Consider the following 57,671-nt stretch of genomic DNA (forward strand, 5'->3'; position numbering starts at 1 on the left):
TCTAAAATATAAATATGGGAACAGAAAATTTTGGTGTAGAGGATACTATGTTGACTCGGTTGGTAAGAACGCCAAAAAGATTCAAGAATATATCAGAAATCAATTAATGGATGATCAAGCATATGACCAACTGAGTCTCAAAGAATATATAAACCCGTTTACGGGTGAGTCAGTAATAAAAGGTAAATAATAAAAGCCCTTGTTAGGGCTAAACCAGAGAAAAAGGTGCGGTTAGGGCTTTTATTTTCGAAGGGCCTTTGAGGCCTATGCCGGTAATAGTCCCTTACAGGGACAGAACAAACCACCAGTTCTCACTGGTGGTCATGATTATAGTGAACTTTTTAGCCTGGTTTATGTTAGTCGAAGGTATAACATGAGGATTTCAAAAATATGGTAAGGATAGCGGCTTCCGGGCCAATTGATAGGCTTTATATTAATATCCGCTTCCTAGTTTGATTTAAATATGGGAGGATGCATATGATACGGCTTGCAAAATACGAAGAACTAGATATAATCTTAAATATATACGCAATGGCCAGAAAGTATATGGCAGACAACGGCAATGCAACTCAATGGCGGGATTCTTATCCTAATCGTGAATTACTACGAAAGGATATTCAAAGTAAACAGTTATTTGTATATGTTGAAAATAATAAAATACATGGGGTTTTTGCCTTTATAATCGGGCCGGAAGTGACATATTCGTATATGGAAAGTGGCTCATGGAAAAATGACGACCCTTACGGGACGATACACCGTGTTGCCAGCGATGGAGTAGTGAAGGGTGTGTTTAGCCGATGCTTGGATTTCTGTAAACAAAGAATATCCAACTTGCGAATAGATACCCATAGTGATAACCATACAATGCAGCATTTGATAGAAAAAAACGGGTTTGAAAAATGCGGAATTATTTATGTTCAAGATGGAAGTCCTAGAATTGCGTATCAATATACCCATTCGTACTGATGAGATAAAGAAAAAGAACTTTGAATACAATAAAAGCCACCTGTATGGTGGCTTTCATTGTATCTAGCGGGAAAGTTTCATAAGTAGATTAACTGTTAAGTTATCTAATATGAATTGTCAGCTCATATATAGTTTCAGCCATTTCTTTTGCCGATTTTTTAAAACCATTTTTTAACCAATGCTGTATGAGGCCAACGCTTCCATTTACAGCGAATATAAAAGCATCTTCATTTATCCCCAACCATATATTTGTCGGGGATGGAGGGGAAATACCACATTGCTGATATATTAGTGTAAATATTTCCTTTTGAAAATCAATATCTCCTTGCTCGCTCATTAAAACTTGCAGATGTTTGCTGTTTTCAACAAAGTATTCACAAATACCCTCCAGAACCTGCATTGTACCGGATTTATCCGTTATCTTTCCAAGAAGGGTGATAATAGCCTCCTTTAGCCATAAGAGTACTTCATCCTCGATTTTACGAAGAAGGTCATATTGGTCGGTATAATGAGCATAAAAGGTGGTTCGGTTAACATCTGCCTTTTCGCATAACTCTTTAATCGTTATTTTTGAAATTGATTTCTCTTTCATCAGCTCAATCAAGCTGTCCTGCAATACCATTCGGGTATACTGTGTTCTTCTGCTCACTTTTAATTCTTTCACAAAAATTGACCTCCTTACAGAATATTTCTTTTATTGTTGTTTTTAAAACAACACTTACAAGGTGTTTTGTTGTGAATACATCGTTATATAAACATCTGACGGTTGCGAAGACAACATCGTGTATTTATAATAATCTTCAGGTAGGCATAAGTCAAGGGGCTGTATTTTTTTGCAGTTTTTTAGACAAATCATGTTGTCTCCTAGTATAACTAAAAGGAGAGGATATAGTGGCATATATTGAATTCAATCACATTGTAAAGGAATACCCTTCTGATGGGGTGGCAATCCGTGCCCTGGATGACGCAAGTTTTTCAGTAGAAAAAGGCGAGTTGGCCGTTATTTTAGGTGCTTCCGGTGCAGGTAAGACCACAGCACTGAATATATTGGGAGGTATGGATACTGTCACATCAGGAGATGTAATTGTAGATGGTGAATATATCTCCAAATATAGCCATAAGCAGTTGATAGGCTATCGTCGTATGGAGATTGGCTTTGTGTTCCAGTTCTATAACTTGGTACCGAATTTAACAGCGCTGGAAAACGTGGAACTGGCTGCCCAGATTTGCCAAAACTCTCTAAGCCCATCCGAAACGCTGGACAAAGCAGGGCTTTCGGAACGTAAAAATAATTTTCCCGCCCAGCTTTCCGGTGGAGAACAACAGCGTGTATCTATTGCCCGTGCCATTGCCAAGAATCCCAAATTGCTTTTGTGTGATGAACCCACAGGAGCGTTGGATTACAATACCGGTAAACAGATTTTACAGCTTTTGCAGGATACTTGCCGCAGGGATAATATAACGGTGCTCATAATAACCCACAACTCAGCCATTGCACCTATGGCAGACAGGGTTATACACTTTAAAAGCGGTAAGGTAATTAAAACTGTACAAAATGAGCAGCCTACGCCTATTGCGCAGATTGAGTGGTGATGGTATGAGCAAAGCTTTTCATAAGGATATTTGGCGTTCCATTAAAAAAGGCTGGAAACGCTTTTTATCCATTCTTATTATAACGGCGCTGGGAGTTGGAATGATGACAGGGTTGTACGCAGCCTGTCTGGATATGTATTACTCGGCGGATAAATTTTTTGACAAACAAAACCTATTTGATATTCGAATCCTGTCCACGCTGGGGTTAACACAAGAAGATGTAGATGCTCTCAGGGGAGTGGACGAAGTGGAAGCTGTTGAAGGAGAATATAGTGAGACCGTTCACACCTATGTAAATGGCATGAACAAAAGCGCGGATATGACCGTGCTGAATGGTAAAGGTCTGAACATGCCACAATTACTGGCTGGTGCAATGCCAACTAAGGCAGGGGAAATGGCAGTTACCCAAAAATATTTGGATGAAAGCGGTAATTCAATTGGCGGCTCAGTTACCATAGAGGAAGACATTGAGAAAAGTGATAAGGAGGACACCAAAGATACGCTGAATGACAGGGATACTGATGCCAACCTGAATAAGGAAGGTGATTCTAATATGGATATGAATTTGGATATGGAGTTAGAAGAAGAAACAGAAGCTCCCACCTTCGCCAATACTACCTATACTATTACAGGTCTGGTATTGGACCCCAAGGACATTCAGGGTAGTGACGGAAATGGAAGTATTTTTCGTTCAACCGCTACAGCCGATTATAGGTTTTTTGTTACTGAGGCAGACGTTAACAGCGATATTTTTACCGCGGTCTATATTACATTGTCTGGAATGAAAGAGATGGACACTTATTCCCATGAATATGAAAACAAGGTACAATCCGTTATCAGTAATATTGAAAGCAGTGTAAAAGTACAACGGGAACAGGCACGTTACGACGCCGTCTTGATTGAAGCGAAAAGAAAAATCGCAGATGCCGAGAGCACCATGAATGAGAAGTTTGCGGAGGCAGATAAGAAGTTTACCGATGCCTGGAGGGATATAGCCAAGGCCAGACAAGAGCTCACCGATGGCGAGGCCACCCTTGTTAATGAGCAAAAAGATGGGGAGAAAAAGATTTCTAAAGCCCGCTTGAAGCTAGAGAATGCAAAAGGAGAGCTGGCGGAAGCCGAAGTGCAACTGTCAGAGGGTGAAGAACAGCTTAAGCAAGGCAAAGCAGAATTGATAGAAAGTGAAAAGAAGCTGTTAGATGGAGAAAAAGAACTGAAAGAGAATGAAAAGCAGTTGGCGGATGGTGAAAAAAAACTCTTGGAAGGTGAAAAGAAGCTGGCAGAAGGTGAAAAACAGCTTGTGCAAGGTGAAGCCCAGTTGAAGGAAAAGGCTGAAAAAATAGAAGAGGGTAAACAACAGTTGGAAGAAGAACGGAAAAGCGCGGAAGAACAATTTACCGCCGCCGAGGAACAGCTAAATAATGTCCAGAACCAGTTGGACACAGCCCGCGGGCAGCTAGAGCCAGGGATTGTGCAGCTCAAAAATGCTTTTGGGGATGCATGGCCCGCAAATGAATGGAACTCGCTGGTAAATGCTACTGCTGCTCTGGCGGCAGCCGGAGCTGATGACAGTGCTATTGCAGCAGGTACTATCACTGAAAGTACTACCCTTGTTAACGCCATTAGGCAAATAAAAGCACAGGATGCACAATTGGATGTTTTGCCTGAATCTGCTGTCATTCAGTTGGCATTGGGAATTGGTAAAGTAAACGGCAGCCAAAAGGCACTGGATGCTCAAAAAGACATCTTTGCAGAACAAAAGGCGGCTGCTTTGCAAAAACTGGCCGAAGGGGAAGCAGAGCTGGCAATTGGACAGACGAAGCTAGAGGAAGCGCGGAAAACCATTGAATCCAAGAAGGCAGAATTGGAAGCTGGAAAAGCAAAACTGCCCAAGGAAAGGGCCAAACTGAAAGCCGGAAAAGCGGAACTGGCAAAAGGGTGGGCTGAATGGAAAGCTGGCAAGGCGGAACTGGCCGAAGGGTGGGCACAGTGGGAAGATGCAAGATTGAAATTGCTTGAAGGACGTACCCAGCTGAAAGATGGAAAAGTTGAGACAGCTGATGGGGAAGCGAAACTAAAGGAAGAAGAGGCTGATGCTAAAGTAAAAATTGCGGATGCATGGGACCACATTGCCGAGGGGAAACAAGAACTGGCTGATGGGGAAGCGGAGCTAATGGAACAAGAACAGGAATATGCCAGTAAAAAGGAAGAGGCACAGCAAAAACTTGCTGATGGGTATGCTAAGCTGAACGACATTGATATGACAAGATGGTATATTCAAGACCGCACTGCCCTTGACAGTTATTTCAGCCTAAACCGGGATTTATCCTCCATCGAGGGTGTAGGAAAATTGTTTCCTGTTATATTTCTATTGGTGGCTGTTCTCATGAGCCTCACCACGATGACCCGGATGGTGGAAGAAGAGCGTGGTCTGATTGGCACATATAAGGCTTTAGGATTTGGGAATGCAGAAATCTATGGAAAATATCTTCTGTTTGCTTTAATAGCCTGCGTGCTAGGGGGGATTTTGGGTGATATATTTGGTTTCATTTTCATGCCTCGTTTTGTATCGGTTATTTTAAAGGAGCTTTACAGCCTTCCACAGCTTTACTTGCGTTTCGATATCCTTTATGGGGTAGGTGGCGTCCTGTTGTTTATAGCTGCCATAGTAGGAGCAACCGTTCTTGCCTGCCGCAGCGAACTGACTCAAATGCCGGCAACCCTCTTGCGTCCCAAAGCACCCCGCTCCGGAACCCGTGTATGGCTTGAGCGTATCCCAATTGTCTGGAATCGTCTGAAATTCCTGAATAAGGTTACCATCCGCAACCTGTTCCGGTATAAAAAACGCATGTTTATGACTATTGGTGGTATTATGGGTTGCACTGCCCTGATAATCTGCGGTTTTGCAATCAAAGATTCCGTAATGGAATTGGCGCCTAGCCAGTATGATTATATATATCAATACGATCTGATGGCTGTTTTTGATGAAAAAGAAAACGATAATTTGGTTCGGCAGTTGGCAAAGGACGTTAGTATCGACGATTATCTGAATTTGCGTATTGAGAGCGTAAAGCTGCTCAATAAGGACGGAGAGTCGAGTTCCGTGCAGCTGATGGTAATTCCCAGTGGAAGTGTCATAGAGGACTATATTCGTATTGAGGATCTGGACGGAACCACAACTCATCTGGATGATGAGGGTATCTTTATTACACAAAATGCAGCCCGGATTCTCGGACTTAAAATTGGTGACACTGTTTCTATGCAAAATATGGAGCTTGAGCAGCACGAAGCTGCCGTATCCGGTATTGTACGGAACTATTTGGGTAACAACGTATATATGACACAAAAGTTATATGAATCGTTATTCGGCATGTATGTACCAAACGGCATGCTTGCACATCTGTCTGCTGCCTGCAGCGATCAGACAGCATATGCCGAAACACTGCTTGACAATGATTCTGTGCTTTCCACTGTCAGTATAGCCGCACTGCGGAAGGATTTCGGCTTTGATCTGATAAATGAGGTAGTTCTGCTGCTTATAGTTATGGCCGGAGGTCTCGCATTTGTGGTGCTGTTTACCTTGTCCAACACCAATATATCTGAACGTGTCAGGGAACTGGCCACTATCAAGGTGCTGGGATTCTATGACAATGAGGTTTATCAATATGTTAATAAAGAGACATTGATTCTGACAGGGGTAGGTATCCTGATCGGTTTGCCGGTAGGCCGGGTCATAAGCGGTTTACTTACCACCGTTCTCAACATGCCTTCCATTCATTTTGCAGTGCATATAGAGCCTGTCAGCTATTTATTTTCAGCGGCGATTACGTTCCTCTTTGCCATAATCGTTAACTGGATAACAAATCGCACCCTTAACCGTATTAACATGGTGGAAGCACTAAAAAGTGTGGAATAATAAGCAGTTGAAATATCCCCCGGGCCAATTTTTTTATATAAAAAGCTATAGATGGAATGCCAGTTTTAAATATTTTACTGAAAAGCCCCCGTAAATATTGCGGAGGCTTTTTCTTTTTGATACAATGCAATTAATTTGTAGGTGTTAGGTTAAAAAACAAGTTTTCAACTGCAGTTTGTGCTGATGCATCAAGTTTGCTGTGGTTATTAAGGCAACCAAAATGCCAGAATCGAGGTTAATTTGGAGAAGGATATTTCAAAAATTGATAAAAATCTTAAAGTTTCTTCATCCTTTGATGAAAACGATATTCTATTCTTTGATGTTCGTAATGATCCATTTAAAATTTATGGATTATATAACTACAAGAAAGAAACAGTATTCAAACGTATGCCTGATGATATTGCCAAAGCTGCAAGTGAAGGTGTGGGTATTTTAAATTATAATACAACCGGCGGAAGAGTAAGGTTAAAAACAACCTCCCGATATATTGCTATAAAAGCAAAAATGCCATCGGTTACTGTTTTACCTCATATGACTCTTGCAGGGACTTCCGGTTTTGATTTATATATTAATAATGATGGGAAAAGTACGTATTATAAAACATTTATGCCTCCGGTAGGAATGGAGGATGGATATGAATCTATCATATATTTTAATGATAACAGGGAGAGGGATTTGACTATAAATTTTCCTCTTTATAATGATGTTTCTGATTTGTATATAGGATTGCAGGAGACCGCCATTCTAAAAAAGGGTGATAGCTATAAATATAAAAACCCTGTACTATATTATGGATCTTCCATAACCCAAGGTGGGTGTGCATCAAGACCGGGCAATAGCTACCAGGCGATAATATCAAGAATGCTTGATTGTGATTATATAAATTTTGGATTCTCCGGAAATGCAAAAGGAGAGGATGAAATTGTGGATTATATGTCTGAGCTGAATATGAGTGTGTTTGTATGCGATTATGACCATAATGCCCCAAGTGTTGAACATTTAATCCATACCCATGGAAGCATATATAAAAGATTCAGAGAAAAGAATCCGGAATTACCAATTATTTTTATATCAAAACCTGACTTTAATCCATATGAGTTTTGCGATATACAAAGACGGAATGTGATTTACTCCACATACATAAATGCCATAAATGAAGGAGACAAAAATGTATACTACATCGATGGGCAAAGTCTGTTTAAGGATGATGGCAGAGACAGCTGTACGGTAGATGGCTGTCATCCAAATGATCTTGGATTTATGCGAATGGCAGAAACAATAGGGTATATAATTAAAAAAGTAATTAAGTAATAATAGTGATTTTGTATGCATTAGATAGATTTCATTAATACTGATCACAGTAAAATAACATATTATTATAAGAAAAAACTTTGGACTTTATATAAGTTGTTACCTGATACGTAAAGCAGTATCTATAATAAAAAGGCAGAACCTGGTAACTGACTCTGCCTTAAGTAATTAATGTAAAATAATAGTTCAGATTCTTAGTTTACATAAAACTTAAAACATTTTAGTTGAAGAAACGGATTTATTGCCTCTTAATACATATCCTCTAGTCTCTGCTTATATACTTCATAATCCCATCTGGTTTCTTCTGATAGTTTATCATATTCGTTTTCTACATCTCTCAATGTATATTCGTCTCTTAATCTGGATTGCATTTGGGATTGATAACCTGAACGAACAGCTTTTGCAAATCTTTCTAAACATGTGCTTTTTAAATACTCTAAATCCCCAAAGCAAATTTCTTCAAACTGTTTTTTCATAAAAGCAAGTAATTCATCATCAGTTAGTTCATCCTGTGTTTCATTTTTATATAAATAAAATATTTCCTGTAGTTCTGATAATGTACTTGCGTAGTTATCTTGATTAACATACTGGGAATCACAAAATAAATATATAATTTTAGGTAAAATACCTTCGCCAAATTCAATCCGCTGGCTATCACTTAATGAATTCATTCGGCTTATGATCAATTCCTTAGCTTCTTCTTCTGACAATGCCAATCCGAATTGTTTTGTTTTATTATTACAATCTAATATTTTACCCACTTCTTGTTTTTGTTGTTCTGCAACCATCAGCTCAAATAAATTATCCAAATATTCACCTTCCTATAAAATACAAAGAGTATTATTATTTCATTATTGTTGTTAAAGACCAGCTGTTAATCCGCTGTTAAAATATATTAATCATTCCCATTGTTTTTATAAATATCCCAAGCAGATTCACTCTCCTTTATTTAAAGAATTGGCTCTTATTTTACAATTTTATCAATTTTATTACAAGTCTGTTACTTAATTGAATTTTATGATATAATAAAAACGGAATGAAGAAAATACAAGCTTGCTTGGATTTTCTGAGTGGAGTGCCAAGATCATGAACAGCTTTATGTTCATGATATAATAAAAACGGAATGAAGCAAATGCAAGCTCGCTTGGATTTACTGAGTGGAGTGCCAAGATCATGAACAACTTTATGTTCATGGTATAATAAAAACGGAATGAAGCAAATACAAGCTTGCTTGGATTTTCTGAGTGGAGTGCCAAGATCATGAACAAGATTTATGTTAATTATATAATGCTAAATTCTTTTTTATAAAATTCGAAACATGATTTTATTATATAAGTTTAAAAAATAACGAATAATTTAGATTAAATTAAACATAATAGGTAATGGATACTGAAACAGATTCCATAAGGATTTTTCCTTGTGAATTTAAGTAAGTATTCCTTAAATATGAATGTGTCTCGAAAAGTAATGTAGCATGAAATTATGATCCCGAGTTAGGAGAGATGGTAAATGGAGGCTTTAGGAGGCAACGAAGTTAACTATTGAAATAATTCAGGTAAAAGATCTTAACGATCTTAATAATGGAAGCTAAATATTATTAGTGAGACATTAAAAAGACAGAGCAAGGGTTGTATAATCCTTGCTTTGTCTTTGTTGCGTCAAAAGAATAAACACAGGTGGGTTCCTTATTATCAGCTACCTATTAAAATCACATAAACACATCAATATTATTAGCCCAATATACCCTTATTACCTGTATTAATAAATTCTGTGTTGAAACATTATCTAAAAAAGGGTAAAATGAATTAATAATAGACATTTCCAGCTTGTCAATGGAGGAAGAGACATGACTTGTATTGACGCACAACGGTTGATTATGCCGTTTATCAATAAAAAATTAGATATCAACCAAATGGAAGATTTTATAGATCACATTCATTCCTGCCCTAACTGTATGGAGGAATTGGAGGTGTATTATGTCCTTCTTTCAGGTATGAAACAATTAGATGAAGATAAAGAGTTATCTGTGAATTTTCATCAGGATTTGCTACAATTAATAAAACGTTCGGAAGATAGAATTTTTCATGATAAGATATTACATATTAGGAAAAAAATTATTTTAATCATTGTAATAACTTTGACTGCATTTATTTCCAGCTTTCGAATTGGAGAGTTTGTAGTAGAAGATGTGCTTCATAAGGAGCTTTTCAAAAGTAATTTTTATATAGAAGGGCTGTTCCCTGAGGATGGGGATGGTATACTTTCTGGAAAGATTTCCGGACATTTAAATGAAATTCATAATTTTTTAATGGAAGAAGATCCGGAATCCGCTATTCGGTTAGAAAAAACCTATCCGGAATATGAGTGGGACACCAAAAAGTGATTTTTTCAAAGGTTGAAAGAAAATTATATTAGAAAGAGTTACAACAAAACCATTTTTCAACCTGATTTTTAGAGTAGTATAACATCTGTAAGTAGATGATGAAATAGGTGTATAGTTGAAGGAATTTTATTCTTTCAACCTGTGAAAGGAGCATGTTAAAAACATGGAGAAAAAGATTGTATTAATAGATGGACACAGTATATTAAATAGAGCATTTTACGGATTACCGGATTTAACCAATTCAGAAGGGCTTCACACCAATGCGGTGTTAGGTTTTTTAAATATTATGTTTAAAATTCTGGACGAAGAAAAACCAGAATATCTTACCGTTGCTTTCGACTTGAATAAGCCCACCTTCCGTCACGAAATGTTTCAGGAATATAAGGGAACAAGAAAATCCATGCCAGAGGAATTAAGAGAACAGGTGCCTATTATGAAAGAGGTATTAAAGGCGATGGGTGTAAATATAGTTGAAAAAGCTGGATTTGAGGCGGATGATGTATTAGGTACCATAGCAAAGACCTGTGAAAAAGAAGGGTATGAAGTGTCCCTTGTATCAGGGGACCGGGATTTGTTACAGTTGGCTACGGATAAGATTAAAATTCGGATTCCCAAAACTAAAATGAGCGGTACAGAAGTAGAAAATTATAACACAGCAGATGTAATTGAGAAATACGGTGTTACTCCAAAGCAGTTTATTGATTTAAAAGGGCTTATGGGCGATACCTCAGATAATATTCCTGGAGTTCCGGGAATTGGTGAGAAAACGGCAACAAAAATCATATCACAATACGATTCTATCGAAAATGCATATGAACACGTCGAAGAAATCACTCCTAATAAAGCAAGGGAAGCGTTAAAGAATCATTATGATCTGGCAGTATTAAGTAAAACTTTAGCTACCATTAAAACAGATTGCCATATTGATTTTCATATTTCTCAGGCAGAAATAAAGAATCTTACCAATGAAGAAGCTTTTGTTTACTTTAAGAAACTAGAATTTAAAAATTTAATCAGCCGTTTTCAGGTAGATGTAAGCCATAATGAAGGGGTAGAAAAATTATTTAAAATAATTACAGATTTTGTAGAAGCGGAGAATGTATTTAACAAACTTTTATCACAAAAGACCGATGACCAATCCGTGGTTGTAGGATTACAGTTAATTCGTGAGAATAGTACCATACTTGGTATCAGTCTTACTTTTAGTGAGAAGGATATTTATTTTATTAAAGTGGAAGGATTAATTTCGGCCGCTTATTTACAAGATAAAGTGAAAAATATAGTTGATCATAACTATTTAATTGCAACTAATGATTTGAAATCCCAATTGGATTTTATTTTAGCCACCGAAAAAGATCCGATAGCAGACCTTGGTATTGGTGCTTATTTGTTAAATCCTTTAAAGAGTACTTATCACTATGACGATATAGCAAGAGATTTCTTAAATCTTATTATACCTAATGAATCCGAACTTTTTGGAAAAATATCTTTAATTAAAGCTATGGATGGCAGTCCGGAAGAATTTAAGAATTTCTGCTGTTACCAGGGATATGTGAATTATCTGGGTTATGATAAGCTAATGAAGGCATTAAAAGATACGAATATGGAACAATTATTCAGAGAAATTGAAATGCCCTTGGTATTTGCCCTTTTTGATATGGAGCAGCGGGGTATCGGAGTAAATGAGGGAGAATTAAAGGCTTACAGTGAACGACTTGGTGTTAAAATAGCTCAACTGGAAAAAGAGATATATGAACTTGCAGGTGAAGAATTTAATATCAGTTCTCCAAAACAATTAGGTGTTATTTTATTCGAAAAATTAAGACTTCCATTTGGAAAGAAAACAAAAACCGGCTATTCTACTTCTGCTGATATACTGGAGAAATTAGTAATTGAACATCCAATCGTTTCTTTTATATTAGAATACAGACAGTTAACTAAGTTAAAATCCACCTACGCAGATGGGTTAACTGCTTTTATCAGTGAGGATAAAAGAATTCATGGGAAGTTCCATCAAACCATTGCGGCAACCGGAAGAATATCCAGTACTGATCCGAACTTGCAGAACATTCCTATTCGTATGGAACTAGGAAGAGCAATTCGTAAGGCATTTATACCAAAAGAAGGCTACATCTTTGTGGATGCGGATTATTCACAGATTGAACTAAGAGTACTTGCCCATATGTCAGGAGATGAGAAATTAATTGCTGCATATAAAGAAGCACAGGACATCCATAGGATTACAGCTTCTCAGGTATTTCATACTCCATTGGAAGAAGTTACCCCTTTACAGAGAAGCAACGCAAAAGCAGTTAATTTCGGTATTGTATATGGCATCAGTTCTTTTGGACTGGGTCAGGACTTAAATATATCAAGGAAAGAAGCAGAGAGTTATATTAATAAATACTTTGAGACCTACCCAAGTGTTAAGAATTTTTTAGATGAGCTGGTGGCGCAAGGTAAAAAGGATGGATATGTTACCACAATCTTTGGCAGAAGAAGACCCATTCCGGAATTAACATCTTCTAACTTTATGCAACGTTCTTTTGGGGAAAGAGTGGCTATGAATTCTCCTATTCAAGGAACAGCAGCAGATATTATAAAAATTGCTATGATACGTGTAAATAGAAAATTAAAGGAGCTTAATTATCGTTCCAGACTGATTCTTCAAATTCACGATGAATTATTAATTGAAGCACATGAGGAAGAAAAAGAGCAGGTTATGGCAATCTTAAAAGAAGAAATGCAAAACGCTGCTATATTAAGTATACCTTTAGAAGTGGACGTGAATATAGGTTCCAACTGGTATGAAGCAAAATAATTCAGGAAGTGTTTCTATGAAAAATAATATTAAGCGCACCATTCGAGAACTAAAAGTAATGGAATTAGTGAATCGTTATGGTTATTCCTATGATTTTATTAAGAAGAATCCTTTAGCGGTACAGAGTAAATGCAATTCACTTGTATGGAATACGTTCTTTGATTTAAAGGAGAATAACCTGCAAAAATCAAAAGCCCGTTATTCCATCTGTGATTTGGAAAGAATGGATAAAGACGCCATAAAAGATGTCATAGAAGAATATTGGTTTCATGTATACTATGAAATATACAAGGGGAAAGGTATTTCCGTTTATGAAGCACAAGACCCTAAGCTGTTAGCCTATCTGGGATTACCATATAATGCTGACAGCATTTGTGTGAAAAAGCGTTTTCGGGAGTTAATTAAGAAATACCATCCAGATGCCGGAGGAGATACGGAAAAATTCTTAGAATTGATGGATATGGCAGAGAATATCAAGAACATATAAGGAAATTTTTATGCAAGAATTACCTTGTATGACTTCTAAAAAGGAGGATATTACATAGATGAAAGTCATAGGCATTACAGGAGGAATAGGCAGCGGTAAATCTACTATTTTAAACATATTGAAAGATACCTATAATGCTTTCGTTATAAGTACAGACCATATTGCTCATATATTAATGGAAAAGGGTAACATATCTTATAACCTGATTGTAGAAAACTTTGGCTCTGGTATTCTGGATCAAGAGGGAAATATAAACAGGAAGAAGCTAGGTGCAATTGTTTATAATAACCCAGAAAAATTATTATTATTAAATAGCTTATCCCACCCCTATGTAATGAAGCATGTGATAGATATAATTGAAGAAAAGCGGAAAGAAAAGGTGGCACTTATATGTGTGGAAACAGCACTTCCTAAAGAAGCAGGGCTTAGTAACTTCTGTGATGAGATTTGGTATATTCATGCATCAGAAAATATTAGAAGGGAAAGACTGCAAAAATCCAGAAATTATACTAACGAAAAAATTGATACTATTTTTTATAATCAAATTAAAGAAAATGAGTATAGAAAGATCAGTACCCATATAATTGATAACAATCTTTCCAGAGAAAAAGTTGCTGAGCAGATTGCACAAATTCTAAAAAATATACCAGGCAAATAAACTAATGCTAGTGAAATAAGTCATATTATGGTACAATAGACGCAATATGAATGATATGGGGGCTTCCGTATGGAATACAAAAGATATCCGGAGCATTTAGTATTTGGTTTAGATATCGGTACTAGAAGCGTGGTAGGAACAGTTGGATATAGAGAGAATAATAATAACTTTGTAGTTGTTGCACAATATATGAAAGAACATGAGACAAGAGCCATGATTGACGGTCAGATTCATGACATTACTAAGGTGGCTGATGTTATCAGAGCAGTTAAAATACAGTTAGAACAACAGGTAGGCAGAAAATTAACGGATGTATGCATTGCAGCTGCAGGCAGAATTCTAAAAACCGTGGCTGTTAAGGCAGATTATGAATTCCCAAGTGAAACAGTTGTAAATGAAGAGCATATTCATTCTTTGGATTTAATTGGTGTGGAAAAAGCATATGATACCATTCGTGCTGAATTAGAATCCGATCATATACATTATTACTGTGTTGGCTATTCTGTAATACGTTATTATTTGAATGATTACACCATTCTGAAACTAGAAGGGCATAAAGCCAATAAAATATCAACGGAATTAATTGCAACTTTCCTGCCGGATGAAGTGGTGGATGGATTATATGCTGCAGTTGAGAAGGCAGATTTACAGGTGGCCAATTTAACTTTAGAGCCCATCGCAGCAATTAATATTGCGATTCCTGATAAATTCCGGTTATTAAATATTGCTTTAGTGGATGTAGGTGCAGGAACCTCTGATATTTCTATTACAAAGGATGGAAGTATTACTGCATATGGCATGATTCCTTATGCAGGAGATGAAATAACCGAAGCAATTGTTCAGAAATACTTAGTGGTATTTAATGAAGCAGAGGCTATGAAAACAGCGTGTCTTAGAAAAAAGAATATTACCTTTAAGGATATTATGGGAATTAAGCATAAGATCACTTCTCAGGAGGTTTTAGAATCCATTGATGATACCATTCGTAAAATCACTAAATCCATTGCAGATAAAATCATTGAATTAAATGGCGGAAAACCTGTAAGTGCTGTATTTGTAGTTGGAGGCGGCGGTAAAATAACGGGTTTTGCCGGCAGTTTGGCAGAGTACCTAGGACTGTCTTATGAACGAGTGGCATTACGGGGAGAAGAAGTATTGCAGGAAATTACTTTCCTACAAGAAAAGATTAAGAAAGATCCATTATTGGTAACGCCTATTGGTATTTGCTTGAATTTCTATGACCAAAAGAATAATTTTATCTTTGTAAATGTCAATGGTGAACGTATTAAATTATACGATAACAATAAATTAACCATTGTAGATGCGGCTTTACAAGTAGGTTTTCCTAATGAAAAGCTATTCCCACGGAGAGGAAAAACCATTCACTATACCATCAATGGAACAAAACGTATGGTACGTGGGGAACTGGGAGAGGCATCTGTAGTTAAACGAAATGGTGAAGTCGTAGGTCTTAGCCATCCAATTGAATTAAACGATAGAATCGAAATTATTGAATCTACCAAAGGCAGTGATGCTGTTTATATGGTAAGCCAGCTTCCGGAGTACAGCGGAACTATTTCCATTATATTTAACGGGAAAACCATTCAATGCCCTAAATTTGTGTTGGCCAACAAGAAGCTGGTATCTGGTTTTTATAACATTCAGGACAATGATGAGATTGAAATATTGAATTATTATACCTTGGAGCAAATCCTTGAATTTATGGATTTAGAATATAAGGAAACGATTCTTGTAAATAACATGACTGCTTCTTTAGAGGATAAAATATATGAGAATTTTTCTATAGAATATGAATTGCCGGAGGATGCCTTCGAAGAAGAATACGCTTCTTCTCAGGAAGAAATGAATCCTGCTGCCCAGTGTATAAAAGATATTCCGGCAGAGTCAATGGGAAATAGTAACAATAATATACATAATCTACAAACAGAACCCAGCTCAGGAATCAGAGACATGTATATAATAGTCAATGGGGAAAGTGTAAAATTATCTAAAAAGAAAAATTACATATTTGTTGACATATTTGATTTTTATCCTTTTAATTTATCTACTTTAGGAGGTTCTAAACTAATTACAACCATTAATGGAGAACCGGCAGAGTTTACTTCACCCTTAAAGGATGGAGATGTAGTTGAATTATATTGGAAATCTTAGAATATAGCTGCTTTTGCAGTTTCTAAGAAATATTAAGGAAAAGTATTGACAAAATCTTTGGAATGGGTAATACTTTGAAATTATAAAATGCTTAGGAGGTACTTATGAATTTATGCAGTATATCTAGCGGCAGCAGTGGGAATTGTACCTTTGTTGGCAGTAAAAATACAAAATTACTGGTAGATGCAGGTATTAGCGGCAAAAAGATAGAGAATGGACTAAATAGCATTGATGTTCATCCGGAGGATATTCAAGGAATCTTAATAACTCATGAACATGCAGATCATATTATGGGTATAGGGGTTCTTGCCAGAAGGTATAATACACCTATATATGGAACTGCAGAAACTATTAACGCAATACTGCGAATGAAGAGCATAGGACGTATAGCAGAGGATTTATTACATTATGTGGTTCCCGATGAGTCGTTTCAGATTAACGATATTACAGTAGAACCTTTTTCTACATCCCATGATGCTTCCAATCCCGTATGCTATACATTTCAATCAGATGGCCATAAGGTAGGAATGGCAACGGATTTAGGAAAATACGATGATTATATTATTTCTAAATTATCCGGCTCTGAGATTCTTTTATTAGAAGCAAATCATGATATAAATATGTTAATGGTAGGGGGATATCCATACTATTTAAAGCAAAGAATATTAGGAGACAGAGGTCATTTGTCCAATGACTATTCTGCAAAATTACTTTGCAAACTCTTACATGATAAACTAAAACATATTACACTAGCTCATTTAAGTAAAGAAAACAATTATGAAGAATTGGCTTATGAAACTGTCAGGGTGGAATTAAATCAACATATGGATGACAGAACTTCTGGAAAAATACTTAGTGTAGCAAAAAGAGATACAGCCTCTGAGATGTTATCCACTACTTAAAAAGATAATATTCGTTAAAGAATTGTATGAAAAATCGGGGCAAAAGCTTTGATAATGCGTTCTACATTTCTACGAAAATTAGTATTAAACATATGAGTATTAAGCAGACATATTGTATGCAGAATGGAGTCAGAATGAAAAAGACAATAATAACCGTAGTAGGAAAAGACAAAGTTGGTATCATTGCAAATATCTGTACTTATTTAGCAAATAACAGGGTTAATATTCTGGATATTTCACAGACCATAGTACAAGGATATTTTAATATGATGATGATTGTGGACAGTAACAATTCACCTAAGAATTTTGAACAGCTTGCGACAGAATTAGAACAAATCGGTGAAGAAATTGGTGTCATTATTAAGACACAGCATGAGGATATCTTTAATAAAATGCACCGCCTATAAGAAGTGGTGCTTTTTTGTAATATAAAAGATTGAATAGTTGAAAGGTGCGTATTAGGATGATCAATATTAATGAAGTCTATGAAACCAATAAAATGATTGAACAGGAGAATCTGGACGTTAGAACCATTACTTTGGGTATAAGTCTGCTAGACTGTGCGGATAATAATCTGGACGAATTAAATAGAAAAATTTATGATAAGATTACAACGGTTGCAAAAAATTTGGTTGCAACAGGTAAATCCATTGAAAGAGAGTACGGTATTCCCATTGTAAATAAAAGAATTTCTGTGACCCCCATTGCTTTGATTGGGGCTTCTTCCTGCAAATGCCCGGAAGATTACGTTAAAATAGCGGAAACTTTAGACAGAGCGGCACAAACCGTAGGTGTTAATTTTATCGGCGGCTATTCTGCTCTTGTATCCAAAGGAATGACAGAAAGTGATGAAAATTTAATTCGTTCCATTCCCCAGGCTTTAGCAATTACTGAGAGAGTTTGCAGTTCTGTTAACGTAGGCTCAACAAAAACGGGTATTAACATGGATGCAGTAAAATTACTTGGTGAAATTATATTAGAAACGGCAGAAAGAACAAAGGAGAGAGATTCCTTAGGCTGTGCCAAATTAGTAGTATTTTGCAACGCTCCTGATGATAATCCCTTTATGGCCGGTGCCTTTCATGGTGTAACAGAAGCGGATGCTATAATTAATGTTGGTGTCAGCGGACCAGGAGTTGTAAAGACTGCTTTACAAGAAATTCGAGGTGCTGATTTTGAAACTCTTTGTGAAACCATAAAGAAAACTGCATTCAAAATAACCAGAGTGGGACAACTGGTGGCACAGGAAGCATCTAAAAGAATGAATATACCATTTGGTATTATTGATTTATCCTTGGCACCTACTCCTGCAGTTGGAGACAGTATTGCTGAGATCTTTGAAGAAATGGGCTTAGAATATGCAGGAGCTCCGGGAACTACGGCAGCATTGGCATTATTAAATGACCAGGTTAAAAAAGGCGGTGTTATGGCTTCTTCTTATGTTGGCGGCTTAAGCGGTGCATTTATACCTGTCAGTGAAGATCAGGGTATGATCAATGCTGTAAGTGCAGGAGCCCTTACTCTCGAAAAATTAGAAGCAATGACCTGTGTATGTTCCGTTGGACTTGATATGATAGCCATACCGGGAGATACCAAAGCAACTACCATATCCGGAATTATCGCTGATGAAATGGCCATTGGTATGGTAAATCAAAAGACTACAGCAGCAAGGCTAATACCTGTAATAGGAAAAACAGTAGGAGATAGAGCGGAATTCGGCGGATTATTGGGATATGCCCCAGTTATGCCGGTAAATCAGTTTAGCTGTGATGCATTCATTAACCGGGGAGGAAGAATTCCTGCACCTATTCACAGCTTTAAAAATTAGTTATAGATTAGAAATTTAATAAAAAGCGAGGTAAAATTTATGAATCAAAAATTAAAGGAACTGGATTATAAAAAAATATTTCACTATTTTAGTGAAATATCAGCAATACCAAGAGGTTCTAAAAATAATACTGCTATAAGTAATTATCTGGCTGAGTTTGCAAAGGAAAGAGGCCTGGAATACATTCAGGATGAATATGAAAATGTGGTGATTATTAAAGAAGCTTCTAAAGGTTATGAGAATGCTCCTGTTGTTATGATTCAAGGACATATGGATATGGTATGTGAGAAGACCAATGACAGTACCCATGATTTCTTAACAGAAGGAATTGAACTACTGGTAGATAATGACTATATTCATGCAGACCGTACCACATTAGGTGCGGACAATGGAATTGCCCTTGCTTATTCTCTTGCATTTTTAGATGATGAAACATTACAGCATCCAAGAATAGAAGCAATCTTTACAACTGACGAAGAAGTAGGAATGGAAGGTGCAATTGGTTTAGACGTTACACCTTTAAAAGGTAAATATTTAATTAATGTTGACTCAGAGGATGAAGGTTCTTTACTTATCAGTTCCTCTGGTGGATTAACCGGTACTTGTGAATTGCCGATCAACCGTGTATCCAATAAAGGATTAAAAGTAAAGATTATGATCAGTGACCTGCAAGGTGGACATTCCGGTGCCGAAATCCATAAGAATAGAACCAATGCCACTAAACTTATGGGAAGGTTACTCTTTGAACTAAGAGAGTATGTAGGATACGGTTTAATAGAAATGAAGGGCGGACAAAAAGATAATGCCATTCCAAGAGACAGCTTTGCTGAGATTTGCATTAACCCGGAAGATTTAGAGGACTTTACAAAGGCAATAGAGGATATTTCATTTAAATATAAGAATGAATTAAAGTCCAGCGAACCTTATTTAGCAATTCATGTTCAGAATCTTTCTGAAGGAACTTTTGAATGCCTTCATCCTACTTCCTTTGAAAAAGTGCTGTTTATGCTTGTGCATACCCCAAATGGAGTACAGGTTATGAGTTCTAACATTCCAGGCTTAGTAGAAAGTTCTTTGAATTTAGGAATTTTCCATGTGGATGCAGATAAGGCTGTATTCTGCTTCTCTGTTCGTAGTTCTGTAAATAGTTATAAGCAGTATTTAGCCAGCAGGCTTAATTACATGGCTGGATTCTTAGGGGGAGAGTTCTATGTAAGAGGACAATATCCAGCTTGGGAATATAAGAAAGATTCCAAATTAAGAGACCATTTATTTAAAGTCTTTGTAGAACAGTATGGATATGAACCAAAGTTAGAAGCCATTCATGCTGGCTTAGAGTGCAGTTTCTTTGCCGAAAAAATTCAGGATATCGATATTGTTTCCTTGGGACCGGATATGTATGACATCCATACGCCAAAGGAAAAACTAAGTATATCTTCTGCTGTTCGTGTTTATAAATACCTGGAAAAGGTCATTGAAGGATTAAAATAGTATGAGTAAAAAGAAATTCCACGCTAGGTTACGAACCATAGTGATTATTATTTGCATATTAACAGTAGGCATTATTGGTGAATTAATCGCTTATTCTTATGTTAAGATTTCGGATAAAGCCAGGGAAGACTCTTATGTGGAAAAGGACTTGAACAATAGTGATAATAAGGAAACCGCAATTAAAGACCCAGACAAGGATACCAATACTGCATCTGAAGAGAATAATAGTGATGAGACGAAAGAGGAAGGCAGGGATTCTGTAAAGGAGAATCCCTATGAAGATGATAATAATTCCGGTGATAAAAATACAGATGAAATCGTAATGCTGTTTACGGGAGATATCTATTTTTCTGATTTTATTTTAAATCAATATAACAAGAAGGGCTTGGATGGAATTCTTTCAGAAAATATTCAGGAAGAATTTCATAATGCCCATATTGTAATGGCAAATGAAGAATTTCCGTTCAGTAAAAGGGGTTCAAAGGCTAAGGATAAGCAGTTTACTTTCCGGATTGATCCACAATATGTGCAGATTTTTTCGGATATGATGATTAATGTGGTAACTTTAGGCAATAATCATGTATTAGATTATGGTACTGAAGCTTTGCTGGATACCTTTAGCACGTTACAAGATGCTAAGATACCATATGTTGGTGCAGGAAACAATTTAAAAGAAGCACGGGAGACCAAATATTTTGATGTTGGTGAAAAAACCGTTGCCATATTAGGGGCTTCACGGGTGATTCCGGTTACTGAATGGAATGCAGGAGAGAACAAACCTGGGTTATTTACTACTTATGATCCCACTGCACTGATAGCAGAAATTGAAACTGCCAAATTACAAAGCGATTATGTTATTGTATATGTCCATTGGGGTATTGAAAAGAAGAATCACCCGGAAGAATATCAGCGTAAAATGGCGAAACAATACATAGATGCAGGTGCAGATCTGGTTGTGGGAAGCCATCCACATGTACTGCAAGGCATGGAATATTATAAAGGCAAGCCAATTATTTATAGTTTAGGCAACTTTATGTTTTACAGTAATATTCCACAAACGGCTTTGCTTAAGGTGACTTTACAAAAAGGGGATTCTGTTAAAACAGAACTTTTACCTGCAAAAGCAGAGAACGGAACCACTTTCATAATAGAAGATACAAAAGAAATTCAACAATTTTATAAGTATATGACAGACATATCATATGGCGTAACTTTTGATAAATCAGGTGCCATATCCTATTAGTCTGTTATTAGCATAATATTTTAGGAATTCCATGGATTTCGGAGTTCCTAAAAAGTATGAAAAGAATTTTAAAATTATTTTACACAAAGTTAATATTATGCTATAATATTTCATGCCAGTATTTGGAATACCTTATAAATACTGAATTATATCAAATCATGGGAGCTAAGTTTGAAAGAATTTCATTCTTTCAATGGCTTTGGAAGGAGCATGGTTATTAGAATGAATAAAAATGAATGCTGCAGTGAACAAGAAGATAGTTGTGGTAAATGTAAAGAGGATGATGTTAATACAGAAGAGTCAAATATAGAGGAAGATTTTGATTTAACTAAGTGGATAGATGAAGCAGTAGATGAGAATGTACCCTTAGACGAAGAACTTGCTTTAGCCCAGGAAGAAGAACAAATCTTAAGTGATATAAGTGCATCCATTGGTGAGCAGGTACAGAAAGAAATGGGTGACACAAGAGATGATGTGAAACAAAAGCGAAAGATACCCTTATGGGCTAAAATAGCGGGAGGAACCCTTGGAACTTTTCTGCTTATTTTTATTTTACTAATTGTTACCCCTGGTGGTAGAAATTTTCTGTGGAATACAGCAGTAGGTATTGCATATAGTCGTATGAAATATGATAATGGGGCTGAAACCATACAGCAAACCGTGATAGATGATGTGGAAGAGGATGCACTAAAGAATCAGATTACGGATACACCGGTTTCATGGGATACAAGACATATTGAGGATGGCCCGAGGCAGGAAGAGGGTGTCATTAATGTATTATTATTAGGGGAAGAAGCCATTGATTCAGGAGGTAGTCGCGGACGTACTGACATGGTGATTATTGCGACCATGAATACCAAGGATAAGAAATTAAAATTAACTTCTTTAATGAGAGATTTATTGGTTCAGATTCCTGGCAATAAAGATAATAAATTGAATGCAGCCTATGCAATAGGAGGAATCCCTCTATTATATGAAACAATAGAAATAAACTTTGATATAAAACTGGATGGCTATGTAAGAGTAGGATTTGATGATTTTGAATCCCTTATAGATAAACTTGGTGGGGTTGACATCACATTAACAGAGGCAGAGGCACGTTATTTAAATACCACTAACTATATTTCAAAACCCCAATTTCGAAAAGTAGTACCGGGATTACAAACATTAAACGGTAACCAGGCTTTGGGATATTGCCGTGTGCGTTATGTATCAACAAAAGATCATCAAAGGGATGATTATGGAAGAACTTCAAGACAACGTGTTTTACTAAATGCAATATTTGATAAATATAAATCAAAAAGTTTACCGGAATTATCCTTAATGCTTTATGATATATTGCCGTTGATATCAACAGATATAACATTGAAAGAATTTGATACTTATTTGAAAGCAGCTGTAAACATGGGCTTAACAGAAATTGAGGATATTCGTATACCGGCGGATAATACATTTGAGGAAGGTTATGCCAGAAAGATGGCTGTTTTAATACCAGATTTGGATGCAAATATAAAAGTACTTCATGAATTTATATTCGGCAGTGTAGAAGAATAAAACCTAGGACTTGCTATACAAACATTATAAGCAAGTCCTTTTTTCATGCCGTTTTAATTCAAATATTAAATTAGTATACATTCATAACGCTGATCTCTTTTAAAAACTTACTAAAAAGCTTTTTTGATATGTTTTTTCAGAGGTTTTATAATCGGAACAAGTATAAGGTCATATCTAATTACTATGCACATATAATAAAAAGAAAGCCAATTTTGAAGAAGGTGCATATGAGAAAATTTAATATACCGGAAGAAAAGAAATACTTTTATTTCTTTAGTTTTCTTTTATTTATTACTATGCTATATGTTGGTCATTTGCTGAATCAAATTGGCTTGCATATGTATGTCAACCGTATAAATAGTACAAGTATTCAATATGAAGAATTTCGTAAAATGAAGCTGCCTGCTTCCCGGATAAAAAAAGTGAAAAAAGACACTGATAAATTAGAGGACTTAACTATATCTATGTTAATAAATGACTATGAGCTATCGGGAAAAAAGAATATGAAAAAAAGGGATATAAAGAAACTGGTTCTTCAAGTAAGCGAAAATAAGACCTATCAGGAGCTAAAGAAATATTATTATGAAATACTTAATGATATAAAGTATTTCCCTGTTCCTTTAAAAGAAAACGGTGAACCTTATGTAACCTTTGAGGATTCCTGGTATGCTGACAGGAATTATGGAGGAGCCAGAAAACACGAAGGTACGGATTTGATTCCAGAATATAATGTTACCGGTCTATATCCCATAATCAGTATAACGGATGGAGTAGTAGAAAAAATAGGGTGGCTGGAAAAGGGCGGTTATCGGATAGGGATACGTTCTTCTTCAGGTGCTTACTTTTATTATGCCCATCTGGATTCCTATGCTGAGGGGATAGAAGAAGGAGATGAAATAAAAGCAGGCCAATTACTTGGATTAATGGGGGACAGCGGTTATGGTCCAGAGGGAACAACGGGTATGTTTGCAGTACACCTGCATTTGGGAATATACATAGATACCCCAGCTGGAGAACTCAGTGTAAATCCTTACTATATTCTTTTATATTTACAGTCACAATAAAAGAAATTGTAATAGTTTCTTAAAATCATTCTGATAATAGTAAGAAAGCATTTGTAAAAAAATTTCCACAAAATAATAGTAATATGATATAATACAAACGGAGTGAGATAATTACAAGTTTACTTGTAATTATCGATTGGAGTGCCAAGATCATGAACAGCTTTTATGTTCATGATATAATACAAACGGAGTGAGATAATTACAAGTTTACTTGTAATTATCGATTGGAGTGCCAAGATCATGAACAGCTTTATGTTCATGATATAATACAAACGGAGTGAAGAATTTGCAAGCAAGCTTGCAAATTCTGAGCGTAGTACAAAGATCATGAACACGTTATGCTCATGATATAATAAACAGGGTAATGGATTCTTAATTTATATAGCAGAATTCATTCATAAGATTTTGTACGAAGAAAAAGACAGAAAACTTCGGCAGAAAAAATAAATGGGGACAGGAGAGAAATTGTATGGAAATTCAGTTATGGAGAGAAATATTAGATCCCTATGTTTTAGCAGTTGATGAATTGGTAGTTAAGTTCAATCACATTATTGATGAATATCGGAAAATGGGTGATTATTCACCAATTGAACAAGTAAATGGAAGAGTGAAAACCATATCAAGTATTTTAGAAAAAGCACAGAAAAAAAATATTGCCTTAGACAATATGGAAGAAGAAATTGAAGATATCGCAGGAATTCGAATTATCTGCCAATTTGTAGAAGATATAAACAAAGTAGTGGAAATCATTAAAAAAAGAACGGATATGACTGTAAAAAGTGAAAAAGACTACATTGCCCATATGAAATCCAGTGGATACAGAAGTTATCATTTGATAATCTATTACAATGTTCAAACTCTAACAGGTACCAAGCAAATTCAAGCAGAGATTCAGATCCGCACCTTAGCCATGAACTTTTGGGCAACCATTGAACATTCCCTTCAGTATAAATACAAACATAATATGCCGGAACATATCCGAAACAGACTTTCACGTGCAGCAGATGCCATAATCGCATTGGATGCCGAAATGTCACAGATCCGCGGTGAAATTATGGATGCGCAAAATTCATTTAAGATAAAAGCAAATACCGTTTCGGATATATTGACCAATATACAAAATCTATATAAAGTAGCAAATAAGAGGGAAGTTCTTAAGATTCAAGATGAATTTTATAAAATTTATGAGACCGGGGATTTAGAACAACTGGAACGTTTTAGTAAGGAACTGGACGTGATATCAGAAGGATACCGGGCTCAGAGTTTAAGATAAATGTAATACAGGTTATCATTCTTAACGCAATTTCAGCTTTGCTGAATTTGTGTTAAGGATAGTAAAAAACAGCTAACAGAATTAAGGAGACTTTATGATATTACCTAAGCTTTTTGAAGAGCGTATGAAGAACCTGCTAAAGGATGAATATACATATTTTCTTCATTCTTATGATCAGAAACATTACAGCGGACTTCGTGTGAATACATTAAAAATAACACCAGAAGAATTTGAAAATATTTGTCCTTTTAAAATCACAAGGATACCTTGGATTGAGAACGGTTATTATTATAGCGGAAATGAGCAACCAGCAAGACATCCCTATTATCATGCTGGCTTATATTATATTCAGGAACCCAGCGCTATGACACCGGCCAATTTACTTCCTATAGAACCGGGTGATAAAGTATTGGACTTATGCGCTGCCCCGGGAGGGAAAAGTACGGAACTAGCTGCAAAACTAAAAGGAGAAGGCCTTTTGGTAGCCAATGATATCAGTAATTCAAGGGCGAAAGCTTTGCTTAAGAATATTGAATTATTTGGTGTCCCTAATGCAGTCATTGTCAGTGAAACACCTGCCAAATTAGCTAATTATTTTGAAGGTTACTTTGATAAAATATTAGTAGATGCACCTTGTTCCGGAGAAGGGATGTTCCGGAAGAGTCCTTCCATTATGAAAAACTGGGAACAGTACGGCGTAGATTATTACAATAAATTACAAAAAGAGATTATACTTTTTGCAGCAAAAATGTTAAGACCCGGCGGAAAGATGCTTTACTCCACCTGTACCTTTTCACCAGAGGAGAACGAAGGAACTATTAAGTATTTATTAGAAAATTGTCCCGAATTTCATGTTTTGAATCCAATAGAACATAAGACGAATAAAGAAAAAGTATCCTACGAAGGGTTTTCATATGGAAAGCCAGAATGGGTGGATGGCACTGAAGAATTAAAGAACTGTATACGTTTATGGCCTCATAAGATTCATGGAGAAGGGCATTTTATTACTCTTCTAGAAAAGTATTCTTCACAGGAAAAAGATTCTTCCATCGGTAAAATAAATCATGGAAGCTTATCAGGGGAAGCAGATGAATTTATGAGCCATTTAAATATAGAATGGGATCCCAAGCAAATTGACATCCGTGAGGACAAGTTGTATTTATATCCAAAAGAACTTCCTGCAATAAAAGGTTTAAGAATTATGAGGCCTGGGTTATTCCTTGGTGAGATGAAGAAGAACCGTTTTGAGCCAAGTCAGGCTTTGGCAAGTTCACTTAAAATCAGTGAGTATAATCAAACCATTAACTTATCGGCAGAGGATCCTGACACCATAAAATATTTAAAATGTGAAACTATAGAAGTGTCCGGAGATTATAAAGATGGTTGGCAGCTTATATGTGTTGATGGATATCCTCTCGGATGGGGTAAACTTACCGGACAAACTTTGAAAAATAAATATCTTCCTGGTTGGAGATGGATGTAATGAAGTAAATTGAAAGGATACAGGTGAATGGGCAATACAGTTCGTTTGGATAAATATCTTACAGATATGGGTGTTGGATCAAGAAGTGAAGTAAAAACTTATATCAGAAAAGGGCGTGTTCAAGTAGATGGACAAGTTGTAAAAGAACCGGATCTAAAAATAAGCACTACCGATACACAAGTACTATTTGACAATAGTATATTGCAGTATGAAGAGTTCGTCTATTATATGTTAAATAAACCGGCGGGAGTAGTATCCGCAACTACGGACAACCTGTGTACTACAGTTGTAGAATTGATTAAAGAAGCTGATAATAAAGATATTTTTCCTGTGGGTCGCCTGGATAAAGATACGGAAGGTTTATTACTCATTACAAATGATGGAGAACTATCCCACCAACTTCTTTCTCCCAGAAAGCACGTTGCAAAAGTATATTATGCCAAAGTAAAAGGCTACGTGACCGAGGAGGATGTTCAGTTATTTGAAAAGGGAATAAAAATCAATGATGAATTTACAACTTTACCTTCAACTTTGAATATTATAAAGTCAGATGAAATATCAGATATTGAATTAACTATCTACGAAGGTAAATTTCATCAGGTAAAACGAATGTTTCTTGCTATAGGAAAAGAAGTTATATACCTAAAACGTCTAAGCATGGGTAGTTTGAAATTAGATGAAACCCTTGTTCCGGGAGAATATAGAAAACTTACACAGGAAGAAGTTAATTCCCTTAAGAACAGCTGACTATGGCAGATGAAGCAAAAGTTTCCCGGTTTGTAAGCCGGATACAATATGATAAATTTATGGTAACATAATAAAATAAAAATAGAAAAGGTGTATAAATGTTTAATAATATTAAAGCAGTTTTATTTGATTTAGATGGCACTTTGGTAGATTCTATGTGGATGTGGAAAGATATTGATATTCAATTCTTAAATAAATATGGAATTGAATATCCAGAGGGCTTACAAGAAAGTATTGAAGGAATGAGTTTTTCAGAAACAGCAGAATATTTTAAAAGCCGCTTTCAGCTAATGGAATCCTTAGAACAAATTAAAGAAGAATGGAATAAAATGGCCTGGCATAGATATACTAATCAAGTTCCATTGAAAGAGGGAGCCTTAGAACTATTACAGTATTTAAAAGAGAATAATATAAAGGCAGGTATTGCAACCAGTAACTCCAGAGAACTTGTTAATTTAATTGTTCAGCAATTAGGATTAGAATCTTACTTTGGGTCCATTCGGACTTCCTGTGAAGTAGAAAAAGGTAAACCTTCACCGGATATTTATTTATTGGTTGCAAAAGACTTAGGTGTCAAACCGGAACAATGTCTGGTATTTGAAGATGTACTACCGGGAGTTATGGCTGGAAAGAATGCCGGGGCAAAAGTATGTGCAGTTTATGATGCATATTCTGCAAAAGATACTGATGTTAAGAAAGAAGCGGCAGACTATTATATTAATTCTTTTTTTGAACTTCCGGTATTTTAGCAATACTGACTTCCAATAAGAAACCTTATAAAAACTTTGGAAATGCCATATAAGAAAGCTTTTCCGAAGTTTTTTAGAAGGTTTCTAATGGAGATTAGTGTAAAGGAGAATCAAGTTTATAAATTTAATTTGGAATTAGATAATTAGTATGTTGTGGGATAAGAGACAGAAATGGTGAAAGGTTAACCTATGAAGATATTAAAAGTAGAGAGAAATGAAGCCGGACAGCGCTTAGATAAGCTTTTAATGAAGCAGCTGAATAAAGCACCAAAAAGTTTTATTTATAAAATGCTTCGTAAGAAAAACATAACGCTAAACGGTAAAAAAGCGGAAGGCTCAGAAATAACCCAGATTAATGATGAAATAAAATTCTTTTTATCCGATGAAACTATAGAAAAGTTTAGTGAACAGACTGCAACTACAGTAGTAGAACGTGAATTTGACATAGTTTATGAAGATAGCAATATATTAGTGGTAAATAAACCGGCTGGATTATTATCACAAAAATCAGTGCCGGAGGATATTTCTTTGGTGGAACAGGTAATTTCTTATTTGTTAACTTCCGGCCAAATTACCAATGAAGAGTTACAAACCTTTAAGCCTTCAATCTGTAACCGATTAGACCGTAATACCAGCGGGTTAGTGGTTACTGGAAAAAGTTTAATTGGACTTCAAACCATGTCCAGGTTATTCAGAGACCGGTCTCTTCATAAATATTATTTGTGTATTGTAAAAGGAAAGATGGAAAGAACAGGACAGGTATCGGGATACCTGAAAAAAGATGTTAAAACTAATCAGGTTACGGTAAGTAAAGAGAAGACGGAAGATAGCGACTTCATTCAAACGGAATATGAACCTCTTAAATACAACCAGGATTATACCCTATTAAGAGTAAAATTAATAACAGGGAAAACCCATCAGATACGTGCTCATCTAAGCAGTATGGGACATCCTGTTATAGGCGATTCCAAGTATGGTAGCGGGAACGTGAATAAATGGTTTAGAAAAGAATTTGGATTAGGACATCAGCTTTTACATTCTTACCAAATTATTTTCCCAAAAATGACTGAGGAATTTCAGCATTTAAGCCATATGGAATTAACTGCTAGAGAACCGGAGTTATTTCAAAAAATAGAAAAACAATTGTTTACCTAGGGTGCGTAAAACAATTTGTTCTAGATGTTTACTACACTTTGTGTGAGAGTTATTTCAATTAGAAGCGGTGTGGTTATGGCAACTGAAGCTGAAGCAAATATACTGTAAAGTGGAGCCTTCAGACTAGGGCAATGAGTTTCAGACACACCCTGATAAAGGAGGATTAAGTATGCCGTTATGGAACTCCAGAGGCCTTAGGGGGTCATCACTGGAAGAATTAATCAATCTAACTAATGTAAAATACAGAGAAAAGAAATTAGCATTGATTCAAAAGATTCCTACGCCTATTACTCCAATTAATATAGATAAAGAGAACAGGCATATTACTTTAGCATATTTTGAAGAAAAAAGTACGGTAGATTATATTGGAGCCGTTCAGGGAGTTCCTGTCTGTTTTGATGCAAAAGAGTGTGCCGTAGATACATTTGCATTACAGAACATTCATGAACATCAAGTGAATTTTATGAAAGAATTTGAAGAACAGGGAGGCATTGCTTTCCTGTTGATTTATTATTCGAAGAAAGATTATTATTATTATCTGCCCTTTAAAAATCTTTTGGAATTTTGGCAAAGGGCTGAACAGGGAGGGAGAAAAAGTTTCCGTTTTGATGAACTAAATCCGGAGAATCAAATAGAATGTATCAATCATGTATTTGTCCACTACCTTGAGAATTTAGCAAAAGACATAGAAAACCGTGAATAATTTAGGAGAAAATTATACATAACCGTAATTATATGAATTTGATTAGTTGACATACCTAAGACTCTATACTATAATAATTTAAATTGTCATGGTAGCGAATTATCACGTTACTATAATGAAGTAAAAAAGAAGTGAGTTAACAAAATGCTTTTGTTAATTATGGGATGATTAATCTCATCTTTCAACTTCAAAAGTTTTGTATCTGCTAATCATCGATACAAAACTTCGGATGTACTAATAGTAGTGAGGTAATGAGGCAAGGTTAAAAGAAGTTTATTTACAACAGGAGATTTGTGTTACCTGCAAAGTCTCCAGACTTTGAAAGGAGTATGGTTATAAATATGATAAATAAATTATTGCATACACCAGAAGGTGTAAGAGATATATACAATGGAGAATGTGAAAATAAATTACATCTTCAGAACCAGCTCCATCAGGTTATGAAACTCCATGGATTTAAGGACATTCAAACCCCTACCTTTGAGTTTTTTGATATATTTAATAAAGAACGGGGTACGGTAGCAGATAAGGATATGTATAAGTTCTTTGATAAAGAGGGAAATACTTTGGTTTTGCGTCCGGATATTACTCCTTCCATAGCCAGATGTGCAGCAAAATATTATAAGAATGAAGAGCTGCCAATACGTTTATGTTATATGGGAAGTACTTTTATTAATAACAGCAGTTATCAGGGAAAGTTAAAGGAATTTACCCAGTTAGGTGCGGAATTAATCAATGATAGTTCTATTGATGCAGATGCACAGATGCTTGCACTGACAATTGAGTGTTTATTGCAGGCAGGTCTTAAAGAATTTCAAGTTGAAATAGGAGATGCTGACTTCTTCAGGGGCTTAGTTGAAGAGGCAGGGTTTGATGAAGAAGAAGAGAACCAGTTTAGAATACTTATTGAGAATAAGAATCTGTTTGGTGTGGAAGAAATTATATCAAATAAGGAAATATCCTCTGATTTAAAAACTATTTTCTTAAATCTTCCGGAATTATTCGGAAGTTTAGATAAATTCACCTATGTAAAATCTCTAACTCAAAATGAAAGGGCATTACAAGCAATTAAACGTTTGGAAGATTTATATTCCATATTGGCCATTTATAAATTAGAAAAATACGTATCCTTTGATTTGGGAATGTTAAGTAAATACAATTACTATACCGGCATTATATTCAGGGCTTATACTTATGGTACCGGTGAACCAATAGCCGCTGGAGGACGTTATGATAATCTGGTTGGACAGTTTGGAAAACAAGCACCTGCAATTGGTCTGGCATTTTATGTGGATCAGTTAATGCTTGCACTATCCAGACAAAAGAAAGGTTTGGAAAAGTCTATTGAAAATACTTTAATTCTTTATAAAACAATAGTACGTGAACATGCCATTGTACTTGCCAGCCATTTTAGAAATGAAGGTATGAATATTGAATTGTTACGTGAAAGAACAGATTATACATTAGAGGATTATATTGCTTATGCAAAAAGAAACGGAATAGGCGGTATTTTGTATTTTGAAACAGGGTCGATAATTAAAGTAATTAACTCTTACAGCGGAGAAATTCAAGAGGCAAAATTTGAAGATTTTTTAAAATAGTAATGCAGCTATAAATAAAAAAACTTACTATGTAGTATATTGTTGATGAATTTGTCTGCGGACAAATTCATTGCCATAACTTATTAATAAGACCCAAATATTTTTATTAGACAGAAAAAAGATAAGAATATCATAGTAGGAGATTGGAGAACCCCCATATGAGATATTTAACCTTTGCACTTGCAAAAGGCAGGATGGCAAATAAAACTTTGGAAATATTAGAGAAAATAGGCTATACCTGTGAAGAAATGAAGGACCCGAAATCCCGAAAGCTTATTTTTACAAATGAAGAACAAAAAATTAAAATATTCCTGTCCAAAGCCAATGATGTACCCACCTATGTGGAATATGGAGCCGCTGATATTGGTGTTGTAGGTAAAGATACCATATTGGAGGAAGGAAGAAAATTATACGAGGTAATTGATTTAGGAATCGGAAAATGCAGAATGTGTGTGGCGGGTCCTAAAGAAGCAAAAAAATTACTTGAGAATGGAGAAATAATCCGTGTTGCAACTAAATATCCTAATATTGCAAAGGATTATTTTTATAATAAAAAACATCAGACGGTGGAAATTATTAAGTTAAACGGTTCTATAGAATTGGCTCCTATTGTGGGGCTTGCTGAGGTTATTGTAGATATTGTAGAAACCGGTTCTACTTTACGGGAGAATGGATTGGAAGTACTTGAGGAAATATGTCCATTATCAGCCAGAATGGTAGTTAACCAAGTAAGCATGAAGATGGAAAATGAGCGTATTACTAAGTTGATCAATGATTTGAGAGAGGTTCTTGCTCATAACAAAGAATAATCAATAGTCAAAGCGGATATTCCACTTGCCCATAGGCAAGTTTATCCCCTTATGCTACGGCCTCTAACCTCATTGCCGCTACGTGGCATTTCAGCAGGAGTTGAACTCCTGCTGAAACAGGCAAGTCCTTACCTATGAGGTTAAAATATAAGTTTTACGCCAACCATTAAACAATACACAGGTATAAAGAAAGGAGCCTCCTATGAGAACCATAAGATTAGATTCCGAATCCAAGAAGAACATATTAGAAAGCCTTTTAAAAAGAAGTCCCAACCAATATGAAGAATATACCAATACAGTGAATAATATAATAGAAGAAGTTAAATCCAGGCAAGACGAAGCAATATTTGAATACACCAAAGAATTTGATAAAGCGGATATTAATGCAGGTAATATAAAAGTAACAGAGGAAGAGATAGAGGAAGCTTATTCCTTATTAGATCCCTCTATAGTAGAAGTTATACGTAAAGCTGCAAATAATATTGATGTTTACCACAGAAAGCAAAAACAATACAGTTGGTTTGACAGTGAACCGGATGGCAGTTTATTAGGCCAGAAGGTTACTGCTATAGGCGCAGTTGGTGTTTATGTTCCGGGAGGTAAAGCAGCTTATCCCTCATCCGTATTAATGAATGTCATTCCTGCAAAGGTAGCCGGTGTTGAAAGAATAGCAATGGTGACACCACCGGGAAGGAACGGTAAAATATATGAAGGAACTTTGGTAGCAGCAAAAGAAGCCGGTGTTACAGAAATATATAAAGTAGGGGGAGCTCAGGCTATAGCAGCACTTAGCTTTGGAACAGAAAGTATTAAGAAAGTGGATAAAATAGTGGGCCCCGGTAATATATATGTGGCTCTTGCCAAAAAAGCGGTCTATGGTCATGTAAGCATTGACTCCATAGCAGGTCCAAGTGAAATCTTAGTTCTTGCAGATGAAAGTGCCAATCCAAGATTTGTGGCGGCAGATTTACTGTCCCAGGCAGAGCATGATGAACTGGCATCTTCCATTCTAATTACAACAAGTAAAGAATTGGCAGAAAAGGTATCGGAAGAGGTGGATAAATTTGTTGCACAGTTATCCAGAAAAGAAATCATTCAAAAGTCTTTGGACAATTACGGTTATATTTTATTAACAGACACATTGGAAGAAGCCATTGAAACAGCTAATGAAATCGCTTCCGAACATCTGGAAATTGTAACGAAAGATCCATTTCATGTTATGACAAAAATTAAAAATGCAGGGGCTATTTTCTTAGGAGAATACAGCAGCGAACCATTGGGAGATTATTTTGCAGGGCCTAATCATGTACTGCCTACCAACGGAACCGCTAAATTCTTTTCACCACTTAGTGTGGATGATTTTATTAAAAAATCCAGTATTATAGCTTATTCAAAAGAAGCATTAGAGCCAATATACAAAGATATTGTTAAGTTTGCCAATGCAGAAGGATTAACTGCACATGCCAATTCCATATCTATAAGATTCGAAGAATAGATAGGAGGAAAGTGTGAAGAAAAATAGATATCTTCACACTTGGAAGAAAAAGCACCTTCACTTGAAGAAAAAGCATTTTCAAACATTATTTAAGATGCCGAAAAGGGGTATCATGTTTGGAAGGTTGAAGAAATGCCATTCTTTCAACCTTTGAAAGGAGCATAGTTATAAAAATGAGTAGAAATGCAAAAGTAGAACGAAAAACAAAAGAGACAGATATTATTCTGGAATTGAATTTAGATGGAACAGGTAAGGGGATTATTGAAACAGGAGTCGGTTTCTTTAATCATATGTTAGATAACTTTGCAAGACATGGATTTTTTGATTTGAATTTAATTACAAATGGCGACTTACATGTAGACTCTCACCATACAGTAGAAGATACCGGCATTGTTTTAGGCCAGGCAATTCGTAATGCATTAGGAGACAAAAAGGGAATTAAACGGTATGGAAATGCAATGATTCCAATGGATGAAACCTTGGTAATATGTGCTCTTGATTTATCCGGCAGGCCTTATCTGGTATTTGACCTTCCTTTAACTGCAGAAAAAGTAGGTTATATGGAAACGGAATTGGTAAAAGAATTCTTTTATGCTGTTTCTTACTCAGCAGGGATGAATCTTCACATAAAACTAATTCATGGTTCTAACAATCATCATATTATTGAAGCTGCATTTAAAGCTTTTGCAAAAGCTTTGGATCAGGCAGTTCAATATGATGAAAGAATTGAAGATGTGCTATCCACAAAAGGAACGGTGGACTAAGGAGGTAGTGTGGAAAATAAAGATTTTCCACACGGCAAATTTGTGCTGACGCCCAAATTCGCGGTGTTTCAGCAGAATGGAGGATTTTTTGTATAAAAAAATTATACCTTATATAAATTGTGAAAATGAAATAGCAGCCAATATAATAAATGAGGCCGCCAAATATGATTACAGCGGTGCTGATGCAATATTTTTATATAATTATTCCATGGATGAAGTCTCGGAAGAGGAATTCTTATGTGTTGTTAAGGAGATAGTTAAACAGGTGGATATTCCGGTATATGTGGGCTGTTACGTAAAACGTTTTGAAGATGTAAAGAAGGCTTTATATACAGGGGCTGCCTATATAGTCATAAAGTATTCCATATTAAAAGACAAGAAGGTTTTAGAGGAAGCTTCCAAACGTTTTGGAAAAGATAAAATAGTGGTTGAATTAGAAGATTATAAAGATATTCAAAAAGCTGCATTTATGTCAGAATTATATGACTCCGGTGTGTATGCTATTTTATTAAAACATGTTGAATTAACAGGGGATATGGTAGAAACAATTTTCTCTTTACAACTGCCGGTTATTATTAGAGACAGTCTTACCAAAAATGATATTGCCAGCCTTTTAGAGCCTGCTAATGTACTTGGTGTGTCCACCAATCATTATAAGGATAAAGACTTAGCTAAAGTCAAGTTTTCTCTAAAAGCTCAGGATATTCAAGTCAACACCTTTGAAAGCTCCATGGATTTTCGAGAATTTAAGTTAAATGATGCCGGATTAATTCCCGTTGTTGTACAGGATTATAAGACAAGTGAAGTGCTAATGGTTGCTTATATGAATGAAGAAGCCTTTCAAAAGACCCTGGAGACAGGGAAAATGACCTATTATAGCAGAAGTCGTCAATCTCTATGGATCAAAGGAGAGACTTCCGGACATTACCAATATGTTAAATCCATGTTAATTGATTGTGATAAAGATACTATATTAGCGAAAGTACTTCAAATCGGTGCTGCATGTCATACGGGAAGCCAAAGTTGTTTCTTTACAAATCTGTACAAAAAGGAATATGATGATACCAACCCTTTCACTGTTTTAACCGATGTTTACAATATTATTAAAGATCGAAAGCAAAATCCCAAAGAAGGTTCTTATACCAATTACCTTTTTGATAAGGGAATTGATAAGATACTGAAAAAATGCGGAGAAGAAGCAACGGAAATCATTATTGCCGCGAAAAATCCGGATTCAGAGGAATTAAAATACGAAATTTCTGATTATCTTTATCATTTGATGGTCTTAATGGCTCAATGTAATTTGGATTGGGATGATATTGTAAAAGAACTTGCACATCGTAGATAATGGTTCCTATAATTAATAAAAAATAAATCAATAAAAAATAAATCAACAAAGTATAAACTCAATTAGAATAACTCAATTAGAAATAAATTAATTTATAGATAACTCAATTAAAAAACTAATTAGTAGATCTAAGAATCCGGCCGTAAATGGAACTGTAACCAGTACGACTGGATTTTTTTGCTCTGTGTCAAGTGCTATGAGATTCCTAAGGAATCCTCCCAGATACTAGATGCAGAGCCTTTTTTATTGGATAGGTTGAAAAAGCAAGTTTTTTAAAATTGAAATTTCTCTCCACAGAAAGTGCTGTCATTATTATGAGATGATAAATTGCCGGAACCGATACTCCAATGACAAAGACAGATCTGGTTCGGAGAGAAATATAGGTGATTTTGTCGAATGGCAATTGATTTTAACATATAAATAAAATATACTTATTTAATAATATACAAAAAAATATATAAATATTAGAAAGGTAAGGCAATGTGCATAAAAACTAACGGGCTATTAAATGCAAAAACGGAGGAATAATTTTATGAAAAAAAAGTGGTTTATTAAAAGTTTTATTTCTTTTGCATTTCCAATATTTATTGTAATCTTGTTATTCGGAGGATTCACCATATATTTTGTTAATAATTCTGTATTAAAAGAATTAAATAAAAATAATGAAAATCTATTAATCCAAATCCGTACTAATGTGGAAACCATTCTTAGTGAAGTTAACTCTTTAAGCTTGAATTTTGAATTTTATACAAAGACATCAGAATATACCGATTATGTGGATGCCAGTAACAGTACAGCTGAAAAACGTATGGTTGAGCAGGAAATGCTTAACTTCATTAATACCCTTGCAAATCAAGGATGTATGTACATTCAATCTATGTATATATTAATAACTCGAAAAACAGTTTTATCGTAAGTAATGAGGGAATGGTGAAACCGGAACAGTTTTTGGATAAGAAATGGCTTGAGGATGCAAAGCAATTAGAACAAAAAGACAGCATGACATGGATAAAACATAGAGAAGTTTCACGTTATTCTTTTGAAGAGCCTACCAGTGTAATAACAGCCTATCGAAAACTGTATATAGGGCTTAAGCAGGTTGGGACAGTTGCTCTTAATATAAATGCTTCCTATTTAGATGAGAGATTAAGTGCCCTAAAACTCTTACAGGGGCAGGAGATAAGTATCTATTCTGAAAATGGGGAGGAAATTTATACTTTTATATATGATAATGAATCCGGCAGTGGGAATAGCAATAATCCCGGTATCAGATATATTACAGTGAAATCCAACGATAATGGATACTCCTATATCTCCCGGGTACCTATGCGCCAGCTTTATGATTTTTCATACCGGGTCAGCCAGATCATTGCTATTATATTATTCATCAGTATAATTATAATACTTATTGCTTCTTACATAATATCCAAACGAAACTATGAGAGAGTATTTGCCATTTACCGTATTATCGAAGCCGCAGATGCTTCCCATCCTTTACCGGAACTTCAATCAAAAGTTAAGGATGAGTATGGATACATTATACAGAACATGGTTAAAGTTTTTATCGAAAGCCGTTTCATAAAAGCACAGTTAAATGAGCGAAAGAGTAAATACGAGGCGATGGAACTTTTAGCTTTACAGTCACAAATAAACCCTCATTTTTTGTTTAATACACTGGAAACAATTAATTGGGGAATTGTAAAACATCTGGGTATCACAAATCATGTCAGTGAAATGCTGGGGAATCTCTCCGATGTTTTAAAATATTCTTTGAGCAATCCAAACGAAAAAGTTGCCATGAAAGAAGAGATAGCATATGCAAGAAGCTATCTTGCAATTCAGCTGGAACGCTATCAGGAACAATTCGAAGTAATATGGGATATTGACAAAGAACTTGAGAATTATTACATAATAAAACTAGTTATACAACCCCTTGTGGAAAATGCCATATATCATGGTATTAAAGAAAGTGAAGGTAAAAGTAAATTAAAAATTGCATTATATTCTAAAGGTGAGCAAATATGCCTTCAAATAACAGATACAGGCAAAGGAATTCCAAAAGAAAGGCTGAATGAAATCACTCAAACCTTGGACAGTGATCAAAATGAAACCCCAGGTTTACATATTGGTGTAAAAAATGTTTATAAACGGCTTAAATTAGTTTATGAGAATCAATGCAGCCTTACTATAAAAAGTAAAGAGGGATGGGGAACCATTGTGACCATTCTTCTGCCTTGTGACAGCTCCAGTGAAATTGAGAATTTTATTCCCTTTCATCAAGGTGAAACAGATAAATAATAGCTGCTGATAGGTGTTGAATTTGCACTAATGTCAAATAGGAAACACATAAAAGAGAAAAGAGTCAAATACAGTGTATATTTAATGCAAAGTGCAATCTCACTAATAAAAAGCTGCTATGATACAATGAATTTGTCTAAAACCACAAAAAATTTTTGAAAGGGGATCTTTATGAAAAAGAAAAAGGTATTTGTGTTATTATGTGTTGCTCTGCTTTCTATTACCGTTTTAGCCGGTTGCTCATCAGCCAATAAGAAAGAAGGAACAACAGAAACAACAAACAAACAGGGTACTAAGACCAATAGTGATATTCGTTTTATGTGGTGGGGAGGTGAAACACGGCATAAAGCCACTGTAGATGCACTGGAACTATATAAGGGAATCAATCCCGATATAACGGTAAAGACAGAATATTCCGGTTGGGACGGTTACTTTGACAAACTAACAACACAGCTTGCAGCAAGTACCGGACCTGATATTGTACAGCTGTCCTATACCAATGTCTCCGAATATGTAGCAAGAAAGCAGCTTGTCCCATTGGATGAGTACATTGAGAAAGGCATTATAGATGTAAGTAAACTTTCTGAGGCAACTTTAGACATGTACCGTATTGACGGAAAATTATATGCGATTCCTGCAGGTGTAAGTACTTCTTTACTATTCTATAATAAAGATTACTTTGATCAGGCGGGAGTGGAATATCCAACAGACAGCTGGACATGGGAAGATTACATGAAAGCAGCAAAGGAACTGACCATGGATACGGACGGCGATGGTAAAATCGATGTTTGGGGCACTGCATATATGGAAGATCCGGCAGGAGCAGATCTGACATTTAAAAAGTATGTATATGAACGTGGCGGTAAACTGTGGAGTGATGATTTAAAATCAGTAAAATTTAACTCTCCAGAAGGTCTTGCAGCAGTAGAATTCATAAAGAAACCTCTAGATGAAAGCATTATGCCACCTATGGAAATAACTGCTTCCAATCCTCAAAATGTTGATGACTTTCAAACAAAAAGAGTTGCAATGATTATCCATTATTCACCTATTACCCAGGCATATATGAGTGCAGGACTTAATTTTGGTATAGAGCGTACTCCAAAGGGCATGGAAAAAGAGGCATTTTGGATTAATCCTTCTATGGTATATAGCATTACAAAAGATTCCAAGTCTCCGGAAGCTTCTGCCGAATTAATTAATTTCCTTGTTAATAATGAAGAAGCAGGTGATATTTTGGCACTTGAGCGTGGTGTGCCAAGTAATGGCCTCATTCGCAGCCGCTTAGTAAATACCCTTAGCGATGCAGAAATAAAAATGTTTGAATGTATTGAAAAATCTACTTCAGATGATATTTCAAATGAACCATTTCCAGCAGGTTATATGGAAATCCATGCTTTATTTAAACGTGAATTTGAGAATATGATGTATGGAAAATATACTCCTCAAGAATTCTTAGATGTAGTTGAAGCGGAATGTAATAAGATTCTTCAGAAGTTTTATGAGTAATAAGTAGGACTTATTATAATTAAAATGGCAAGACAGAAGATGTCATTCTTCCCCTTGCTATTTTAATTATAGGTTCTGATTATCCGAAAGAAAGGAGCTTATTGTGTTCGGAGTAAAAACAAAACAAATAAGTAACGCAAAATACAATAATAAAGAAGCATTTTTATTTCTTTTACCCTGGCTTATTGGAGTAGCAGCATTCACGATCTGGCCTATGATACAATCTTTAGGGCTGTCCTTTACGGACTATTCCATATATGGTAATACAAAATTTATAGGACTTGATAATTATAAAGAAATGTTTTTTGATGACAGAATGTTCAAAACCAGCTTGGTTACTACGTTTCTATATGTACTTATGTTTGTCCCCGTAAAAACCGTAGCTGCATTACTAGTTGCTAAACTACTAAATAAGAAAATAAAAGGTATGGCAATCTATCGTACTATTTACTATATTCCATCAATTATCGGTGCCGGTGTGGCTATGGCAGTAACGTGGAAAATCGTTCTTTCAAGAGATGGTTTTGTAAACCAGCTTTTAAGTCATATAGGATTAGGGCCATTCGATTTTCTCACAAGTCCTGATATGGCGTTAGGAACACTTGCTATGATGGGTGCATGGCAGTTTGGTTCCGCTATGGTAGTGTTTCTGGCAGCACTAAAACAAGTGCCAAAAGATTTATATGAAGCTGCTGATATTGATGGTGCCAATAAAGTAAGACAATTTTTCAGCGTAACTCTTCCTATGATATCTTCCACGATTTTATTTAACTTGATTATGGGTATAATTAATGCGTTTCAGGTATTTACTCAGGTTTCCGTTATTACCAACGGCGGCCCGGCTGATTCTACATACGTATATATGCTGCATCTTTACAGGACTGCTTTTGAATCTCATAGAATGGGCTATTCTTCCGCATTGGCATGGATATTAACATTGATTATATTAGGTGTTACATTGTTAATATTCGGGTCGTCTAAAAGGTGGGTGTATTATGAAAATTAGTAAAAAGGCAGGTGCTTTTCAATGAATGAGAAAGGGAAAAAAATAGTAAACCATTTAATTTTAATTGCAGGCAGCTTCATAATGCTATTCCCTATGGTATGGCTCATCAGCAGTGCATTTAAACCGGGTACAGAGATATTTGGCAGTGACTTTAAATTAATTAGTGAAAATTTTACTTTACAAAATTTTATTGATGGCTGGTTTATAAATCCTACTCATAGCTTTGGTTATTTTTTAAAAAATACTTTTATTTTGGTAGGTGTGGTAATAGTAGGAACTGTTATATCCAGTGCTTTAACAGCATTTGCATTTGCAAGATTACATTTTAAAGGGAAAGGGATACTGTTTATATTTATGCTGGCAACTATGATGCTTCCTGCACAGGTAACCTTAATACCCAAATATATTATGTTTAGTAACATAGGTTGGATTGATAGTTACCTGCCATTTATTGTTCCTGCTTTTTGTGCGGTAAATGGATTCCATATATTTTTAATGGTTCAATTTATCAGAGGTATTCCCAAAGACCTTGATGAAGCAGCATATATTGATGGTTGCAGCACATTCGGCATATTTTTAAAAATCATAATGCCATTATGTAAACCAGTATTATTCTCTATAGCAATATTTACATTTATTTGGACATGGGACGATTATATTAATCAATTAATATATATAAGTTCCGTAGATAAATTTACAGTATCCTTGTTTTTGAGAAGTTTGATTGACAGTACATCCAGTGTTGCATGGGGACCTCTCCTTGCCAATACATTAATCAGTTTGTTACCAAGTATAATTTTATTCTTCATAGCGCAGCCCTATTTTGTAGAGGGTATTGCGACTTCGGGATTAAAAGGGTAAGAAGGAGCGTGTTAAATTGAAAAAGAATGATATAATAAAGTTGGCGGTTATAGGTTGTGGATTCAGAGGCTCGGCTTACTCGGATTATACACTGAGTCATCCGGATGAAGCAGAAGTAGTATGTGCATGTGATATTAATCCTAAGAGATTAGAACAGTTTGGAGACAAATATCATGTTCCCAGTGAAAGAAGATTTCTCAATGCAAAAGCAATGTTAGAGAATGTAAGTGACATTGACTTGGTAATTGTAGCAAATCTGGACGCAGGGCATTTTGAAGTGGCAAAAATGGTATTGGAAATAGGATATAATTGTTTATTAGAAAAACCAATGTCTCCTGATCCATGGGAAAGTCTAGAGCTTGTACGTCTTGCTAAGGAAAACAACTGCCAGTTACTGGTGTGCCATGTTTTAAGATACACTCCTTTATTCAGTACAATAAAACAACTTCTTGAAAAAGATGAGATTGGTAGAATTATATCCGTACATCATGCAGAAAATGTTTCTTATACACATATTGCTCATAGTTATGTACGTGGTAATTTTAGAAATTTAAGTCCTATTATACTGGCAAAATCCTGTCATGACCTTGATATTTTAAATTGGTTAATCGGTAAGAAGTGTAAAAAAATAAGTTCTTTTGGCTCCTTAACATATTTTAAAGAGGAAAATGCTCCGGTAGGTTCTGCAAAAAGATGTATGGACTGCTCCATCGAAAAGGATTGCCCATTCTCTGCATGTAAGCAATATTTAACAGATGATACCTCCTGGCCTACAAGTATGATAAGCGTAGATACATCACTGGAAGCAAGAATAAAAGCAGTTAGGGAAACTGATTACGGTCGTTGTGTATACCATTGTGACAATACAGTCTGCGATCATCAGGTTGTTAATATGCTTTATGAGGATGATATAACGGCTTCTTTTAACTTAAATGGTTTTAATACAACAGAAACCCGTGAAATACGTATATTAGGAACGAAAGGTGATCTTCGTGCTAATTTGGAAAAGAACTATATTACGGTAAGAAGATTTGGTGAAACTTCTGAAACAACCATACGACCTAAAGTGTATGCAGGTGCCCATAGCGGCGGGGATGCCATGTTAATGAAGGATATAGTGGATATCCTAAAGAAAGGAAATTGGAAGAGTGCAAGGACAAGTGCTGTTCTATCCGTTGAAAGTCACATTATGGCCTTTGCAGCGGAAGTTTCCAGAAAAGAGGGTACCATTGTAGATATTGATTCATTCAAAGAGAAAATATTGCAAAAAGGCAGACAGGATGAATAGATAAAAGCAGAAGTATGATAGGAGAATAGTGCTTGCACCCAAATTCGCGGGCATTGGAAATATGGAGGATTACCATGTATAAATTACTCATTGTTGATGATGAAGTTACCATTCGTACAAGCTTAGCAAATTTTATTCCATGGGAGCAAGAAGGTTTTGAAGTGGCAGGTGTCTGTGCAGATGGAAAGGAAGCCATTGACTTCTTTAGTGAGAATAAAATAGATGCACTTTTAATTGATATTATGATGCCTCGTGTTACTGGAATCGAGGTTGCAAAGTATATATTTGAAAATAATTTAAATATAAAAATAGTATTGTTAAGTGCACATGGGGAATTTGACTATGCAAGGTCAAGTATGCGTTATGGGGTAAGATACTATATTCTTAAGCCAACAAAATATGAAGAACTAAAACAGGTTTTCTCTGAACTCCGCATGGAACTTGACAAAGAGAATATGGAAGATGTAGAGGAAAATGAAGAATACTTAGGGAGCATTGAACAGATTAAAAAATATATTGATGATAATTATGAAGATGCAAGTTTGGAAGCAATTTCAGAAATGTTTCATCTAAATCTCCATTATATCAGCCGTTTATTTAAAAAGAAAACAAATATGAATTTTTCTGATTATTTAACTCAGGTTAGAATGGAAAAGGCCCGTTTGATGCTAAGAAATCCGGAAAGTTTAATTTCTGAAATTTGTTGCCGTGTAGGTTATACGGACCCAAGAAGCTTTTCCAAAGCATTTAAAAAATATTTTGGTGTTTCTCCCCGGGAATATAAAATAAGTGTGATGGAAGGAAAGAATAACGATTAGAGAGAATCAACATTTGAGAATTTATATTAGTAAATTTATTCCTATTTCAAAAAGGTAATGAATGAATCTCATGTTTTTAAAAATAAAGATAAAAACATGGGATTTATTCTAAAAAAGAAATACTTAATTAGTTTAACCTTATCAGGTAAGTCTCCCGCTTTTGTAAGCGGGGGTAAGGACTTGCCTGTTTCAGCAGGAGTTAGGGCTCCTGCTGAAATGCCACGTAGTGGTAATGAGGTTAGAGCCGTAGCGTAAGCGGATAAACTTGCCTATGGGCAAGTGGAATATCTGCTTTGACTTAATAAATTGTAAAAAAATAATGACTACATAATCAGGAGGTTTCTATGTATAAATATGTCTATACTGAAAAGATCGATCAATTACAACTAAGGGTATTTTCAACAAGAGAGCAGATGGGAAAAACTGCAGCTTATGATGTGGCTAATGCTATGAAAGATTTATTGCAGAAAAAAGATAAAATACGTATGGTATTTGCAGCAGCACCTTCTCAAAGTGAGTTTTTAAAAACATTAACTGAAATAAAAGATATTCCATGGGAGAAAGTAGAGGCTTTCCATATGGATGAATATATAGGTCTTGATTTAGATGCGCCCCAAAGATTCAGTGGTTTTCTAAGAAAATATTTATTTGATATTATAAAACCCGGTAAGGTACAGCTAATCATGCCGGATAAAGCTGATCCTGATAAAGAGTGTGAGAGATACGCTGCATTATTGGATGAACAAGGGATTGATATTGTATGTTTAGGCATTGGTGAAAATGGACATATTGCATTTAATGATCCGCCGGTAGCCGATTTTAATGATCCAAAGAAAGTTAAGATAGTAGAATTAGACCACATGTGCAGACAACAGCAAGTAAATGACGGCTGTTTTAACAGTATTGATGAAGTCCCTACCCATGCAGTAACTCTTACTATTCCGGCACTCCTATCAGCAGGATATTTATTTAGTATGGTTCCCGGAGTTAATAAAAAAGAAGCAGTATATAACTCCTTAAGAGGGCCAGTTACAACCGGCTGTCCTGCATCTATTCTTCGTAACCACTCAAACTGCATTTTATATGTAGACAGAGATTCCTTCCCAATAGAATAAATATAATAGCTTGCAAGCAAAATAAAGGGGGAAGCGGATGAGAAAAATTTTAAAAAACGGTAAAGTTATAACACCTCTTCGAGTAATTGAAAATGCAGGAGTTATTGTAGAAAATGGAGTCATTGAACAAATTATTGAAGGTGGATATACAGAGTTTCAGGATACGGACTTGGTAATCGATGTAAAAGGACAATATATTTCTCCAGGATTTATTGATATTCATACTCATGGCGGGGGCGGTCACGATTTTATGGATGGCACAGTTGAGTCTATTATAGAAGCTGCCAGGGCTCATATGAGGTATGGTACTACTTCCATCGTACCTACAACACTTACCAGTAACATGGATGATTTATTCCGTACATTGGATTATGTAAAAGAATGTAAAAAAGTAAAGGGTATTCCTAATATTTTAGGTATTCACTTGGAAGGTCCATACTTCTCCATGGAACAGAGAGGTGCTCAAGACCCTAGGCATATTACGGATCCTAAAAAAGAAGCCTATACACAAATTATTGATTATAGTAATGATATTGTTCGTTGGACTATCGCGCCGGAACTGCCAGGAGCATTGGAGATGGGAAGAGAACTGGCCAAAAAAGGAATTGTGTGTTCTATCGGCCATAGTAATGCAATTTATGAAGACGTAGTCAGGGCTTACGAAAATGGATTTCATTTATTGACCCATTTTTATTCCGGTATGTCCATGGTAAAGAGAATTAATTCATTCCGCTACGCCGGTGTTGTAGAAAGCGGATATTTAATTGATGATATGTTTGTGGAAGTGATTGCTGATGGAATGCATTTGCCGGAAAGCTTATTAAAGTTAATTTATAAGGTGAAAGGTCCGGATAAGATCTGTCTTGTAACAGATTCCATGAGGGCAGCAGGCTGTCCGGAAGGAGAATATGTACTGGGCAATCAGTCAACCGGCCAGAAAGTTATTGTAGAAGATGGTGTGGCAAAATTACCGGACAGAAGGGCATTTGCAGGTAGTGTAGCTACTGCTGACCGTTTGGTGCGCACTATGGTTAATGTAGCTCAGGTACCTTTGACAGAGGCTGTTAAAATGATAACTCTTTCACCGGCCAGAGTAATGAGAATTGACCAGGCAAAAGGCAGTATTACTCCGGGCAAAGATGCAGATATTATTGTGTTTGACGAAGATATTCATGTTCAATTTACTATGATTCGAGGTGAAATAACCATGAATCAAATGGAAGAAAATTTAAGCTAAATACCATATAAAATACAGGAGGCTATAAAGATGAGAAAAGCATTTATCTGTCCTACAAAATATGTTCAAGGGGAAAATGAATTATTAAATTTGGGATATTTTGTTTCTACTTTTGGAAAAACTGCATTACTTATTGCCCATAAAGATGATGTTGCACGTGTAAAGGAACAATTACAGCAAACTGCAGAACAATATGGAATCTCATTTGTAGAAAGCGGTTTTAGCGGTGAATGTTCCCGTAAGGAAGTAGCACGTTTACAACAAGTTGCAAAGGATAATAATTGTGACTGTACAATTGGCCTTGGGGGCGGTAAGGCAATTGATACCTCAAAATGTGTTGCTGAAGGAGAAGCGTTGATTATTGTTCCTACCATAGCGGCAACGGATGCTCCAACCAGCCATTCAGCAGTGCTTTATACGGAAGAGGGTTCCTTTGACGATTATGCTTATTTTAAACAAAGTCCAAGTGTTGTATTAATTGATACAACTATTATATCAAAGGCACCTACCCGTTTTCTTGTTTCCGGTATGGGGGATGCATTATCCACTTATTTTGAAGCACGTGCTACCAGTGCAGCATATGCCAATGTAAATGCAGGATTACCATGTGGTTTTCGTGAGAAAAAATGCGGTGAGGCAAAATCAACAAAGACAGCTTTAGCTCTTGCAAAACTCTGCTACCATACATTACTTGAAGATGGCGTGAGTGCTAAACATGCCTGTGATAAAAATCAGGTTACCAAAGCTCTTGAAAATATTATAGAGGCAAATATTTTACTCTCCGGTCTTGGCTTTGAAAGCGGTGGGTTGGCTGCTGCTCATGCAATTCACGACGGTTTGACACTTTTTGAAGGAACTCATAAATACTACCATGGAGAGAAGGTGGCTTTTGGAACGATTGTTCAATTAGTACTGGAAAATGCTCCAAAAACAGAATTGGACGAGGTTTTAAATTTTTGTTTATCAGTAGGATTGCCAGTTTGTCTTAATGATATTGGTATAGATTCTTATACTGAAGATGAATTAAAACTTGCAGCAGAAAAAGCATGTATTCCAGAAGAGTCCATTCATTCCATGCCATTTCCTGTTACAACGGAAGCAGTGGTAGCTGCAATTGTTACTGCGGACAGTATAGGTAAAGACTTTAAGAAAAAAATGGAGAGAAATCATGAAAAAACTAATCAATAAACCGGAAACTGTTGTAAGAGAAATGTGTCATGGGATTGCACTTGCCCATCCGGAATTGGAATTAATAGCAAAGCATAAAATAATACGCAGAAAAGTGAAAAATTTAAATAAAGTCAGTCTTATCAGCGGCGGCGGAAGCGGACATGAACCTGCACATGCAGGATTTGTAGGGGAAGGTATGCTGGATGCAGCTGTTTGCGGAGATGTCTTTGCTTCGCCTTCTCAGATTCAAGTGTATCATGCTATTCGTGAGACAGCAACAAAGCAGGGAGTTCTCCTTATTGTTAAAAACTATAGCGGTGATATTATGAACTTTAAAAATGCTGCATATATGGCCCAGGAAGACGGCATTCTTGTGGATTACGTAAAAGTTGATGATGACATTGCAGTACAAGATAGCTTATATACCGTAGGACGCAGGGGCGTAGCCGGTACAGTTTTGGTGCATAAAATTGCCGGCGGGGCAGCAGAGCAAGGAAAATCTCTTGCAGAAGTAAAAAGGCTGGCAGAAAAAGCAATTGATAACGTTAAAAGTCTTGGTTTTGCATTAAGTTCATGTACTGTTCCGGCTAAAGGTACTCCGACTTTTGTATTGGAAGAGGATGAAATGGAATATGGTGTAGGAATTCACGGTGAACCGGGAATTCAGAGAAGCAATGTAATGCATGCAGATGAACTGGCAAATAAAATGATAGACTCCCTGTGTAAAGAGTTAACATTGAATACCTCCTTAGAAAAACAGCGTGTGGCGGTGCTGATTAACGGCTTTGGAGCAACACCACTGATGGAACTTTATCTGTTGAATGCATCAGTAGGCAGGGAATTGGCTGCCAGAGGAATTACTATTGCACGTACCTTCGTAGGAAATTATATGACAAGTATTGATATGGCCGGTGCATCCATTTCAATCATGAAACTGGATGAGGAATTAGAGGAACTTCTAAATCAACCATGTATAACTCCGGCTATAAAAATTGATGGACCTTGCCCTCCATCTGATTTTTTTGAACCTTATGAAGAACCAGAGATAAAGAATGACTTTTCCTATGAAGTGGAAACATCTGCTGAATATGCTGCCATAGGTGAAAAGATAACCCTTGAAAATATAATTTATATTATAGATGTGATGAGTGAATCCATTATAAGGAATGAAGTTCCTTTTTGTGAACTGGACGCACACGCTGGTGATGGAGACTTTGGTATGAGTGTAGCCAAAGGCTTCAAACAATTGAAAAAGGAATGGAATTCTATTATCAATACACCTGGTCTTACTATAGGATCATTTTTAAACGCCTGCTCATTAGTAATCATGGAATATTGTGGTGGTGCCTCTGGACCTATATGGGGTTCTGCATTCCGTGCCGCCGGCAGACATGTAATGGGAAAACAGGAAATGACTATTAAAGAATTCGCCTCTATGTTACAGGCTGTAGTTAAGGGCATTCAATCAACGGGGGAGCGTTCCTTTGGACGAGGTGCTGTAGTTGGAGACAAAACCCTTATGGACGCTTTAATTCCCTGTGCCGATTCATGGTCTGATATTGCAGAAAGAACAGATGATTTTACAGAAGCATTTCGGATAGGTGCGGCTGCGGCTGTTGAAGGGGCTAAGAAAACAGAACAAATCATTGCCCGAATGGGAAGAGCAGGTACTGTGGGTGAACGAAGTATTGGGTATCCCGATGCAGGAGCACATGCTCTGGGAGTTGTTTTTACTGAAATATCCCAATTATTAAAGGGAAAATAGATATAAATAGGTAGAGGTAGTGGTCTTAATTTAAAACTAAGACACTGCCTCTATTTTATGGGATACACAAAAGAGTCGGTAAAAGTCTGTAAAATTAGTATAAACTTAAGACTTCTTTGATAAAATATATAATTACAGGAGATTAAGAACTACACTCAGATAGCCTGGTTGATACTTTATTCTATATGATAAGGCTATTTGTATTAACGTTATTAATTACTTTACACTCACTGCCTAGTTTGGAAAAATTTTAAATATGGCTTGCAATATAAAGTACATTGTGCTATAATTACCAAATGTAAGCATGATAAAGTAACGGAAGGGAGTGGACTTAGGTCCACTCTTTGTATTATGTCAAGAAACAATTTACACTATGTGAAGATATTATTTTTTTTCTTCACACTTCCAGACATGATGTGGCTTTGCCACATCTCAAATAATAGATGAAGAAATTCGCCATGAGAATTCCAATGGATTCTCATGGTGGAGTTCTTCCTGTGTGAAACTTAGAAATACTTAGTCAGCGTGTTGTGCTGACTTAGAATTTCTTTTCACACTTTTACCTGAATATTTTTGAAAATATGCAGTATAGCAGAATGGACTAATAAAGATAGGGAATATATCTTATAAAATTTCAAGTCATCAATAAAGTCCTTTTATAAATCAACTGCAGGAAAGAGGAAAAATGTCAAAGAAAGAAGAATACGAACAAAAAACAGAACAGCTTTTGGAACCCATAATTCAAGAATATAATTTTGAACTAGTTGATGTGGAATATGTGAAAGAAGGCAGTAACTGGTATTTGCGGGCATTTATTGATAAAGAAGGCGGCATTACAGTTGATGATTGTGAAGCGGTCAGCAGGCAGCTTAGTGATTTATTGGACGAAAAGGATTTTATCCCAGATGCTTATATACTGGAGGTAAGTTCTCCTGGACTTGGAAGACAGCTGAAAAAAGAAAAAGATTTTGCAAGAAGCATTGATAAGGAAGTAGAAATTAAATTATATAAAGCAATCAATAAGCAGAAAGAATATATTGGTTTCTTAGTAGATTATGATAACGAAAAATTTACAATAGAATTGGAAGATGAAAGTACTATAGATATACCGAGAAGTAATGTTGCTTTGATACGTCTTGCTTTTGATTTTTAAAAAACGGATAGGATATTATATAAAGGAGGATTAACAAAAAAATGAATAATAGTAACAGCAATAATAAAGAGCTAATTGAAGCTCTAAATCAAATCGAAAAGGAAAAAGACATAAGTAAAGATATTCTATTGGAAGCAATTGAGAATTCTTTGGTTGCAGCTTGTAAAAATCACTTTGGCAAAGCAGATAATATTCGTGTAAATATCAATAGAGAAAATGGTGCCGTTAATGTTTATGCAGAGCGTCAAATAGTTGAAACAGTAACAGACCCTATTACACAAATAAGCGAAATAGAAGCAATTTTAAAATTCCCTAAGAACAGTGTGGGGGACGTTGTTCATGTGGAAGTAACTCCTCGTAATTTCGGAAGAATTGCAGCTCAAAAGGCAAAGCAGGTAGTAGTACAAAAAATCAGAGAAGAAGAAAGAAAAGTATTGTTTCATCAATACTACAGTAAGGAAAAAGATGTTGTTACTGGAATTGTGCAACGCTATGTAGGTGATAATATAAGTATTAATCTGGGTAAAGTAGATGCTGTACTAACAGAGAACGAGCAGGTGAAAGGTGAGCATTTCAGACCTACAGACCGTATTAAACTATACGTTCTGGAAGTAAAAGATACTACAAAAGGCCCGAGAATTACCGTATCCAGAACACATCCGGAACTGGTAAAGAGATTATTCGAAGCAGAAGTTACCGAAGTAAGAGACGGAACGGTGGAAATTAAAAGTATAGCAAGAGAAGCCGGTTCCAGAACCAAGATGGCGGTAGCTACCAATAATCCTGATGTGGATCCGGTTGGAGCTTGTGTTGGTCTAAACGGCGCAAGAGTAAATGCTATTGTAAATGAATTGCGGGGAGAAAAAATAGATATTATTAACTGGAGCGATGATCCAGCTATATTAATAGAGAATGCTCTAAGTCCTGCAAAAGTAATCTCTGTTCATGTGGAAGAAGGAGAAAAAAGCGCAAAAGTAATTGTTCCGGATTATCAATTGTCACTAGCAATAGGAAAAGAAGGACAGAATGCGAGATTGGCTGCAAGACTGACCGGTTATAAGATTGATATTAAGAGCGAATCACAGGTTGCAAATTATGATTATAACTCATCCTATAATGAAGGATATGAAGATTCTGAATATAACGGCGAGTATGAAGATGATGAATATTCAGACAATTATGATAAGGAATAAGAAGCATTCTCTCATTCTGAAAGAAATTAAGTAGAGTGAAATGTTTCAAACCTCAAAATAGATAATTATATTTTATGAATTTGAACGGAAAAATAGTTAATAAGGCTCATTGAAAGGTTAGGGTGATATAAATAATGAGTGTTACAAAAAAAGTTCCTCAAAGACAATGTACCGGCTGCGGGGAAATGAAAAATAAAAAGGAAATGATAAGAGTTATAAAAACACCGGAAGATGAAATCCTTATTGATAAAACAGGTAAAAAAAATGGTAGAGGTGCATACATATGCAATTCGCCTGAGTGTTTTAGAAAAGCAGAGAAAAATAGAGGATTAGAACGTTCTTTAAAGGTGAGTATTCCAAAAGAAGTCTATGAGGAGTTAGAAAAGGAGTTGATTGGACTTGAATCATGAGCAGGAAAGTACCGGGCTCCAGCCTACTGCCACAAAAAAAGTATTATCTTATATTGGATTAGCGGCAAAAGCAGGGAAACTGACAAGCGGTGAATTCATGACAGAAAAGGCTGTTAAGGAAGGAAAAGCTATGTTAGTTATCGTTGCTGAGGATGCATCAAATAATACAAAAAAAATGTTTACCAATATGTGTACTTACTATAAAGTGCCGATTTACTTTTTTGGTGAAAAAACAAACCTTGGCCATGCAATAGGGAAAGAATTCAGAGCATCTTTAGTTCTTCTTGATAAAGGCTTGGCTAATGCGGTAGAAAAGCAACTGAACACAATTAACCTAGACGACGGTATGGATACAGATACCCAGTCTAACCTTGGAGGTAGTAAGTATGGCAAAAATGAAAGTATATGAATTAGCAAAAGAAATAGATAAACAAAGTAGAGACATTATAAATTACTTAAAAGACAATGGCATTGATATTAAGAGCCACATGAGTAATATGGAAGAAAACCATGTGAATCTTGTTAAAAACCATTTTCTTGGAGCGGCAAAACCGGCAGGTAAAACTGCTGTTAATCAGATGTCTTCTAATCAGCAGGCTGTACAAAATAGTCAAAACAGAACAGCTTCCACTCAAGGAGGACAAAACAGCCAAGTCAGACCAACTTCCGCTCAAGGAGGACAAAACAACCAAGCCAGACCAGCTTCTGCTCAAGGAGGACAAAACAGCCAAGTCAGACCAACTTCCGCTCAAGGAGGACAAAACAGCCAAACCAGACCAGCTTCTGCTCAGGGAGGACAAAACAGACCAGGTAGTCAGTATGGACAAAGCGGCCAAAATAGGCATGGTAATACGGACAGACAAAGCGGCCAGAATAGATATCATAATTCTGCCCAAAATGAGCAGAACAGACCGATGGGACAGTCAGGACAGAACAGACAGAGCTCTCAATACAGTCAAAATAGACAAGGGAATCAGACAGGTTCCGGTAATCAATTCAGACGTAATAACCAAAACCAAAGTACCGACAGACAAAGCCAAGGAAGGCAAAATAACCAGTCCAGAAACAGTCAATATAATTCGGGTAATTATGGACAAAGACCGGCTGGGCAAAACAGGTCAATGAATCAAGGTCAATACAGACAGAATAAACCAATGGGACAGGATGGACAAAATCAACAAATGAATAGTCAGCAAGGTAGAACGAACTCATATAATAATAGTGATAGATATAGCCAAAACCCAGGACATTCTTATAATTCTAACACTCAAGGCGGCAGACAGGGCGGATCAAATTATAATCAAAACAGATCCGGAGGCAATAACACCTATCAAAATAGAAACTATAATAATTCAGGCTTTAACTTTATGGATAAGGATAAAGATGATAATGTTAAGAATTATGGTAATAAAAAGGGAAGCGGTAGAAGCGACGCTAAAAAAACAGAGAAAAAGGTAGATGCTCCTTTAGGAATGTCCAGAAGTGATTCTGCGATTGCAAGAAATAACAGAACCAATAAAAACATTAAAAATAAGAATTACGGCCATAAAGATATAGAAGAAGATAATATTTTAGAGACAATTAAACCTTATAAAAAAGGTCAGTTTATTAAACCAAAGGTAGAAGAACCGAAAGAAGAAGAAATTAAAACAATTGTGATTCCAGAGGTTATTACAATTAAAGAATTAGCCGATAAGATGAAATTACCATCCGCAGCACTTGTTAAAAAATTATTTCTTGCTGGTAAAATGGTATCCATCAATCAAGAAATCACATTTGAAGAGGCAGAAGAAATTGCTTTGGAATATGATATAATTGCTGAAGAAGAAGTAAAGATTGATGTTATCGAAGAATTATTAAAAGAAGACGAAGAAGATGAATCTACACTGGAAAAACGTCCTCCGGTAGTTTGCGTAATGGGACACGTAGATCATGGAAAGACCTCCCTTTTGGATGCAATCCGTAAGGCTAATGTAACTTCCCATGAGGCAGGAGGTATTACTCAGCATATTGGTGCCTATGTAGTAGAAGTAAATGGTGAAAAAGTTACATTCCTGGATACCCCGGGACATGAAGCCTTTACATCCATGAGAATGAGAGGAGCTCAATCTACTGATATTGCAATCTTAGTAGTAGCTGCGGACGATGGTGTTATGCCCCAGACAATAGAAGCTATCAGCCATGCAAAAGCAGCAGGCATTCAAATTATTGTAGCAATTAATAAAATTGATAAGCCAAGTGCCAATATTGAAAGAGTAAAACAAGAACTTACAGAATATGGATTAGTAGCAGAGGATTGGGGTGGAGACACTGTATTTGTACCGGTATCTGCTCATACTAAAGAAGGTATTCCACAACTGTTGGAAATGATAGTATTAACAGCAGAAATTGCTGAATTAAAGGCAAATCCAAATAGAAAAGCAAGAGGTGTGGTAATCGAAGCCGAGCTAGATAAAGGCAGAGGATCGGTAGCTACTATTTTAGTACAAAAAGGAACTTTAAATGTTGGTGATTCCATCGTTATAGGTTCTGCATTTGGTAAAGTAAGAGCAATGATGGATGATAAGGGCAGACGTGTTAAGGAAGCTACTCCTTCTACACCTGTAGAGATCCTTGGTTTAAATGAAGTACCGGAAGCCGGTGAAATATTTATGGCTACTGAAACAGAAAAAGAAGCCCGTTCCATTGCAGAAACTTATATTTCCCAGGGAAGAGAAAAACTTCTGGCAGATACGAAAGCAAAATTATCTTTAGACGGCTTATTCTCACAAATTAAAGCCGGTGAAATCAAAGAATTAAATATTATTGTAAAAGCAGACGTACAAGGTTCTGTAGAAGCTGTAAAACAAAGCTTAGAAAAATTAAGTAATGAAGAAGTGGCTGTTCGAATTATTCATGGCGGTGTTGGTGCCGTAAACGAATCTGACGTAATCCTTGCAAGTGCATCCAATGCAATTGTAATCGGATTTAATGTTCGTCCGGATAACGCTGCAAAAGAAACAGCAGACAGAGAAAAAGTTGATATAAGATTATACCGTGTTATTTATAATGCAATTGAAGATGTGGAAGCTGCCATGAAAGGTATGTTAGATCCAATATTCCAGGAAAAAGTAATTGGTCATGCAGATGTAAGGCAGACATTTAAGGCTTCCGGATTAGGAACAATTGCAGGTTCTTATGTAACAGACGGTAAGATTGTCAGAGGCTGTTCTGCAAGAATTATACGTGATGGAATTGTAATATTTGATGGTGCCCTTGCTTCTCTTAAGAGATTCAAAGATGATGTAAAAGAAGTTGCATCCGGATATGAATGTGGTCTTGTATTCGAGAAGTTTAATGATGTGAAAGAAGAAGATACAGTTGAACTATATATTATGGAAGAAATTCCAAGATAGTTAACTGTTTAGAAACAATTTAGTGTGAAAGAAAATATAAAAGAAAGGTAACCACATATTTTATTCTTTCACGTTTTATGTGGTGGTATCCTAAGTATTTTGCGATACACTAGGGTGTAAATATGAGAAAGAATAGTATCAAAAACACTAGAATTAATGGTGAAGTTCAGCGAGAACTAAGTATGTTAATCAGCAGAGGAGAAATAAAAGATCCAAGAATTAATCCTATGACTTCTGTAGTGGCGGTGGAAGTGGCACCTGATTTAAAACATGCTAAAGTGTATATAAGCGTTCTTGGTGATGAAGAATCAAGAAAAGCTACTTTAGCCGGATTAAAAAGTGCAGCACCATTTATCAGAGGTCAATTAGCGAGAACCATTAATCTGCGAAACACACCTGAATTAACATTTATTATGGATCAATCCATTGAATATGGTGTAAATATGTCAAAGTTAATAGATGAAGTAAATCATGTATCTGTTGAAGAGGCGGAAGAAGTAAATAATGATTTACAAGAAGATGCAGATAAATAACTGAAAAAACGTAGATAAATTACAGAAAAAACGTACAATAACAGAAAAAGCACAGATAAATAAAAAAGAAGCAGATGAATAATAGAAAATAGAAGGCATCTATGGTTGGTTCATGTTGAAGGCAGGAAAAGAGTGTAGTATAACTATAAATAAGTTTATCCAGGGATATGATAATTAAGCCGAAGTTGCATAATTATCATATCTCCCTGAAATTTCATGAACCATTTACTGTTGCCCCGGCGTTAAGTTGCAAAATGAATGAATCTTCATATGTAAGGCAAGCCTTACATTGGGAGGACTCCAAAATAAAATCAATTAAATGGAACTTCATTTTGAACTTCTCGTTGATTATTTGCTGTGCTGCTGGGGAAAATCATGTTTGAAAGGGCCGGTTCTATCTGTTATAAAAGAACGGTAATGCACCGGAATAGAGGATAAGATGGAGAAAATATTAGAAAGATTGAAAGATGCGAAAACAATAGGTATAGTTGGCCATGTAAGACCGGACGGGGATTGTATTGGCTCTTGTATGGCACTTTCCCTTTATTTAAAACATAATCTCCCTGAAGATAGGATCATTGATGTATTTTTAGAACCAATTCCAAATAAATTTTTGCTTTGGAAAGAAGCTGCATTAGTAAAACAAACCAATGATAGCCATATAATATACGATTATTTTATTGCTCTTGATGCCGGAAGTAAGGATCGGTTAGGATTTGCAGAAGTATATTTTAATGAAGCAAAAACCAAAATTAATATTGACCACCATATCAGCAACACCGGTTTTGGAGATATTAATCTTATTGTAGACAATGCCAGTTCTACCTGTGAAGTTTTATTTAATTTATTTGATGAAGATAAAATTGATCTGGAAGTTGCAAAGGCCCTCTATTTAGGGCTGATTCATGATACCGGTGTATTTAAGCATTCCAATACCAGGGAAAAAACCATGAATATAGCAGGTAAATTAATAGCAAAAGGTGTTCCCTTTTCAAAAATGATTGATGAAACTTTTTATCAAAAAGATTATTTACAAAACAGGATATTGGGAAAATGCCTGTTAGAAAGTAAATTATTTTTGGATGGTAAATGTATTGTATCTTCTCTAGAAAAAGATACTCTTTCTTCTTACGGAGTATCACCTGCTGATCTTGATGGAATTATTGATCAGCTGCGAATTACAAAGGGTGTAGAAGTAGCAGTCTTTTTATATGAAACAGGACATCAGGAATTTAAAGTAAGTTTGAGAGCCAATGGAGATGTAAATGTAAGTAAAATAGCAGTCTTGTTTGGAGGCGGGGGGCACGTGAAAGCTGCCGGTTGTACCATGGAAGGTTCTGTTTCTGATATAATCAATCATTTAACCAATTTAATAGAAGAGCAATTAATTAAATGATCAAATAA

At 35.8% G+C, this 57,671-nt stretch carries 49 protein-coding genes; 47 read left to right on the forward strand and 2 right to left on the reverse strand.

Going from position 1 to position 57,671, the window contains the following annotated elements:
- Nucleotides 1–190, forward strand: a 190-nt coding sequence (locus tag BM183_RS13595; RefSeq protein WP_170848012.1) for a transposase, incomplete at its 5' end; no start/stop codon positions are given.
- A gap of 287 nt (nt 191–477) precedes the next feature.
- Nucleotides 478–966, forward strand: coding sequence for a GNAT family N-acetyltransferase (locus BM183_RS13600; RefSeq protein ID WP_091687421.1), 489 nt, complete (start codon nt 478–480; stop codon nt 964–966).
- A gap of 100 nt (nt 967–1,066) precedes the next feature.
- Here BM183_RS13600 and BM183_RS13605 read toward each other — a convergent pair whose 3' ends face one another.
- Nucleotides 1,067–1,630, reverse strand: a complete 564-nt coding sequence (locus BM183_RS13605) for a TetR/AcrR family transcriptional regulator (RefSeq protein WP_091687422.1) — start codon at nt 1,628–1,630, stop codon at nt 1,067–1,069.
- Nucleotides 1,631–1,854: 224 nt separating this feature from the next.
- On the opposite strand from BM183_RS13605, the gene BM183_RS13610 reads away from it, so the two are divergent.
- From BM183_RS13610 to BM183_RS13620, 3 genes are all read left to right on the forward strand, one after another.
- Entirely contained in the window at nt 1,855–2,559 is a 705-nt protein-coding gene (locus tag BM183_RS13610; RefSeq protein WP_418884583.1) for an ABC transporter ATP-binding protein, read from the forward strand.
- A 4-nt stretch (nt 2,560–2,563) separates the two neighbouring features.
- Nucleotides 2,564–6,475, forward strand: a complete 3,912-nt coding sequence (locus BM183_RS13615; protein ID WP_170848013.1) for an ABC transporter permease — start codon at nt 2,564–2,566, stop codon at nt 6,473–6,475.
- Between the two features lie 240 nt (nt 6,476–6,715).
- Nucleotides 6,716–7,786 carry an SGNH/GDSL hydrolase family protein gene (locus BM183_RS13620; protein WP_091687425.1) on the forward strand — a complete coding sequence of 357 codons (1,071 nt, stop codon included), beginning with the start codon at nt 6,716–6,718 and terminating at the stop codon, nt 7,784–7,786.
- A 248-nt stretch (nt 7,787–8,034) separates the two neighbouring features.
- On the opposite strand, the gene BM183_RS13625 is transcribed toward BM183_RS13620, so the two are convergent.
- On the reverse strand, nt 8,035–8,595 hold the full coding sequence (locus BM183_RS13625) for a DUF6323 family protein (protein WP_242960995.1): 561 nt from the start codon (nt 8,593–8,595) through the stop codon (nt 8,035–8,037).
- A gap of 1,037 nt (nt 8,596–9,632) precedes the next feature.
- Between BM183_RS13625 and BM183_RS13630 the strand changes: the two genes are divergently transcribed.
- The 42 genes from BM183_RS13630 (at nt 9,633) to BM183_RS13830 (ending at nt 57,663) form a co-directional block, all read left to right on the forward strand.
- Nucleotides 9,633–10,169, forward strand: coding sequence for an anti-sigma factor (locus BM183_RS13630; protein WP_091687426.1), 537 nt, complete (start codon nt 9,633–9,635; stop codon nt 10,167–10,169).
- A 163-nt stretch (nt 10,170–10,332) separates the two neighbouring features.
- On the forward strand, nt 10,333–12,990 hold the full coding sequence (gene polA, locus BM183_RS13635; RefSeq protein ID WP_091687427.1) for a DNA polymerase I: 2,658 nt from the start codon (nt 10,333–10,335) through the stop codon (nt 12,988–12,990).
- Between the two features lie 16 nt (nt 12,991–13,006).
- A complete protein-coding gene (locus BM183_RS13640; RefSeq protein WP_091687428.1) occupies nt 13,007–13,477 on the forward strand; it encodes a J domain-containing protein in 471 nt (156 codons plus the stop codon).
- Nucleotides 13,478–13,535: 58 nt separating this feature from the next.
- Nucleotides 13,536–14,135 carry a dephospho-CoA kinase gene (coaE, locus tag BM183_RS13645; RefSeq protein ID WP_091687429.1) on the forward strand — a complete coding sequence of 200 codons (600 nt, stop codon included), beginning with the start codon at nt 13,536–13,538 and terminating at the stop codon, nt 14,133–14,135.
- A 69-nt stretch (nt 14,136–14,204) separates the two neighbouring features.
- The gene (locus tag BM183_RS13650) at nt 14,205–16,307 is read left to right on the forward strand and encodes a cell division protein FtsA (RefSeq protein ID WP_091687430.1); all 2,103 of its coding nucleotides are present in this window, start codon (nt 14,205–14,207) and stop codon (nt 16,305–16,307) included.
- Nucleotides 16,308–16,411: 104 nt separating this feature from the next.
- Nucleotides 16,412–17,209, forward strand: coding sequence for an MBL fold metallo-hydrolase (locus BM183_RS13655; protein ID WP_091687431.1), 798 nt, complete (start codon nt 16,412–16,414; stop codon nt 17,207–17,209).
- 134 nt (nt 17,210–17,343) lie between these two features.
- Complete coding sequence (locus BM183_RS13660; protein WP_091687432.1) at nt 17,344–17,616, forward strand: ACT domain-containing protein; 273 nt, start codon at nt 17,344–17,346, stop codon at nt 17,614–17,616.
- 56 nt (nt 17,617–17,672) lie between these two features.
- The gene (locus BM183_RS13665) at nt 17,673–19,037 is read left to right on the forward strand and encodes a PFL family protein (protein ID WP_091687433.1); all 1,365 of its coding nucleotides are present in this window, start codon (nt 17,673–17,675) and stop codon (nt 19,035–19,037) included.
- Between the two features lie 39 nt (nt 19,038–19,076).
- Entirely contained in the window at nt 19,077–20,528 is a 1,452-nt protein-coding gene (locus tag BM183_RS13670; RefSeq protein ID WP_091687434.1) for an aminoacyl-histidine dipeptidase, read from the forward strand.
- A 1-nt stretch (nt 20,529) separates the two neighbouring features.
- Complete coding sequence (locus BM183_RS13675) at nt 20,530–21,771, forward strand: CapA family protein (protein ID WP_091687435.1); 1,242 nt, start codon at nt 20,530–20,532, stop codon at nt 21,769–21,771.
- Nucleotides 21,772–21,993: 222 nt separating this feature from the next.
- Nucleotides 21,994–23,325 carry an LCP family protein gene (locus BM183_RS13680; protein ID WP_170848014.1) on the forward strand — a complete coding sequence of 444 codons (1,332 nt, stop codon included), beginning with the start codon at nt 21,994–21,996 and terminating at the stop codon, nt 23,323–23,325.
- 227 nt (nt 23,326–23,552) lie between these two features.
- Complete coding sequence (locus tag BM183_RS13685) at nt 23,553–24,389, forward strand: M23 family metallopeptidase (protein ID WP_242960997.1); 837 nt, start codon at nt 23,553–23,555, stop codon at nt 24,387–24,389.
- A 469-nt stretch (nt 24,390–24,858) separates the two neighbouring features.
- Entirely contained in the window at nt 24,859–25,662 is an 804-nt protein-coding gene (locus BM183_RS13690; protein WP_091687437.1) for a GTP pyrophosphokinase, read from the forward strand.
- Nucleotides 25,663–25,756: 94 nt separating this feature from the next.
- Nucleotides 25,757–27,145: an RsmF rRNA methyltransferase first C-terminal domain-containing protein gene (locus tag BM183_RS13695; protein WP_091687438.1), complete on the forward strand. Its 1,389-nt coding sequence runs from the start codon at nt 25,757–25,759 to the stop codon at nt 27,143–27,145.
- 27 nt (nt 27,146–27,172) lie between these two features.
- Nucleotides 27,173–27,892, forward strand: coding sequence for a pseudouridine synthase (locus BM183_RS13700; protein ID WP_091687439.1), 720 nt, complete (start codon nt 27,173–27,175; stop codon nt 27,890–27,892).
- A gap of 98 nt (nt 27,893–27,990) precedes the next feature.
- Nucleotides 27,991–28,641, forward strand: coding sequence for an HAD family hydrolase (locus BM183_RS13705; RefSeq protein ID WP_091687440.1), 651 nt, complete (start codon nt 27,991–27,993; stop codon nt 28,639–28,641).
- A 189-nt stretch (nt 28,642–28,830) separates the two neighbouring features.
- The gene (locus BM183_RS13710) at nt 28,831–29,796 is read left to right on the forward strand and encodes an RluA family pseudouridine synthase (RefSeq protein ID WP_091687441.1); all 966 of its coding nucleotides are present in this window, start codon (nt 28,831–28,833) and stop codon (nt 29,794–29,796) included.
- Nucleotides 29,797–29,965: 169 nt separating this feature from the next.
- Nucleotides 29,966–30,499, forward strand: a complete 534-nt coding sequence (locus BM183_RS13715) for a Holliday junction resolvase RecU (RefSeq protein ID WP_091687442.1) — start codon at nt 29,966–29,968, stop codon at nt 30,497–30,499.
- A gap of 341 nt (nt 30,500–30,840) precedes the next feature.
- A complete protein-coding gene (hisZ, locus tag BM183_RS13720) occupies nt 30,841–32,100 on the forward strand; it encodes an ATP phosphoribosyltransferase regulatory subunit (protein WP_091687468.1) in 1,260 nt (419 codons plus the stop codon).
- A 158-nt stretch (nt 32,101–32,258) separates the two neighbouring features.
- A complete protein-coding gene (gene hisG, locus BM183_RS13725; protein WP_091687443.1) occupies nt 32,259–32,909 on the forward strand; it encodes an ATP phosphoribosyltransferase in 651 nt (216 codons plus the stop codon).
- Between the two features lie 202 nt (nt 32,910–33,111).
- Entirely contained in the window at nt 33,112–34,404 is a 1,293-nt protein-coding gene (gene hisD / locus BM183_RS13730) for a histidinol dehydrogenase (protein ID WP_091687444.1), read from the forward strand.
- A 173-nt stretch (nt 34,405–34,577) separates the two neighbouring features.
- Nucleotides 34,578–35,168 carry an imidazoleglycerol-phosphate dehydratase HisB gene (hisB, locus tag BM183_RS13735; RefSeq protein ID WP_091687445.1) on the forward strand — a complete coding sequence of 197 codons (591 nt, stop codon included), beginning with the start codon at nt 34,578–34,580 and terminating at the stop codon, nt 35,166–35,168.
- 88 nt (nt 35,169–35,256) lie between these two features.
- A complete protein-coding gene (gene hisIE, locus BM183_RS21300; protein WP_276326335.1) occupies nt 35,257–36,516 on the forward strand; it encodes a bifunctional phosphoribosyl-AMP cyclohydrolase/phosphoribosyl-ATP diphosphatase HisIE in 1,260 nt (419 codons plus the stop codon).
- 532 nt (nt 36,517–37,048) lie between these two features.
- Nucleotides 37,049–37,432: a hypothetical protein gene (locus BM183_RS20540; protein ID WP_139221529.1), complete on the forward strand. Its 384-nt coding sequence runs from the start codon at nt 37,049–37,051 to the stop codon at nt 37,430–37,432.
- A 14-nt stretch (nt 37,433–37,446) separates the two neighbouring features.
- Nucleotides 37,447–38,814, forward strand: coding sequence for a sensor histidine kinase (locus tag BM183_RS13745; RefSeq protein WP_170848016.1), 1,368 nt, complete (start codon nt 37,447–37,449; stop codon nt 38,812–38,814).
- Between the two features lie 171 nt (nt 38,815–38,985).
- On the forward strand, nt 38,986–40,323 hold the full coding sequence (locus BM183_RS13750; protein WP_091687448.1) for an ABC transporter substrate-binding protein: 1,338 nt from the start codon (nt 38,986–38,988) through the stop codon (nt 40,321–40,323).
- A 103-nt stretch (nt 40,324–40,426) separates the two neighbouring features.
- On the forward strand, nt 40,427–41,329 hold the full coding sequence (locus BM183_RS13755) for a carbohydrate ABC transporter permease (RefSeq protein ID WP_242960998.1): 903 nt from the start codon (nt 40,427–40,429) through the stop codon (nt 41,327–41,329).
- 21 nt (nt 41,330–41,350) lie between these two features.
- Nucleotides 41,351–42,190, forward strand: coding sequence for a carbohydrate ABC transporter permease (locus BM183_RS13760; protein WP_091687449.1), 840 nt, complete (start codon nt 41,351–41,353; stop codon nt 42,188–42,190).
- A gap of 16 nt (nt 42,191–42,206) precedes the next feature.
- Nucleotides 42,207–43,478: a Gfo/Idh/MocA family protein gene (locus BM183_RS13765; protein ID WP_091687450.1), complete on the forward strand. Its 1,272-nt coding sequence runs from the start codon at nt 42,207–42,209 to the stop codon at nt 43,476–43,478.
- A gap of 74 nt (nt 43,479–43,552) precedes the next feature.
- Nucleotides 43,553–44,296, forward strand: a complete 744-nt coding sequence (locus BM183_RS13770) for a response regulator transcription factor (protein ID WP_091687451.1) — start codon at nt 43,553–43,555, stop codon at nt 44,294–44,296.
- A 96-nt stretch (nt 44,297–44,392) separates the two neighbouring features.
- Nucleotides 44,393–44,551, forward strand: coding sequence for a hypothetical protein (locus tag BM183_RS20750; protein WP_170848017.1), 159 nt, complete (start codon nt 44,393–44,395; stop codon nt 44,549–44,551).
- 89 nt (nt 44,552–44,640) lie between these two features.
- Nucleotides 44,641–45,411: a glucosamine-6-phosphate deaminase gene (locus BM183_RS13780; protein ID WP_091687453.1), complete on the forward strand. Its 771-nt coding sequence runs from the start codon at nt 44,641–44,643 to the stop codon at nt 45,409–45,411.
- Nucleotides 45,412–45,448: 37 nt separating this feature from the next.
- Entirely contained in the window at nt 45,449–46,648 is a 1,200-nt protein-coding gene (gene nagA, locus BM183_RS13785; RefSeq protein ID WP_091687454.1) for an N-acetylglucosamine-6-phosphate deacetylase, read from the forward strand.
- A gap of 30 nt (nt 46,649–46,678) precedes the next feature.
- Nucleotides 46,679–47,836 carry a glycerol dehydrogenase gene (locus tag BM183_RS13790; protein WP_091687455.1) on the forward strand — a complete coding sequence of 386 codons (1,158 nt, stop codon included), beginning with the start codon at nt 46,679–46,681 and terminating at the stop codon, nt 47,834–47,836.
- The gene (gene dhaK, locus BM183_RS13795) at nt 47,817–49,583 is read left to right on the forward strand and encodes a dihydroxyacetone kinase subunit DhaK (protein ID WP_091687456.1); all 1,767 of its coding nucleotides are present in this window, start codon (nt 47,817–47,819) and stop codon (nt 49,581–49,583) included. The genes BM183_RS13790 and dhaK overlap by 20 nt, the downstream gene beginning before the upstream one ends.
- A gap of 685 nt (nt 49,584–50,268) precedes the next feature.
- Nucleotides 50,269–50,736 (forward strand): ribosome maturation factor RimP, encoded by a 468-nt coding sequence (rimP, locus tag BM183_RS13800; protein WP_091687457.1) that lies wholly within the window; start codon nt 50,269–50,271, stop codon nt 50,734–50,736.
- A gap of 41 nt (nt 50,737–50,777) precedes the next feature.
- Nucleotides 50,778–51,929 carry a transcription termination factor NusA gene (gene nusA / locus BM183_RS13805; RefSeq protein ID WP_091687458.1) on the forward strand — a complete coding sequence of 384 codons (1,152 nt, stop codon included), beginning with the start codon at nt 50,778–50,780 and terminating at the stop codon, nt 51,927–51,929.
- A gap of 134 nt (nt 51,930–52,063) precedes the next feature.
- Nucleotides 52,064–52,339 carry an RNase P modulator RnpM gene (gene rnpM / locus BM183_RS13810; RefSeq protein WP_091687459.1) on the forward strand — a complete coding sequence of 92 codons (276 nt, stop codon included), beginning with the start codon at nt 52,064–52,066 and terminating at the stop codon, nt 52,337–52,339.
- Nucleotides 52,329–52,748, forward strand: coding sequence for a L7Ae/L30e/S12e/Gadd45 family ribosomal protein (locus BM183_RS13815; protein ID WP_091687460.1), 420 nt, complete (start codon nt 52,329–52,331; stop codon nt 52,746–52,748). The genes rnpM and BM183_RS13815 overlap by 11 nt, the downstream gene beginning before the upstream one ends.
- A complete protein-coding gene (gene infB / locus BM183_RS13820; RefSeq protein WP_091687461.1) occupies nt 52,726–55,734 on the forward strand; it encodes a translation initiation factor IF-2 in 3,009 nt (1,002 codons plus the stop codon). Before BM183_RS13815 ends, infB begins: the two co-directional genes overlap by 23 nt.
- A gap of 122 nt (nt 55,735–55,856) precedes the next feature.
- Nucleotides 55,857–56,267: a 30S ribosome-binding factor RbfA gene (gene rbfA / locus BM183_RS13825; RefSeq protein ID WP_091687462.1), complete on the forward strand. Its 411-nt coding sequence runs from the start codon at nt 55,857–55,859 to the stop codon at nt 56,265–56,267.
- 439 nt (nt 56,268–56,706) lie between these two features.
- Entirely contained in the window at nt 56,707–57,663 is a 957-nt protein-coding gene (locus BM183_RS13830) for a DHH family phosphoesterase (protein ID WP_091687463.1), read from the forward strand.
- Nucleotides 57,664–57,671: the final 8 nt, after the last annotated feature.

The organism is Anaerocolumna aminovalerica, from assembly GCF_900115365.1.
Classification (GTDB): Bacteria; Bacillota; Clostridia; order Lachnospirales; family Lachnospiraceae; genus Anaerocolumna; species Anaerocolumna aminovalerica.

What these genes read in the sequence shown, in the direction of transcription:
- BM183_RS13600 (WP_091687421.1), top strand. Translation starts at nt 478, where the DNA reads ATGATACGGCTTGCAAAATACGAAGAACTAGATATAATCTTAAATATA.
- BM183_RS13615 (WP_170848013.1), top strand. Translation starts at nt 2,564, where the DNA reads ATGAGCAAAGCTTTTCATAAGGATATTTGGCGTTCCATTAAAAAAGGC.
- BM183_RS13630 (WP_091687426.1), top strand. Translation starts at nt 9,633, where the DNA reads ATGACTTGTATTGACGCACAACGGTTGATTATGCCGTTTATCAATAAA.
- polA (WP_091687427.1), top strand. Translation starts at nt 10,333, where the DNA reads ATGGAGAAAAAGATTGTATTAATAGATGGACACAGTATATTAAATAGA.
- BM183_RS13640 (WP_091687428.1), top strand. Translation starts at nt 13,007, where the DNA reads ATGAAAAATAATATTAAGCGCACCATTCGAGAACTAAAAGTAATGGAA.
- coaE (WP_091687429.1), top strand. Translation starts at nt 13,536, where the DNA reads ATGAAAGTCATAGGCATTACAGGAGGAATAGGCAGCGGTAAATCTACT.
- BM183_RS13650 (WP_091687430.1), top strand. Translation starts at nt 14,205, where the DNA reads ATGGAATACAAAAGATATCCGGAGCATTTAGTATTTGGTTTAGATATC.
- BM183_RS13655 (WP_091687431.1), top strand. Translation starts at nt 16,412, where the DNA reads ATGAATTTATGCAGTATATCTAGCGGCAGCAGTGGGAATTGTACCTTT.
- BM183_RS13660 (WP_091687432.1), top strand. Translation starts at nt 17,344, where the DNA reads ATGAAAAAGACAATAATAACCGTAGTAGGAAAAGACAAAGTTGGTATC.
- BM183_RS13665 (WP_091687433.1), top strand. Translation starts at nt 17,673, where the DNA reads ATGATCAATATTAATGAAGTCTATGAAACCAATAAAATGATTGAACAG.
- BM183_RS13670 (WP_091687434.1), top strand. Translation starts at nt 19,077, where the DNA reads ATGAATCAAAAATTAAAGGAACTGGATTATAAAAAAATATTTCACTAT.
- BM183_RS13675 (WP_091687435.1), top strand. Translation starts at nt 20,530, where the DNA reads ATGAGTAAAAAGAAATTCCACGCTAGGTTACGAACCATAGTGATTATT.
- BM183_RS13680 (WP_170848014.1), top strand. Translation starts at nt 21,994, where the DNA reads ATGAATAAAAATGAATGCTGCAGTGAACAAGAAGATAGTTGTGGTAAA.
- BM183_RS13685 (WP_242960997.1), top strand. Translation starts at nt 23,553, where the DNA reads ATGAGAAAATTTAATATACCGGAAGAAAAGAAATACTTTTATTTCTTT.
- BM183_RS13690 (WP_091687437.1), top strand. Translation starts at nt 24,859, where the DNA reads ATGGAAATTCAGTTATGGAGAGAAATATTAGATCCCTATGTTTTAGCA.
- BM183_RS13695 (WP_091687438.1), top strand. Translation starts at nt 25,757, where the DNA reads ATGATATTACCTAAGCTTTTTGAAGAGCGTATGAAGAACCTGCTAAAG.
- BM183_RS13700 (WP_091687439.1), top strand. Translation starts at nt 27,173, where the DNA reads ATGGGCAATACAGTTCGTTTGGATAAATATCTTACAGATATGGGTGTT.
- BM183_RS13705 (WP_091687440.1), top strand. Translation starts at nt 27,991, where the DNA reads ATGTTTAATAATATTAAAGCAGTTTTATTTGATTTAGATGGCACTTTG.
- BM183_RS13710 (WP_091687441.1), top strand. Translation starts at nt 28,831, where the DNA reads ATGAAGATATTAAAAGTAGAGAGAAATGAAGCCGGACAGCGCTTAGAT.
- BM183_RS13715 (WP_091687442.1), top strand. Translation starts at nt 29,966, where the DNA reads ATGCCGTTATGGAACTCCAGAGGCCTTAGGGGGTCATCACTGGAAGAA.
- hisZ (WP_091687468.1), top strand. Translation starts at nt 30,841, where the DNA reads ATGATAAATAAATTATTGCATACACCAGAAGGTGTAAGAGATATATAC.
- hisG (WP_091687443.1), top strand. Translation starts at nt 32,259, where the DNA reads ATGAGATATTTAACCTTTGCACTTGCAAAAGGCAGGATGGCAAATAAA.
- hisD (WP_091687444.1), top strand. Translation starts at nt 33,112, where the DNA reads ATGAGAACCATAAGATTAGATTCCGAATCCAAGAAGAACATATTAGAA.
- hisB (WP_091687445.1), top strand. Translation starts at nt 34,578, where the DNA reads ATGAGTAGAAATGCAAAAGTAGAACGAAAAACAAAAGAGACAGATATT.
- BM183_RS20540 (WP_139221529.1), top strand. Translation starts at nt 37,049, where the DNA reads ATGAAAAAAAAGTGGTTTATTAAAAGTTTTATTTCTTTTGCATTTCCA.
- BM183_RS13750 (WP_091687448.1), top strand. Translation starts at nt 38,986, where the DNA reads ATGAAAAAGAAAAAGGTATTTGTGTTATTATGTGTTGCTCTGCTTTCT.
- BM183_RS13760 (WP_091687449.1), top strand. Translation starts at nt 41,351, where the DNA reads ATGAATGAGAAAGGGAAAAAAATAGTAAACCATTTAATTTTAATTGCA.
- BM183_RS13770 (WP_091687451.1), top strand. Translation starts at nt 43,553, where the DNA reads ATGTATAAATTACTCATTGTTGATGATGAAGTTACCATTCGTACAAGC.
- BM183_RS20750 (WP_170848017.1), top strand. Translation starts at nt 44,393, where the DNA reads ATGGGATTTATTCTAAAAAAGAAATACTTAATTAGTTTAACCTTATCA.
- BM183_RS13780 (WP_091687453.1), top strand. Translation starts at nt 44,641, where the DNA reads ATGTATAAATATGTCTATACTGAAAAGATCGATCAATTACAACTAAGG.
- nagA (WP_091687454.1), top strand. Translation starts at nt 45,449, where the DNA reads ATGAGAAAAATTTTAAAAAACGGTAAAGTTATAACACCTCTTCGAGTA.
- BM183_RS13790 (WP_091687455.1), top strand. Translation starts at nt 46,679, where the DNA reads ATGAGAAAAGCATTTATCTGTCCTACAAAATATGTTCAAGGGGAAAAT.
- dhaK (WP_091687456.1), top strand. Translation starts at nt 47,817, where the DNA reads ATGAAAAAACTAATCAATAAACCGGAAACTGTTGTAAGAGAAATGTGT.
- rimP (WP_091687457.1), top strand. Translation starts at nt 50,269, where the DNA reads ATGTCAAAGAAAGAAGAATACGAACAAAAAACAGAACAGCTTTTGGAA.
- nusA (WP_091687458.1), top strand. Translation starts at nt 50,778, where the DNA reads ATGAATAATAGTAACAGCAATAATAAAGAGCTAATTGAAGCTCTAAAT.
- rnpM (WP_091687459.1), top strand. Translation starts at nt 52,064, where the DNA reads ATGAGTGTTACAAAAAAAGTTCCTCAAAGACAATGTACCGGCTGCGGG.
- infB (WP_091687461.1), top strand. Translation starts at nt 52,726, where the DNA reads ATGGCAAAAATGAAAGTATATGAATTAGCAAAAGAAATAGATAAACAA.
- rbfA (WP_091687462.1), top strand. Translation starts at nt 55,857, where the DNA reads ATGAGAAAGAATAGTATCAAAAACACTAGAATTAATGGTGAAGTTCAG.
- BM183_RS13830 (WP_091687463.1), top strand. Translation starts at nt 56,707, where the DNA reads ATGGAGAAAATATTAGAAAGATTGAAAGATGCGAAAACAATAGGTATA.